Genomic DNA, 55,121 nt, shown 5'->3' on the forward strand with positions numbered 1-55,121 from the left:
AGGCCGGGTTCCACAGCACGAGATCCGCCCGCTTGCCGACCTCGACACTGCCGATGTGGCGGCTCACCCCCTGCGCAATGGCCGGGTTGATCGTGTACTTGGCGATGTAGCGCTTGACCCTAACGTTGTCGGCCGCCCCGTCGCCGGGCAGCGGCCCGCGCTGGCGCTTCATCTTGTCGGCTGTCTGCCAGGTCCGGATCAGCACCTCGCCCACCCGCCCCATCGCCTGGCTGTCGCTGGAGATGATCGAGAAGGCGCCGAGGTCATGCAGGATGTCCTCGGCGGCGATGGTCTCGCGCCGGATCCGGCTCTCGGCGAAGGCGATATCCTCGGGGATCGACGGGTCCAGGTGATGGCAGACCATCAGCATGTCCAGGTGCTCGGCCAGGGTATTGACCGTGTACGGACGGGTCGGGTTGGTCGAGCTGGGGATGACGTTCGGCAGGCCGCAGACCTTGATGATGTCCGGCGCATGGCCGCCCCCGGCGCCCTCGGTGTGGAAGGCGTGGATGGTCCGCCCCTTCAACGCTGCCACCGTATCCTCGACAAAGCCGCTCTCATTGAGGGTGTCGGTGTGGATCATCACCTGCACGTCATAGGCGTCGGCCACGCTCAGGCAGTTGTCGATGGCGGCCGGCGTCGTCCCCCAGTCCTCATGCAGCTTCAGGGCGCAGGCGCCACCCAGGATCTGTTCCTCCAGCCCGGCCGGCAGGCTTGCGTTGCCCTTGCCCGCAAAAGCCAGGTTCATCGGCAACCCATCGGCCGCCTCGATCATCCGCTGGATATGCCAAGGCCCCGGCGTGCAGGTAGTGGCGTTGGTCCCCGTCGCCGGCCCCGTGCCACCGCCGAGCATACAGGTCACCCCGCTCATCAGCGCGTCCTCCACCTGCTGGGGACAGATGAAGTGGATGTGGGCGTCCATCCCCCCGGCGGTGAGGATCTTGCCCTCGCCGGCGATGGCCTCGGTGCCCGGCCCGACAATGATGGTCACCCCCGGTTGGGTGTCGGGATTGCCGGCCTTGCCGATGGCGGCGATCAGGCCGTCCTTCAGCCCGACGTCCGCCTTCACGATCCCCCAATGGTCGATGATCAGCACATTGGTGATCACCGTATCGACCGCGCCCTCGGCCCGCGTCTGCTGGCCCTGGCCCATGCCGTCGCGGATCACCTTGCCGCCTCCGAACTTCACCTCCTCGCCATAGGTGGTGAAGTCCCTCTCCACCTCGACGAACAGCTCGGTGTCGGCCAGCCGCACCCGGTCGCCGGTGGTCGGGCCGAACATGTCGGCATAGAGGGCGCGGCCGATACGGGCCATCTACAAGTCTCCCATCACGGCCTGGCGAAAGCCGAACACGCGCCGCGCGCCTGAGATGGGCACCAGGGTGACCTCCCGCGTCTGGCCGGGCTCGAACCGCACCGCCGTGCCCGCCGCGATGTCCAGGCGCTGGCCATAGGACGCCGGCCGGTCGAACAGCAGGGCGGGGTTGGTTTCGAAGAAGTGGTAGTGGCTGCCCACCTGCACCGGCCGGTCGCCGCTGTTGGCCACGCTCAGCACCGTACGCGCCGCGCCGGCGTTGAGTTCGATGTCGCCTTCCGGCGTGATGATCTCGCCGGGGATCATGGCCGCTTCCGAAGCCGCGCCACGATGCGGGCGAGTGGCTTGTGAAAGGCCGCGACCAGTCCCAGCACGATGGCGACGCCCAGCAGGGCGACGCCATGCTCGTCGCTGAACCCATGCAGCAGGCCCTCGGCGCCGTGGCCCTCGTGCGCGGCCGCCGGCGAGGCCAGCAGGGCAATGGTCAGGGCCGGAATGAAGCGTCGCATCGGACCTCCTAGCGAATGGGCTGATGGACGGTGACCAGCTTGGTCCCGTCCGGAAAGGTGGCCTCGACCTGGACGTCGTGGATCATCTCGGCGATGCCCTCCATGACCTGGTCGCGGGTGATCACATGGGCGCCGGCCTCCATCAGTTCGGCGACCGATCGGCCATCGCGGGCGCCCTCGACCACGAAGTCGCAGATCAGGGCGATGGCTTCCGGATGGTTCAGTTTCACCCCGCGCTCCAGCCGCCGGCGCGCCACGACGGCGGCCATGGCGATCAGCAGCTTGTCCTTCTCGCGCGGGGTCAGGTTCATTCAGAAGGTCCAGACGGTAGGGGGCTTGGCGCCCAGAGCGGCAATCGCAGGGACCAGGGCCCGGCGCAGGGAGAGCCCATCCGGCGCGGCCAGCCGGGCGACCAGCTTGCCGTCGAAGGCGCTGGCCCCGCCCAGGTCTCCGATGGCGGCGCGGACGGCGTCGATTCGCGCCTCGGCGTCTCCGCCGACCAGCAACAGGGTGGCGAAGGCGCCCGCCCCCGCCAACAGGGCTGAAGGCGCGGTCAGGGCCGGGATGTCCCCGGCCAGTGTCAGGTCATCTGCAAAGGTCAGCCGTCCCTCGCGCCGGATGCGCCAGCGGTCCTGGAACAGGCCGCGCGTGAACCGCTCGCCCATGGCATGGCGCCCCAGGATCACCGCCTCGCAGGCCAGCAGACGCGCCCCCGGCGCCAGGTCCGCCTCGATCCGCCGCGACAGGGCGCTGCCCTCGAACAGGATGGTCTCCTGCGGCAGCCAGTCGATCCGCGCGACCTCGCCCAGCGCCAGCCGCACATCGACCCGCGCGACATCCGCGCTGGCCCGATAAATCCGCTCACAGGCCTGGGTGGTCAGCACCGCATGGGCTCCGTCGCGGGCCTCCACCGCCCAGTCGAACCGGTCGCCACCGGTCATCCCGCCGGCCGAGTTGATCATCACCGCCTCGACGACGCCCGACCGACTGCGCGGCAGCCGCAGCTTCGCCGCTCCCTCCTGGTAGAGCCGCGACAGACGGCTGATCTCGCCGTCCCGCTGCACAGCCAGCCGCGCCCGACCCGCCGCGCGTTGCGCGGCAGCCTGAGGCGCGGCGGCCTGGGGCCGATCAGGGATAGGGACGTCGAACGCCATGCCGCCACCTTCGGAGGCGGCCCTGCGCGATCAAAGCCGCCCGGCCGGTCAGGACACGGAATGATCCCCGGCGCCTATTTTTCAGGCGCCGGGTTTGAGGGGCTTCAGGGGGCCGGCTTTTCGGCCGGTTCCTCGGTCTTGTCCGCTTCGGTGGTCGCGGCGCCCTCGACCGGCGCGACGTCCGGATCGCCCGCGGAGTCGGCCTTTGCCTCCTCGACCGCCTTGGCGGCGGCCGTCTGGTCCGCCGCTGTCGGGGCGGAAACCTCGACCGGCTCGCCCTTGCGCATCGCGCGTTCGCGCTCACAGGCGGTGGCGGAAAGCGCCAGCAGGGCGGCGCCGGCCACCAGGGAGAGACGGGCGAGAGTCATCAGCGTAAGTCCTGTTCCTTCAAGAGGCCTCGGGGCCACTAGACCACGATCCGCCCCCCGCCTTCAAACCCCGGAATGTCTTCGTGCAGTCGGGTTTGAACGAGGGCCCAAGCTACTCCTTCCCTTCTCCCTAAGGGAGAAGGAGGGGCCCGCGCCCAAAGGGCGTGGGAGGTAGAGGGTTTAGGGACGGTGGGAGTAGAGCAGGCAGCGTAAACCCTCTCCCCTCCCACGCGGCCTCGCCGCGCGGGCCCCTCCCTCTCCCTCGCGGGAGAGGGGTTCGAGTGGGACCGAACGCCGTATTCGGTTGACCTGCGCACCCTCAGGAATGCCTTGAGCCGCTTGCCTTGCCGGCCCGCCGCGCGCCTACTGGCGAAAAAACATAGGGAGCCCGCCATGAAGGTCACCCCGCGCGCCGAGGGGTTCGGCGCCTGCATCGAGGACATCGACCTGACCCGTCCGTTGGCCGATGAGACCCTGGCGGCGGTCAAGGCCGCCTGGGCCCGGCATTCGGTGCTCTGGTTCCCTGACCAGCCGCTCGACCTTGACCAGCTGGAAGCCTTCACCCTGCAGCTCGGCCCCTTCGGCGTCGATCCCTTCATCAAGCCGATGCCCGGCCGCCCCAATGTGCTGGAACTGCGCCGCGAGCCGGACGAAAAGGCGACCAACTTCGGGGCCGGCTGGCACAGCGATTGGAGCTTCCAGCCCGAGCCGCCGGCCGGCACCCTGCTCCACGCCGAGGTGGTCCCGCCGGTCGGCGGCGACACCCTCTATGCCGACTGCTACCGGGCCTACGACGCCCTGTCGGACGCCATGAAGGCCATGCTGGCGCCCCTGCGCGCCGTCCACAGCGCCCGCCAGGCCTACGGCCCCTCCGGCGTCTTCGCCAAGGAGACCGAGGCGCGGACGATGCAGATCGTGGTCAGCGAGGAGGCCGAACAGACGGTCGCCCATCCCCTGGTCGTCACCCACCCGGTCAGCGGCCGAAAGGCGCTGTTCTGCAGCCCGGTCTACACCGTTGGCATCGAGGGCATGACCCGGCCCGAGGGCATGGCCATCCTGCGCTTCCTGTTCGAGCACATCGTCCAGGACGCGTTCGTCTATCGCCACCGCTGGGCGCCCCAGATGCTGACCCTGTGGGACAACCGCAGCACCCTGCACTTCGCCGACGGAGGCTACGACGGCCACCTGAGGGTGATGCATCGCACGACGGTGGCGGGGGATCGGCCGCGGGCCTAGCCGTACCGCGCCGCCAGGGCGAGCATGGAGGCCGGCGGAGCGCCGTGGCTGACCAGCAGGACCTCCAGGTCGTAGCCGGCGACGAGGTCGAGCGCTCGCTGCATGGCCCCGTCGATCCATTGGTCGTCATTGCCGAACGCGCCGCCGCCTAGCCGGGTCAGCAGCACGATGTTGGAGGCGCCCCGCCGGGCATTGAGAACCGCCGCCCACAGGGTCGCCTCGTAGGCGGCCTCGAGGACGAGGGTCGCGATCGCCCGCCAATCCTCCCAGCGCCCCTCGCCATAGGCGACCGGCATCGCCGAGCAGAAGGCCTGGCTGACGGTCTGGCCCCAGGCATGCGGCTCGGTCACCTCGATGTCCTGGTGCAATCCGATCCGCAACAGACCCCGCAGCCGGTCACGCTCGCCCTCGTCCGCCCCATCCAGCGCCTTGGTCAGGGCGGCCAGGCCATCCGGGGTGACCAGGGCATAGCCGTTGCGCATCGACCAGAGCGAGGAAAGCCGCTTGTGGGTGAGTTGGACCAGTGCGGGACCCAGATCGACCAGCCCATCGAGCTGCCGGTCTTTCGTCTGGCCGACCTGGTCGCCGACCGGCGCGAAGTAGTTGCGGTACAGCGTCGCCGCCCCGGCCGAGATCGCGCAGGCGGGACCCTGGGTGCGGTCGTGCTCGTAACGCGTGACCCCATGCTCCGGAGTGACGCTGGGCCCGACCATTTCCAGCATGTTGAACTGCGAGGCGACCTGGAACAATGCGCCCTCATGTTCGCGGAACAGGTGGAAGGCGCGAATGTCTCCGCTGGCGTTGCGAACCTTGACGCGGCCGCCAGGTCCGCGATCCCCGCCGACCCTCGCCCGCAGTTCGGCGAGGCTGGGGAGTTCCAGCGAGCCGATGGCGCACCGCCGGCCGTTGACCAGGGAGAGCAGCTCGGTCCCCTCGATCTTCAGCTTGGCGCGGGTCGGCTCATAGCCGTCCTCGCGAAACCCGGTGAGTGTCTCGAACCAGTCCATGACCGGCATCCTGGCGGATGCAGGGCCTGTCCGCTACAGCCCCTTCTCCCGCAGCACCGGGAAGACCGCCCGCAGCTTCGGACTGCGCAGCCACAGGCCGCCCCACATGAAGAGGCCCAGGTAGAGGCTGAACAGGATGTGGCTGAACAGCGGGTTGTCGATGCGGACCTGGGTGGCCATCGCCCCGCCGAGCAGACCCGTGGTCAGCACCCCCCCGAAGATGGCGGTACGCGGGATGACATAGAGGATTACGCAGGCCAGCTCGATCAGGCCGATCATCAGCACGTAGCCGGGCGGCCAGCCGAGCTGCTTCATCGTCTCCTCGGCGATGGGCATGCCCATCAGCTTGGGGGTCACCGAGGCGCTCAGCATGAACAGGACGTAGAGCCCGGACAGGACCCGGCCGGTCCAGAGCATGGCGGTGGGATTCACAACGTCCTCCGATGGTTTGTTGGTCTGTGGTCAAAGGACGGGCGGGCATCGATCATCCCGACATCGGCCGGCAAGATTCCCTAGAACGCGCGGATCAACGAGACCGCGAAGGAGCTGGGGGAGCCGGGGGCGCGAGACTCTGCAACGGCGCATTGCAATTCACCGCCATGACCGAGCGCCAACCGAACAGGCCCGTATTGACGTCCAGGCAGCGGTGAACAAGGGGCCGGCCAAAGGTCCTTTTGAGGGTGCGCGCCAGGCGCTGGTCCGCCAGGGGACGTCCGTCCGCAGAACGCACCGTATAGCCGGGGCGGATATCATCCACGCCGCGCAGGTCCTCGATCACGATGAACTGGCCGGGCGTGCGGTCCAGCCAGGCGTTCGTGAACAGCAGACCGCCCCAGGCCCAGCCGATGCAGGAGGGCAGGCAGATCACCAGCCACCAGCCCCGAAAGTCCCGTTCGACCAGGGCGAAGACCAGGGTCATCGCCACCCCGCCCGCAAGCCCGGCCAGGATCGGCCAGAGGTAGTCAATCATCTCCAGATCCATCATGGCGCGGGCGGTGATGGCTATGCCCGTCGTGAACCAGAAGCCGCCGAGGCTGGACCATCGCTCCTCGGTCGACGCGTAGGAGGTCGAGCCCTGGAAGGTCAGGGTGAATATCCTTGGCCAGATGGCGACCAACGCCGCGGCCAATGGGGGCAGAAGAGCCGTCACGGTCAACAGCGGCAGATAGGGGACCGGGAACGTCACCAGCCAGAGGCCGACAAGCCATCCGGCGATATCGAGCCAGCGTGTCCATCGGGGCGGGCCATACAGATGGTCGTACAGGGTCACCAGGCCGGCTCCGGGGTGATCACTTCCCGCAACGGCGCTGTGCATTCGACAAGCCACAGGGTGCGCCAGCCGAAAGCGCCGGGGTTGTCCTCGACGCAGGCCGCGTCGCCTGCTTTGACGGACTCATAGGCCGCATAGCTGACCCTGAACCTCAGGCCAGTAAGGCGGCTGTCCTGCAACCCTACGACCAATGTCGGCCCTGACCGCCTGCCCGGGTCCTTGTCGGCGATCACTGCGGGGCGGATCACGCCGGGCGTACGGTCGAATTCGACATTGGCGAACGTCAGGAGGCCCCAGCCCCAGGCTGTGCCGGCCATCAGCAGGAACACGATCATCTCGCGCCTCGCCCTCGGATCGACCAAGGCGCCGATGGCGGTGAAGACAATTCCCAGACCCAGCCCGCCGATAACCGGCATCGCCGTGTAGACCCGCTCGAAATCGGGGCTCCAGGCGCACATGGCCAAGGCCAAGGACGGCAGCGTCCACAGGCCGGCGAGATTCTGCCGGGGCGCCGACAGGCCCTTTGCGCGCCCGCCAAGGGTGAACTGGCCCGGCCACAACAGCAGCGGAATGAAGGCCAGCGGCGGGGCGGCCAAATTGAGCCAGAGCAGCCATGGCGCATCGCCTGGCCAAAACCACAGAAGCGCCGCCGCCGCCGCGCCGATGATGGACAGCCCTTTCCCGAGCTTCGGCGGCGGCGCTATCGCCAAACCCTGACCCATCATTCCTGCCCCCTCGCGCCGAACTTAGCGGTTCGCCCGCGCGAAGGGCAGTCCTCCCCGGCCGCCGCGAGATGCGCTAGACTTGCGCCCATGACCGCCGCCCAGCCGCTCCATCCCAACGCCGAGCCTGATCTCGCCAACCTGGGCTTGCCGGGCTGGATCTATCACGACCCCGATTTCTTCGAGGCGGAGAAGGCGGCAGTGTTCCGCACCTCTTGGCAGATCGTCTGCCACCTGTCGGACATCCCCGAGCCCGGGGATTTCCACACCCTCGACTTCCTCGGCGAGAGCATCGTGGTGGTGCGCGGCGACGACCAAAGGGTGCGCGCCTTCCACAATGTCTGCCGCCACCGCGCCTCCCGCGTGGTGGATGGGCCCAAAGGCCATTGCGGGGTGCGGATGACTTGCCCCTACCACGCCTGGAGCTACGACCTGCGCGGCCGACTCGCCGGCGTGCCGCACGCCAAGGCGTTCGGCGATTTCGATCGGGCGGCGCACAACCTCGTCCCGGTCGAGCACGAAATCTGCCTGGGCTTCGTCTTCATCCGCCTGCAGGGCGGCCTACCCAGCGTGCGGGAGATGCTTGGCGACTACTATTTCGAGCTCGAACACTACCGGATGGAGGAGCTCACTCCCCTCGGCCGCGTCACCCTGCGCGAGCGGGACGTGAACTGGAAGAACGTCTCCGACAACTACTCCGACAGCCTGCACATCACCGTGGCCCATCCGGGCCTGACCCGCCTGTTTGGGGTCGGCTATGGGCTGGAGGCCGGACCCTGGTGCGACAAGATGTGGGGCGCGTTGCGCGAAACCCCGTCGGACAGCTGGTCCGAGCGCCTCTACCAGCGCTTCCTGCCCGACGTCGATCATCTGCCCACGGAGCGAAAGCGGCTGTGGACCTATTTCAAGCTCTGGCCGAACGTCGCCTTCGACGTCTACCCAGACCAGATCGACTTCATGCAGTTCCTGCCCGTCTCGCCGACGAAGACCATGCTGCGCGAGATCGCCTACGTCCTCCCCGACGACCGCCGCGAGATGCGGGCCGCCCGCTACCTCAACTGGCGGATCAACCGGCTGGTCAACATCGAGGACAAGGCCCTGATCGAGCGGGTCCAGGCCGGCATGGCCTCGTCCAGCTACGCCATGGGGCCGCTTAGCGAAAACGAGGTGGCCCTGCGCAGCTTCACCCGCCGGATGCGCTCGTTGATCCCCGAGAGCCGGCTGGGCAGCGCGCCTCCAAAAGGCTGGGCGCGGTAAAGTCCCTCGCCGAAGGGGGAGGGAGGTCAGATTTCCTTGCGACGGATCACCAGGTTCCGGATTTCCGTCATGTCCTCCATCGCGAACCGCACCCCCTCCCGGCCCAGCCCGCTGTCCTTCACCCCGCCATAGGGCATGTTGTCGACCCGGTAGCTGGGCACGTCGTTGATCAGCACGCCGCCGACCTCCAGCTCGTCCCAGGCGGCCATGGCCTTGTGGATGTCACGGGTGAACACGCCGGCCTGCAGACCGAAGCGGCTGTCGTTGACCTCCGCCAGCGCCGCCTTGAAGTCGCTGAACTTCGACAGGATCGCCACCGGCCCGAAGGCCTCCTCGTCGCGCAGCTTCAGGCCGCGCGGCACGCCCTCCAGCAGGCTCGCCTGCAGCATCGCCCCGTCCCGGCCCCCGCCGCACAACAGCGTGGCCCCGGCCCCGACCGCCTCCTCGATCCAGCCCTGCAGCCGGCGGGCCTCCTGCTCGTCGATCATCGGCCCGATGAAGGTTTCTTCCTCGCGCGGGTCGCCGGCGACCAGGGCGCGGGTCCTGGCGACCAGGATCTCGCGCAGCCGGTCGTACAGGCGCTCGTGGATGATGATTCGCTGCACCCCGATGCAGCTCTGGCCCGACTGGTAGAAGGCGCCGAAGATGATCCGTTCCGCCGCATCATCCAGGTCGGCGTCCTCGTCGACGATCACCGCGGCATTGCCGCCCAGCTCCAGCACCACCTTCTTCTTGCCGGCCCTGGCCTTCAGCGCCCAGCCCACCTCGGGCGAGCCGGTGAAGGACAGCATCTTCAGCCGCTCGTCGGTGGTGAACAGGTCGGCGCCGTCGCGGGTTGCGGGCAGGATGGAGAAGGCCCCCTTCGGCAGGTCGGTCTCGGCCAGCACCTCGCCGATGATCAGGGCGCCCAGCGGCGTGCGGCTGGCCGGCTTCATCACGAAGGGACAGCCGACCGCCAGGGCCGGCGCCACCTTGTGGGCCGCTAGGTTGAGGGGGAAGTTGAACGGCGAGATGAAGCTGCAGGGCCCGATCGGAACCCGCTTCCACATCCCCTGGTAGCCCCTGGCGCGGGCCGAGATGTCCAGCGGCTGCACCTCCCCGGTCATCCGCACGCTCTCCTCGGCGGCGATGCGGAAGGTGTCGATCAGGCGGGTGACCTCGCCCCGACTGTCACGGATCGGCTTGCCGGCCTCGATGCACAGGGCCTGGGCCAGTTCCTCGGCCCGCTCGGTGAACCGCGTCACGCAATGGCTGAGCACCGCCTGGCGCTCATAGGCCGCCATTCGCGCCATCGGCCCGGTCGCCTCCTCGGCGGCGCTGATGGCTGCATCGATGGTGGCGGCGTCGGCCATGGCCACCCGCGTGGCCACCTCGCCGGTGAACTTGTCGGTGACCGCCAGGTCCTCATTGGCGAACACCGCCTGGTTGGCGAGGTACAGGGGGTAGGCGTCTTTCAACGGCATGGCACGATCTCCGGCGGGACGGCCTTATAACGCACCGATCGCCTCTCTGCTTGCCGCCGCCGCAGTCAGGCTCCAAGCTGGCCACGTAAGCTTGCTGGGGGTGGACGATGATCAGCCGACGCTTGGCGCTGGGGGGCATGGCCGGCGCGGTCGCGGGGCCGTCCCTGGCGGCGCCGGTCCGCCGCAAGGCCACGGGCACACCGGTGGAGTTGCCGCTGAAGATCAGCCGCGGCCTGCCCTGGACCACTGTGGAACTGCCGGACGGGCGCAGCTTTCCCTTCGGCCTGACCACCGGTCAGAGGAAATGGGGCGCCCATCCCTCGGTGACCAACCCCAACTATGTGGCCGGCAAGAACTCCGGCGGATCTCAGATCGAACGGGCGGTGATCGGAGGCAGGATCGCCGACAGCGCTATCCCCTGTGCCAGCGTGCCCGGCTATTTCGAGGGCCTGCCGATCGCCGGCATCATCGGGGTCATCCGCTATCAGCCCCTGCTGATGGACTGGGACCGCCAGGTGCTGACCATCAACACCAAGCCCGTGCCGGCCGGTTATCGCAGGCTGTGGATGGATGGCACGGTCAAGACCTTCGGCTGCATCAAGCTGGATATCGATGGCCACATCGCCCGCGTCTGGGTCGCGCCCTTCGTCTCCTGGGGGCTGCATCTCAGCACGGGGTTCGTGAAGCGGGAGGGGCTGTGGGACCGGTTCGCCCGCCGCCGCAACGACTTCGACGGCGATGGCCGGGTGCTGCACCAGAGCGTGGCGCCAGAACGGGTCACCATCGGCGGACTGACGCTGGACAATCCGGTCGTGCGGCTGAATGCACGGGAGGATCGCTATCTGCGGCACCTGACCGGGGACAATGACGGAGTCATCGGCTTCGACCTGCTCAAGCGGCTGAACATGCACATCGACCGGCCGCAGGATCAGCTGATCTATCATGTCGCCTACAGCGGCCATCGTTACGCGCCCTATGCGGACGATCGGGCGGGAATGGCCTTTTCCGACTATGACGGCGCCCTGACCGTCACCTGGATCGACGACAAGGGTCCGGCCTGGAAGGCGGGGGTGAGGGGCGGCGACGTCCTGGTCGCCGCCGAGGTCGAGGCCGGGGTTGCCGGTCTGCCCTATGCCCTCACCCAGCCGGCGGGCTCCCAGGTGCCGATCGAGGTGCTGAAGGGCAAGGCCACCAAGCGGTTGGTGATCACCCTGGAAGACCGCCTCTAGACCGCTTCCAGCACCGTCGCCACGCCCTGGCCGCCGCCGATGCACTGGGTGGACAGGGCGTACTTGCGGCCCTCCCGCTTCATGATCTGCGCCGCCTTGGCGGTGATGCGAGCGCCGGTGGCGCCCAGCGGGTGGCCTATGGCGATGCCGCCGCCGTCGATGTTCACCGTGGCCTCGTCGATGCCGAGTTCCCGGATGCAGGCGACCGCCTGGCTGCCGAAGGCCTCGTTGATCTCGACCACGCCGATGTCGCCGATGGTCAGGCCCGCCCGGGCCAGGGCCTTGCGGGTCGCCGGGACGGGGCCGATGCCCATCAGTTCGGGCGGACAGCCGGCGGCCGAGACCGAACGGATGGCGGCCAGGACCTCCAGGTCGTTGCGCAGGGCGTACTCTTCACTGACCACCAGCACGGCCGAGGCCCCGTCGGTCAGCGGCGAGGCGGTGCCGGCGGTGACCGACCCGTCCGACCGGAAGGCGGGCTTGAGGCCGGCCAGGCCTTCAAGCGTCGTCTGGGGCCGCAGGCAGCCGTCGGTGTCGATCACCGTGCCGTCGGCCAGGACGATGGGGACGATCTCGTCTTTCAGCCGGCCGGCGGACTGGGCGGCGAACGCCTTCTGCTGCGAGGCGAAGGCCAGCTTCTCCTGGTCCTCGCGTGAGACGTTGTAGAGCTTGGCGACGTTCTCGGCCGTCTCGCCCATGGTGATGTAGGCCTCGATCCCAATCTCCTCGGTCTCCGGGCTGACGCCCTTGAACTTCGGATTGGGCGAGAAGTTGAAGCCGCCCTGCGGGACCATGGTCATCGATTCCACCCCGCCGACCAGGAAGGCCTCGCCGGCGCCCAAGGCGATCTGGCCGGCCGCGATGTGGATGGCCGACATCGACGAGCCGCAGAACCGGTTGACCGTCATACCCGGGACCTCGATGGGCAGACCGGCTAGCAGGCTGGCCAGCCGAGCGATGTTATTGCCCTGCGCTGCCTCCGGATAGGCGCAGCCGAGCAGGACATCATCGAGCGTGGCCGGATCGATGCCGCTGCGTGTCACCACCGCCTTCAGCGCGGCGGCGGCCAGGTCGTCGGGGCGGACGCCGGCCAACGCGCCCTTTCGGGCAAAGGTGAAGGGTGTGCGGGCGTAAGTTGCGAGAACAGCGCGGGTCATGATGGCTCCTTAGGCAACGATGGCGGCTGAGACGCCGAACCGTTCGGCGGCGCGGTCGCGAGACAGGTTGGGGGCCAGATTCAGGCGAGCGGCCTCGAAGGCCTGCCAGTCGGCGGCGTCGGGCAGGGCGGGGATGGTCACGGTCTCGCCCTGGGCGAGACCCGCCAGCGCAGCATCGACCATCTCCTCGACCCCCATCACCATGCCCGCAGGCAGGGTCTCGATATCGACCCCGCTCTTGGCCCAGATTTCGGTGCGGGTGGCGCCGGGCAGGACGGCCTGGACGCGCAGGCCGCGATCGGCGAACTGCGCCGCCAGCGCCTGGCTGAAGGCCAGGACATAGGCCTTGCTGGCCAGATAGGTTGGGTCGAACCGCTCCGGCAGCAGGGCGGTGACCGAGCCGATATTGACGATTGTTCCCCTGCCCCGAGCCACGAACGACGCCGCGGCCGCCTGGGCCAGCCGGGTAACGGCGGTGATGTTCAGGTCGATCATGCCCTCCAGCCGGTCCGGATCGGCCGCTTCGAACGCGCCGCCGACCGAGATGCCGGCGTTGTTGATCAGGGTGTCGATCTCGTCGTTGCGCAGGCGGCGCTCGACATCGTGCAGGTCGGCCGGGACGGCCAGGTCGGCGGGAAGGATCTGGACGGTCGTCCCGTCGCGGGCCGATAGCCGGGCGGCCAGGGCTTCCAGCTTCCCCCGGTCCCGCGCCACCAGGATCAGGTCATGGCCGGCGGCGCTCAGCCGGTCGGCATAAGTGGCGCCGATGCCGCTGGAGGCGCCGGTGATCAGGGCTTTCGTCATAGTCAGTCTCCTTTGAAAACTGATATGGGAATACCTTGGCAGGGCGAAAGGGGGCGGGCGATCAGACGGGCGGATTTGCCGCTCATATCTTGGTATGGTGGGCCTGCTCAGTTTGGTGTGGCATTCTGCCATCACCGGTTGTCCCCGAGCCCCGCATGACCCAGGCCATCGTTCACATCATCGATGACGACCCCTCCCTGGCGGCCTCGCTCGACAGCCTGTTCCGGTCTGTCGGCCTGGCCAGCCGAACCTATGGCTCCACCGCCGAATTCCTCGAAGCCGACCTGCCCGACGCGCCCGGCTGCCTGGTGCTGGATGTGCGCCTGCCGGGGATCAGCGGCCTCGACTTCCAGGGCCAGATGGCGGAGCTGGGCCTGCGGCTGCCGGTGGTGCTGATGACCGGCCATGGCGACATCCCGATGAGCGTGCGAGGGATGAAGGCCGGCGCCGTCGACTTCCTGCCCAAGCCCTTCCGCGACCAGGACATGCTGGACGCCGTGACCGCCGGCATCGCCCGCGACGCGGTGCGCCGTACCGCCGAAGTCGACATCAACAGTGTCCGCGACCGTTTCGCCACCCTCTCCCCGCGCGAGCAGCAGGTGATGGCCCTGGTCACTGCCGGCAAGCTGAACAAGCAGGTGGCCGGGGACCTGAATCTGTCTGAGATCACCGTGAAGATCCACCGTGGCTCGGCCATGCGGAAGATGGCCGCCCGCTCCCTGGCCGACCTGGTGCGCATGGCCGAGACTCTGGGCCTGCGTCAAAGCGCCTGACACGTAAGTATAATTCCGCGTCCGACCCCCGAATGCGATGAAGGCGGCGAGGGGTCCATAAAGAGGCGCGTCCAGCGCCGCCGCCAAAGGTTCGTGAGTGTCTCAATCGCCGCTTATCGCTGTCGTCGAGGACGATGAGTCCCTGCGCGAGTCCGTGGTCGGGCTGGTCCGCTCGCTGGGCTACCGCGCCAGCGCCTGGGAGTCGGCCGACGCCTTCCTGGCGGCCGGCGAGGCCGCGGCCTGCGACTGCATCATCACCGACATCCAGATGCCCGGCGCCACCGGCATAGACCTGAAGCTGGCCCTGACCGAGGCCGGCTGCGCGGTGCCGGTGATCATGGTCACCGCCCGCACCGAGGCGGCGCTGCACGAGCGAGCCCGGGCCAGCGGGGCGGTCTGCCTGCTGAAGAAGCCGTTCGCGGCGGAGGCGCTGATCGAATGCCTGGAATCCGCATTGGCGGCATGAGACGGTTGGCGGATGGCTGAGGACAACACCGCCGATCTGCTGGACGCCCTGAAGCGGAGCGAGCACCGCTACCGCAACATTTTCCAGGCCATGAGCGTGGCCTTCTGGGAACTCGACTTCTTCCCGGTCGGCGACCTGCTGCGGGGGGTGCGAAAGCAAGGCGTCGAGGACTTCGGCCCCTACTTCCGCAAGAATCCGGACTTTGTGCGCCAGATGATGCGCGCCACCCGGATCGTCGACGTCAACGACCGCACCGTCGCCCTGCATGGCGGGGGCGACAAGGCGCGGCTGATGGCGGCGGGGCTGGACGCCTTCTGGCCCGACGCCAGTCTGGGCGTCTATGCGGCGGCGGTGATCGCGGCGGTGACCGGCAAGCCCTCCTACGCCACCGAGACCCGGCTGGGGACCTTAGACGGCGGGGAATTCGACGCCCTGTTCACCGCCAGCTTCCCACCCGACACGATGAACAAGGGCACCCTGCTGATCGGGGTGATCGACATCACCGAGCGGGTCCGCGCCCAGGCCCAGCTGGCCCAGCTGCAGGCCGAGTTCGCCCATGCCGCCCGCATCTCCATGCTGGGCGAGCTGACCGCCTCCATCGCCCATGAGGTCAACCAGCCGCTGGCCGCGATCGCCGCCAGCGCCGCGGCCGGGCAACGCTGGCTGGCCCGCGACGAGCCGGACATCGAGGAGGTCCGCACCCTGGTCGCCCGCATCGCCAAGGACGCCGCCCGCGCCGCCGACACCATCGGCCGGGTCCGCGACATGGCCATGCGCCGCGCGCCGGAGCCCGCCGCCCTGTCGCTCAACGGGCTAGTCGAGGAGGCGATGGTCTTCCTCCGCCACGAGATCCAGGGACATGGGACCAGGGTGGTGGTCGATCTGGCGCGAGGCCTGCCGCCGGTCCTGGCCGACCGCACCCAGCTGCAGCAGGTGGTGGTCAACCTGGCGGTCAACGCCGTCCAGGCGATGGGCGAGGGCGGGACCCTGACCCTCTCCACGGCCCCGCAGGACGGCGCCGTCCGCCTGACCGTCGCCGACACCGGCCCCGGCATCCCCGAAGACAGCCTGCCCCGCCTGTTCCAGAGCTTCTACACCACCAAGGCCGGCGGCATGGGCATGGGCCTGCCCATCTGCCGCTCGATCCTGGAAAGCTGCGGCGGGACGATCACCGCCGCCAACGGTGAGGCGGGGGCCGTGTTCACGGTGACCATGCCGGCGGCGGGCTAGCTCAGCTCTTCAAATCCGGCCGCGAGGCCAGGAACGCCGCCTTTTCCGCCGGGGTCAGGACCTTGCCCTTCTTCTGGCGGCTGACGCGCGGGGTCGGCGGTTCGTACTTGGCCGTGGGCGGGGAGCCGCCCTTGAGGTCCGACAGGCGGGTCTTTGCGGGCGGCTTCACGGGCGGTGCTCCGGGTGATGTCCCCTTATGCCGTCTAAGGCGCCGGTTGTAACGGCGCCATACCAAGGTGTGAGGCGCCGAGCCGCAGGTAGAATATCGTCGCTCGCCGGGCGGGCGCATCGTCTCTCCATCAGATCACGGCGCTGAGGGCGCCCTTCAGGAGACCCGCGATGACAAACACCATCATGCTGATCCACGGCGCCTGGCTGACCCCCGCCTCGTGGGAGCGGTTCAAGGGCCGCTACGAGGCCAAGGGCTACACCGTGGTCGCCCCGGCCTGGCCGACCCATTCGGGAACCCCCGCCCAGATGCGCGCCAACCCGCCGGCCGGCATGGGCCAACTCGGCGTCAAGCAGATCGTCGACCACTATGAGGCCGAGATCCGCAAGCTGCCCGAACAGCCGATCCTGATGGGCCACAGCTTCGGCGGCCTGTTCGTCCAGCTGCTGCTCGACCGGGGCCTGGGCGCCGTGGGCGTGGCCATCGATCCGGGCGCGCCGTTCGGGGTGCTGGTGCATCCGACCGCGGTGATCACCAGCCTGCCGGTGTTCACCACCTGGAACGCCTGGAACAAGGCGCTGCCGTTCACGCGCAAGAGCTTCGCCACCGGCTTCGCCAACACCCTGCCGGAAAGCCAGCTGGCGGCCGAGTACGACGCCCAGATCGTCCCCTCGCCAGGCCGCATCTTTTACGACGTGGTGCTGGGCCGGGGCGCCAAGGTCAACTGGAAGAACCCCAGGCGCGCGCCGCTGCTGCTGGTCGCCGCCGAGCACGACCGCACCGTGCCCACCCCCATGGTCCGCCAGAACTACGCAAAGCAGAAGCGCGCCCCCTCGGCGACCGACTTCCACCTGTTCTACGGACGCAGCCACTACCTCTGCAACGAAAGCGGCTGGGAAGAGGTGGCGGACTACTGCCTCGACTGGGCCGTCGCCCACCTGCCCGCCGAGGCCAAGCCGAAGCTGGCGGCGGTTGCCTGATCACCGTCGTCCCGGACGGCCGCAGGCCGATCCGGGACCCAGGGGTGACAGAGAACAATCCGCGCCGCTTCGACCGGCGGCGCATGGCCCTCCTGGGTCCCGGCTCTCCGCGCTTCGCGCTGCGGCCGGGATGACGGGAGATTTGAAGAAAGGAAAAATACCATGCCGTACGTGACCGCCAAGGATGGCGCGCAGATCTTCTACAAGGACTGGGGCAAGGGCCAGCCGGTCCTTTTCTCTCACGGCTGGCCGCTGACGGCCGACGCCTGGGACGGGCAGATGCAGTTCCTGGGCTCGAACGGCTACCGCGTGGTCGCCCATGATCGTCGCAGCCACGGCCGCTCGGACCAGACCTGGGACGGGAATCATATGGATGGTTACGCCGACGACCTGGCGGCGGTGATCGACACGCTGGACCTGAAGGACATCGTCCTGGTCGGCCACTCGACCGGCGGCGGCGAGATCACCCACTACGTCGGCCGTCACGGCACGGCGCGGGTGGCCAAGGTGGTGCTGATCGGCGCCGTCCCGCCCCTGATGCTCAAGACGCCGGGCAATCCGGGCGGCCTGCCGATCGAGGTGTTCGACGGCATCCGCAAGGGCACGTTCGACAACCGCACCCAGTTCTTCAAGGACCTGGCGGTCCCCTTCTACGGCTACAACCGCGAAGGGGCGACGCTGTCCGAAGGGGTCCGCGACAGCTTCTGGCTCCAGGGGATGATGGGCGGCATCAAGGGCCAGCTCGACTGCATCCACGAGTTCTCGGAAGTCGACTACACCGAGGACCTCAAGAAGATAGACCGGCCGTGCCTGATCCTGCACGGGGACGACGACCAGATCGTGCCGATCGGCGCCTCGGCCCTGATGTCCTCGAAGATCGTGCCGGGCGCCAAGCTGAAGGTCTATCCCGGCGCGCCTCACGGCTTCCCGACCACCCACCAGGACGAGGTCAACCAGGACCTCCTGGACTTCATCAAATCCTGATCGTCATCCCGGACGGCCGCAGGCCGATCCGGGACCCAGGGGTGACGGAGCGTCGTCGGTCCAGACGCCGACTATCTGCCACGCGCCCCTGGGTCCCGGCTCTCCAGCCCTTCGGGCTTCCGGCTGGGATGACGGGGAGGGGAGAACGAGATGACCAAGACCATCGTCCTGATCCACGGCGCCTGGGTGACTTCGGAGTCGTGGGCGACCTTCCGGCAACCGTTCGAGGCGGCCGGCTATAGCGTCCACACGCCGACTTGGCCGCTGCTGGATGGCTTCACGGCCGCCGAGATCAACGCCCGGCCGCCGGAGGGTTTCGGCGCTCTGACGGTCGGACGGGTCGTCGACCACCTGCAGCGCTTCATCGAGGCCCTGCCCGAACAGCCGATCCTGATCGGCCATAGCTTTGGCGGCCTTTACACCCAGCTGCTGCTCGACCGCGGCGTCGGGGCAGCGGGCGTGGCGCTGAACCCGGTGCTGATTGGTGGAATCGTACCTGGGCCGACCACGCTGGGCGCCGCCCTGCCGATCCTGCTGCGGCCCAATGGCTGGAACCGGCCCTATGCTTTCACGCGGGAACGCTGGTTCCGCCGCTTCGCCAACGGCGCCCCGAGAGCGCTGTCGGACGAGGCCTACGATACCTACGTCATCCCCGCGCCCAGCCGCATCTTCTACCAGGCGGCCAGCTGGATCGGGACCCTGGTCGATCCCCGCCGCCGCACGGCGCCCCTGCTCATCACCGAGGGCGACGCCGACCGGCTGGTCACCCCCTACCTGTCGCGCTCGGCCTTCAACATCCAGCGGCGCTCGGCCGCCCGGACCGACTACGCCGCCTTTCCGGGCCAGAGCCATTTCCTGATCGCCGAGCCCGGATGGGAGCGGGTGGCCGACACCGCGCTCCGCTGGATCCAGGACCTCTAGGCGGCAGCCGCAACCCTGGCCGGGGTGACCAGCCGCCAGGCCGAGCCCAGGATGTTGCCGACCGTCTCGATCATCATGAAGATGACGATCATGGTGAGAAGGATCGACAGGCTGAAGTGGCCGCCAGCCATCCGCTGGGCGCCGTCGATGAGGGTCTGCAGCGAGTCGACCTTGATCACGGGCGACAGGGCCGAGTAGCTCCACAGCCAGAGCAGGCCGCCCAGCCGGACCAGGGCCAGGGTGAGCTGGCCGAAGGCATAGGCGCGCCGCGCGCCGGGCCGCCAAGCGCGGTACAGTTCAAGGCCGATGCGGACCGCCAGGTAGACCAGGATGGGCCAGAAGCCGGCCTCGACGATCCCGGTCAGGATGGCTCCGTAGTCCGTTCCGCCGAACACCCAGCTGCCCGCGCCCGGCCGCAGGTCGGCGATGGGCAGCACGCCTAGCCACCAGAGCAGCAGTACGGTGAAACCCATCGCCGCGCCCAACGCGTTGGCGGTCGGGGAACTGGATTTCCAGGTCATGGCCTTGCTCTGGGTCTGGCCTTTGCCCTGCCCGGACTTGAAGGAGCGCTCGAGCGACTCGGTGTCCAGCGCGCCCAGTTCGAACAGATGCAGGTCCTTGACCCGCCATTCGCGCAGGAACTTCGGCTTGTCGGCCTCCGGCAGCCGCTCGATGATGAAGCCGCCGATGGCGGCGAGACCGATCAGGGTAATGCCGCCCTGGAACAGGTTGGCGAAGGTCTGGCCGATCGCCTGCCCAAGGTGGACCTCGCCGACCAGCACCTGGACCAGGCTGGCCAGCAGATGGATGCAGACCAGCGCCGCCAGCCCGATCTTCACCGCGAACAGCCAGTAGGGATAGAGCTCCGGCCCGACCACATGGTTGGCGCCGGTGTGATAGCGGCCGGCGACGGACAGGGGGTGGCCGACCTCATGCAGGATGGCCTCCTGTTCGGCCTCGGTCAGCGGCCGTCCCAGTTCCTCCTCCCGCGCCTCGAAGCGGCTGAGGATCATGTCGCGCAACTCCGCGACGATGTCCTCGCGAACGGCCTTGGGCAGGTTGGCGGCGACCGCCCTCAGGTATTGATCCAGCAGGGTCATTGGCCCTCTCCGTCGGTTTTGGGGTTGGGGAGCATCCGGTCCAGCGAGGCGGAGATTCTCCGCCACTCGGCCGCCAGCCGCTCCAGCATGGTCACGCCGGCGGGGGAGAGGCGGTAGAACCGCTTCTTGCGCCGGTCTTCCTCGCGCCATTCACTGTCGAGCAGGCCCTGGGATTCGAGACGGCGCAGCAGGGGATAAAGGGTGCTTTCCTCCATCTCGAGCCCGTCCTCGGCCAGGGCGACGCGCAGGGAATAGCCGTATTGCTCGGTCGTCAGCCGGGCCATGACGGCGAGGATCAGAGATCCCCGGCGCAGCTCCAGCTTCAAACTTTCGAACAGATCGGTGTCGGTCATGACGGCTCCGCCCTCGCGCCACATAGTGTGTGACACACAGTGTATGGCGCATACTGTGTGACGCTGTCAAGCGGGTGTGGTGGGGACTGGATCTCGGCGCAGGAGCGGATGTGATTGGATATGGCGGTGAGGGCCGAGTTCCTGTCCCCGACTTGGCGCGACAGGTCGGGGACAGCTACGCCGGGCGCAGTCGGTGCATTAGGCGCAAAGGTCAGCGCAGCGGCGAAGCAGTCCCCTACACCCCCAGGAAGGCCAGCCCCCGCTGGAGGTACTGCCCCGGCGCCTCGTAGCCGACGCTCTCGCTGTAGCCCTGGCCGATGGTCACCGTGCAGGGGCCGGTCTGGTTGTTGCTGGGGCCGCGGTTGAGGACGGTGACGGTCACCGGGGTCTCTCCGGCGATCTTCAGGTTTCCGGTGGCGAAGCTGCCGTCCGGATAGACCGGGCCGGGCACGACGGTGAGGTCAAATTGGAAGCCGCCGTTCCAGTCGGTGACGTCGTAGCGCCAGACCGTGGGCATCATCACGTTCTCGAGGAAGGGCGCGAAGCGGTCGAGGGTCTGGGAGCCCATCAGCGCGGTGGTGGTGAACCCGGTCTCCGTGCGGCTGACATAGAGGCCGTATTCGAAGAAGGCGTTGTTGTTCAGCGTGCCGGTGACGAAGGAAGCGCCGGTGAAGGCGTCGCCGTTGGCCAGGTTGAACTGGCACCAGGACCAGCCGTCGAGCGCCTGGGTCAGCGTCCAGCCTGGGGCCGGGCTTGGGGCGGGAAACGGCTTTTCCGGCGGGCGGTACATGATCAGCTGGTGATCGATCCAGCCGAGCCCGGAGACCGGATAGGTCACGCCTTCGACCACCACCGTCCCGGTGACCTTGAGCTGCGGCCAGCTGTAGTAGATGCCGAGCTTGGGGGCCGGGGTCGTCCCGTTGATGCCCTGAAGGAACAGGCCGTTCTCGCCCTCGAAGTCCGAGGTCAGGGTCAGCTGGACGTTCATGTTGTCCCCGTCGTCGATCACCACGGTGAACGGCACGACATTGCCGCTGACGTCGTTCGGACCGGCGTAGGAGTCGGGGCCGCACTGATAGAGGAACGGTTGGGTCTCGAAGGCGGTCTGGCCGCCCAGGGCCGACCACTGGACGTTGGGCGAGCGGCGGACGATCCTGGAGACGCCGCCGGCCGAGATCGTCACGGTCGCGGCGGAATCGACCACCTGCGACTGGGCCGGGGTCCAGCCGTTGGCCTGCTCCACGGCGACCGTCACCGCCCGGTTGCGGGCCATCACCCCCAGCACATGCACCTGGCCCTCTTTAGGGTCGTTGTCGACGGTCAGGTTCGCGCTGAACCAGTACCACTCCGAGCCGTTCTCCAGATGCAGGGCATAGTCGGCGGGGAAGGCGAGGGTGGTCGGCGGCGCGTCGGCGCCGTAGCTGGCGCCGTTGCCCAGCATGCCGATGATCACTGCCATCTGCTGGGCGGTGCTGACCTGTCCGGCGGCCGTCAACAGGGCTGGGAAGCAGTCCGGCCGCCAGTCCTCCGGGATGGATTGCATGGAGGCGACGACCGCCTCGGCGACGGATGTCTGATCAATGGCGGTCATGGCGGGCTCCCCTCGATCCGTCGATCAGACGACGAATCGAGAGGCCCCACAACCATCATCAGGTGAGGGTCAGCCCTTCCAGCCGGCCCTCGTTGCGCCAGTTGGTGATCAGCTCGATGAAGGCGATCGAGCCCTTGCCGTAGGGGCCGTTGCGGGCCGCCAGGGCCGAGGGCTGGCCCTCGTTGTTGTAGTAGCCGGGGGTACATTCCTCGGCGAACTTCTGGCGCTGGATGGCGCAGGCCATCACCTCCTCGACCCAGGCGTTCTCGGCCTCGACCGTGGCCTCGACGACGGTGGCCTGGCGCGAACCGGCTTCGCTGATGATGTAGGCGGCGTGCTTGGACTGCTCGTTCAGCATGTGGGGGTAGTTGGCGGTGAACCCCGACTGGCTGTTGGCGAAGATGAAGCAGTTGGGGAAGCCGTTGACATGCATGCCGTGCAGGGTGGTCACCCCCTCGGCCCACTTCTGGGTCAGGGTCAGGCCGTCACGGCCTGTGACGTCATAGCCGGCGCGGCGGGCGTAAGAGGTGCCGACCTCGAACCCGGTGCCGAAGATCAGGCAGTCGAGCTCGTACTCGACCCCGTTCACCACCACACCCTTTTCGGTGATCCGGTCCACGCCCTTGCCGTCGGTGTCGACCAGGGTGACGCCCGGCTTGTTGAAGGCGGCCAGGTACTCATCGTGGAAGCAGGGGCGCTTGCAGAACTGGTTGTACCAGGGCTTCAGAGCCTCGGCGGTCTTGGGATCGGCCACCACACTGTCCACCCGCGCTCGGATCGATTCCATCTTCTGGAAGTCGGCCAGTTGCAGCAGCTCGGCCGGATCGCCCGGGCCCAGCTCGCCCTTGGCGGCGCGGCGGGCGGCGGCGAGGCCGAGGTTGCGGATGATGTCGGTCCAGCCGTCGGAGACCAGGTCCTCCTTGGTCCAGCCGCCGCTGACCAGGACGTTGAAATTGTCCATCCGGTACTGCTGCCAGCCCGGCTCCAGGCTCTTGGCCCACTCCGGATCGGTCGGCCGGTTGTTGCGCACGTCGATGGAGGAGGGGGTGCGCTGGAACACGAACAGTTCCTTGGCGCCCTCGGCCAGGTGCGGCACGCACTGCACGGCGGTGGCGCCGGTGCCGATGATCCCGACCCGCTTGTCGGCCAGCTTGTCCAGCCCGCCCATCGGGCTGCCGCCGGTGTAGTCATAGTCCCAGCGGCTGGTGTGGAAGGTGTGGCCCTTGAAGCTGTCGACGCCTGGAATGCCGGGCAGTTTGGGCCGATGCAGCGGGCCGTTGGCCATCACCACATAGCGGGCCTTCATCGCATCGCCGCGGTTGGTGCGGATGGTCCAGCGCTTGGCCTCCTCGTCCCACTCCATGCCGGTGACTTCGGTCTGGAAACAGACGTCGCGGTAGAGGTCGAAGTGGCGCCCGATCCGCTGGCAGTAGTCGAGAATTTCCGGCGCGCGGGTGTACTTCTCGACCGGCATGTAGCCGACCTCTTCCAGCAGCGGCAGATAGACGTAGCTCTCGATATCGCAGGCCGCGCCGGGATAACGGTTCCAATACCAGGTGCCGCCGAAGTCGCCGCCCTTCTCGATCATCCGCACGCTGTCGATCCCGGCCTCGCGCAGGCGCGCCCCGGCCAGCAGACCGCCGAAGCCGCCGCCGATCACCACCACCTCGACCTCATCGGTCAGCGGCTCGCGGGTGAAGCCGGGCTTCACATAGGGGTCTTCCAGATAGCGGGCGTAGTCGCCGGCGATCTCGACGTACTGCTCGTTGCCGTCCTTGCGCAGGCGCTTGTCGCGCTCGGCCCGGTACTTGGCGCGCAGGGCGGCCGCATCGATGTCGCCGAAGGGCGAGGTCGGGGCGATGGGTTCGGCGGTGTCGGCCATCGGTCAGGATCCTTGAAGATTTTGATGAGTGTCGGTGTTTGACCTCGGGTCAGGTCAAGCGTCGGTTTTGGTGAGCTCCGCGGCGCCGGCCCAGAGCTTCTCGCGCTCCTTGAGGCGGCGGGCCTGTTCCTCGACATCCCAGCTGTGGCGCGGGCCGACGGTCATGCCGCCGTCGACCACCAGGTGGGTGCCGGTGACGAAGCCGCTGGCCGGGCTGGCGAGGTAGAGGGCGGCCTGGGCGATGTCGTCCGCCTCGCCCGGCCGGGCAACCGGCTGGGCCAGGTGGGCGGCGCCCCGCATGGTGGTCTTCACCACCGTCTTGATCTGCGTGGGCATCTCGCCGGGGGTGAAGATGTTGGTCAGGATGAAGCCGGGGCAGATGGCGTTCACCCGGATGTTGTATTTGCTGAGCTCCGCCGCCCCGCACTTGGTCAGCTGCAGCACCCCGGCCTTGGCGGCCGAATAGGCGATCGGCCCCATCCCGGCCTGCAGGGCCGCGACGCTGGCGGTGTTGACGATCGCCCCGCCGCCCCGCGCCTTCATGTACGGAATGGCGTAGCGCATGCCCAGCGCCACCGAGCGCAGCAGCAGGTCCTGGCTGTGATCCCAAAGGGCGCCGGTCATCTCCTCGATGGGGGTGGGCGAGCCGCCGGCGCCGGCGTTGTTGAACAGGATGTCGAGGCCGCCGAACCGCTGGCTGGCGATCTCCATGGTGACCGCGATGTCGTCCTCGCTCATCACGTCGCAGCGGTGGAAGGCGACCTGGCCGGGGAAGGCATCTTCCAGGAGCCGGCCGCCCTCGGCGTCGATGTCGGCGGCCAGCACCTTGGCGCCGGCCTCGACGAACCGCTCCACGCTGGCCCGGCCGATCCCCGAGGCGGCCCCGGTGATCACCGCGACCTTGCCGTCCAGACTGATGGTCATCTTTGTTCGCTCCCTTGACCGGACAATACATCCGCCCGCCAAGGCGACAAACCCGAAATTCGAAAATGCGCCAATGTCGCTATTCAGCGGAGCGTAAGCCCGTTCCCGCTGTAGGAATTAGGTCGCCAGCAGCCCCGTCAACGCCGGCCGGGCGTAGATGTCGGTGATCCGTTCGGGGGTCAGGCCATCGGTCCAGGCGATCAGGTCGGCGGCGGCGTTGACCGCGGCGCTGACCATCTGGGCGGCCAGGAAGGGGTCGACCGGCCGGACCGAGCCATCGGCGGCTCCGTCGGCGATCATCGAGGCGAATCGCTGGCTGACCCGGTCGGCCCGCCACACCGCGCTGGCCCGCACCGCTTCGGGCAGGGCCTGTAGCGCGGAGAAGCGTAGCAGCAGGCCCTCGGGCGTCACTTGCCGGGCGACCAGAGCCGCGACGGCGCTGCTGAGAGCGGTCCATTGGTCCGGGGCGGCGGCCAGGGCGGCCTCCTGGGTGGCGCGGATCACCTCGAAGGTGCGGTCGAAACAGGCGACCACCACGTCATCCTTGGCTTCCATGTGGTGATAAAAGCTGCCCTTGGTAACGTTCAGGCTGGCGGCGATATCGCTGACCGAGGCGCCGCGGTAGCTGCGCTCGTTGATCAGCGGGGTGGCCGCGCGGAGAAAGGTCTCCCGCGCCGGCTCTGCCAGGCGAGGGGTGATCGACAGGGGCAGGGGGGCGAACGGCCGCCCGCCCGCCAGGCCGTGGGCCAGCAGGTCGAACATCCGGGCCCGCAGGCGGGGGAAGTCCTCGACGTCGTAGCGGGAGAGCCAGGCCGAGGACCAGTAGAGCTGCTCCAGCAGCATGTGGGCGCGGGCGGCGCGGGCCAGCAGGTCCAGGTGCTCGTATCCCGGCGCGGCGAACATCGCCTGCACCTTGTTGAACAGGGCGCGATAGGCCTCTGCGATGGGGGCGCGGTGCTCGTCGCTGAGCGCGCGCACGTCGCTGAAGATGGTCATCGGCGGCTCTGCGCCCTGACGCACGCGGGTCTGCAGCGCCAGGTGCTCGTCCAGCAGGCCGCCTATGCGGCCGGGCAGATCGGGTCGCGCGGCGGCCGCCTCGACCATGGCTTCCAGCCGGCCGAGGCCATGCAGGAAGCAGTCGACCGCCAGCAGTTCCTTGCGGCGGTAATAGTAGGTGATGCTGGTGGTGGTCAGGTCGACCCTGGCCGCGACCCCCGCCAGGGTCATGCCCTTGAGGCCCTCCTTGTTGAGCACCTCGATGGCGGCCGCCAGCACAGCCTCCTTGCGCCGCGCGAAACGGGCGGTGGCGGGCTTGCCCCCCTTGGGCGGGGCTTCGGCGATGGCGGCAGTCTCAGCCATGGGCGGACCCTAGACGAGGCGAGGGCTTGGGCCAACGCCGGCCTATCGCGGATCCCGCACGATCCTGAGCCCATGCCCGGCATCCTTGACCACCACCACATCCGCCCTCTCGCGAAGTGGAGCGATATGGTCGCGCAGGTTGGGCAGGTTGATGCCGGCCCAGACGCCCTTGGCGAACTGGATGGCTTGGGGCTCGTCCATGGTCCGGAATTGGGCGTAGAAGCTGGCCGGGTCGTGTTCGGCGGCGCGCCAGAAGACCATGAAGCGCTCCAGGAACCAGGCTTCGAGGTCGGCTTCCTCGGCGTCCAGATAGATCAGCAGATCGAGTTCGGCGCCGCCGAGGCCGAGGCCCTCAAGCAGCAGGATGTCGGGCGTCTCCAAGGTGCGGGCCAGGCTTAAGTCGATGTCGTAGGTGACGTGGCTGTAGCCGGGGAAGACAGCGGGGCCGGATCGCACGGCGCTCAGGGCGGCCGACAGCCCCTCGACATCGTAGCTTTCCGGGAAGCCCTTGCGCAGGCTCAGCCCCCGTTCGGCCAGCACCGCGTTGGGCAGCAGAAAGCCGTCGGTGGAGACGGTCTCGACGCGCAGGGGCGCCAGCACCTCGACCAGGGCCCGCGCCAGGGTGGTCTTCCCTGAAGCGACGGAGCCGGTCAGCCCCACGACCAGCACCGCGCCGGGCCAAGCGGCGGCGTTCAGGCGGGCGGCGAGGTCGGTCAGGCTCATGCGCGGTCCTCGATCATCATGGCCGCGCCCTTCTCGGCCATCATCAGGGTGGGGGAATTGGTGTTGCCCGACACGATGCGCGGCATGGCCGAGGCGTCAATGACCCTCAGGCCTGCAAGGCCACGGACCTTCATTCGCTCGTCGAGCACGGCCATCGGATTGTCGGCGGGGCCCATGGCGGCGGTGCCGACCGGGTGGAAGATGGTGCTGGCCACGGCGCCGGCGCCGGCCAGCAGCTCCTCGTCGCTGCTCAGGTCCGCGCCGGGTCGGTGCTCGACCGGGCGATAGCGGGCCAGGGCCGGCTGGCCGACGATGTGCCTGACCAGGCGCAGGGCCTCGATGGCGACCTGTCGGTCCTCGAGCTCGGCCAAGTAGTTGGGCGCGATACGGGGCGCCGCCTCCGGATCGGGGGAGGCGATGGTTACCGAGCCCCGGCTGGCGGGACGCAGGTTGCAGACGCTGGCGGTGAAGGCGCCGAACGGGTGCAGACCATCGCCCCAGCGGTCCAGCGACAAGGGCTGGAAGTGGAACTGCAGGTTGGGGGTGGCGTAGCGGGCGTCGGACCGGGCGAATAGACCGACCTGGGAGGGCGCCATGGTCAGGGGGCCCCGTCGGCGCAGGACGTAGTCCAGGCCCATCAGCCCCCGCCGGATCAGGTTCGCGTAGTCGGTGTTGAGGGTGCGCACGCCGCTGACCTTGAAAACGGGGCGGATCTGCAGGTGGTCCTGCAGGTTGGCGCCGACGCCGGGGGCGTCATGCACCGGCTCGACGCCGAGGGCCCGGAGGCGGGCCGCGTCGCCGACACCGGAGCGTTGGAGGATGGCCGGCGATCCGATGGCCCCGGCGGCCAGCACCACCTCGCCCCGGGCGGTGGCGGTGAAAGTCTCGCCGCCTCGCCGGAAGCGGACGCCCGTGGCCCGGCGACCGTCAAACAAGACGCGGTCGACGGTGACCCCCGTTTCCAGCCGCAGGTTCGGCCGTTTCCGCGCGGGCTTCAGGAAGGCGGTGGCGGCGCTGACCCGCAGGCCCCGGCGCTGGTTGACCTGGAAGTAGGAGGAGCCGGAATTGTCGCCGGTGTTGAAGTCGTCGACCTTGGGAAAGCCCGCCTGCTCGGCCGCGTCGCGCAGGGCGTCGAGGATGTCCCAGCGGATGCGCGGGTATTCGACCCGCCACTCGCCGCCGGAGCGGTGCAGGGCGCTCGGCGGGGCGACGTGGTCCTCGTGCTTTAGGAAGGCTGGCAGGACCTCGTCCCAGCCCCAGCCGGGCAGGCCCAGCTGGCGCCAGCCGTCATAGTCGGCCGCCTGGCCGCGCATGTAGATCATGGCGTTGATCGCCGAGGAGCCGCCCAGCACCTTGCCACGCGCATAGGCCAGCCGGCGATTGCCCAGGCCCGGCTCCTCGTCGGTCTCGAACATCCAGTCCGACCGCGGATTGCCGATGGCGAACAGATAGCCGGCCGGTATGTGCAGCCAGATCCAGTCGTCCTTGCCGCCGGCCTCGAGGATCAGCACCCGGCGCGACGGATCGGCCGACAGCCGGTTGGCCAGCAGGCACCCCGCCGACCCCGCCCCCACGATGATGTCGTCGAAGACCCCGAGGTCCATCCGCCGCTCCCTTGGCGGTGGGTATAGCTCAGAAACTCTTCGGCATGCCCAGCACGTGCGTGCCGACATGGCTGAGGATCAGGTTCGTGCTGATCGGGGCCACCTGGTAGAGCCGCGTCTCGCGGAACTTGCGCTCGATGTCGTATTCCTCGGCGAAGCCGAAGCCGCCGTGGGTCTGGACGCACATGTCGGCGGCGTACCAGCTGGCCTCGCTGGCCAGCATCTTCGACATGTTGGCCTCGGTCCCGCAGGGGATGCCGGCGTCGAACATGGCAGCGGCCTTGTCGACCATCAGCGAGGCGGCGCTCAGCTGGACATAGGCGCGGGCGATGGGGAACTGGATGCCCTGGTTCTGGCCGATCGGGCGGCCGAACACCTCCCGCTCCTTGGCATAGGCAGACGCGCGGTCGATGAAGAAGCGGCCGTCGCCGATGCACTCGCTGGCGATCAGGATGCGCTCGGCATTCATCCCGTCGAGGATGTACCTGAACCCCTTGCCCTCGGCGCCGACCAGATTCTCGGCCGGGACCTCCAGGTTGTCGAAGAACAGCTCGGTGGTGGCGTGGTTCAGCATGGTGCGGATCGGCCGGATGGTCAGGCCCTTGCCCACCGCCTCGCGCATATCGACCAGCAGCACGCTCATTCCGTCCGACGGCTTGGCGACGTCTTCGCGCGCCGTGGTGCGAACCAGGAGGACCATCAGGTCGCTGTGCTCGGCGCGGGAGATCCAGATCTTCTGGCCGTTGACGATGTACTTGTCGCCCTCGCGCCGGGCAAAAGTGCGCAGGCGGGTGGTGTCGGTCCCGCTGGTCGGCTCGGTCACCCCGAACGCCTGCAGGCGCAGCGCCCCGCTGGCGACGGCGGGCAGGTACTTGGCCTTCTGCTCGGGCGTGCCGTGCCGCAGGATCGTCCCCATGGTGTACATCTGCGCGTGGGCCGCGCCGCCGTTGCATCCCGATCGGTGGACCTCCTCCAGCACCGCCGTGGCGGCCGACAGGCCCAGGCCCGAGCCGCCGTATTCCTCGGGGATCAGCACCGACAGAAAGCCGGCCTCGGTCAGGGTGCGCACGAATTCGGTCGGATAGATCCTGTCCCGGTCCAGGGCCCGCCAGTACTCGCCCGGAAAGCCGGCGCACAGCTTGCGGACCGCCTCGCGGATCTCGGGGTGGGAGGCTTCGGCGTTCATGGCGGTCATCCTGTTGTCCGCCCGACCTAGACCGCCGGGCTCATGCCGTCCAAAATAGATTGCGGCCTTCACCTATCCCAAAAACTGATGACCCTCGCCCAGCTCGCCTATTTCGTACGCATTGCCGAGCTGCAGAGCCTGTCGAAGGCGGCCGCCGTGGTGCGAGTGGCCCAGCCGGCCCTTTCGCGGCAGGTGCGCAACCTGGAGCAGGAGCTGGGGACGCCGCTGCTGATCCGCCACGCCTGGGGCGTGGCCCTGACCCCCGCCGGCGAACTCCTGCTCACCCGCGCCCGGCGGCTGCTGGCCGACGCCGACGGCATCCGCGATGCGGTCGAGGCACTGGCCGCCGAGCCGACCGGTCGCATCGCGCTGGGCGTGCCCAGCTCCATCGCCCCCCAGCTGCTGCCACCCCTGGCCGAGCGGCTCAGCCGGCGCTACCCGCGCCTGCGGCCGCATTTCGTCGACGGCTTCTCCGCCACCCTGCACGCCCGCACCCTGGCCGGCGACCTGGACCTGGCCATCCTCTACGAGGACCGCGCCATCGGCCCTCTGGCGGTCGCCCCGCTGATCGCCGAGACCCTTATGCTGATCGGGCCGGTGGGGGTGGAGGTCGATCCGGCCCGGGCGCTGGCCGAGCATCCGCTGGTCCTGCCGGCGAGGCCGAACCGACTACGACTGATTGTTGACGCCATCCTGCCGCCACTTGCTGCCGAATCGGCGGTCATCCTGGAGGTGGATTCAGTACCGGCCATCCTAGGCATCGTCGCCCGCGACCGTCGCTTCACCGTGCTGCCCTACTCGGCGGTGGCGGACGAGGTGGAGCGCGGGATGGTCCAGGCGTGGGACCTGAAGGCCGCCAAGGCGCGCCGCACCCTGTTGCTTGGCCGCCCGCTCGGCCGGCAGGTCACCGCCGCGGTCGGGGCGGTGGAGCAGGAGGTGCGGGCGGTGGTCGCCGAGCTGGCGCCGCGCCTGCGCTGGACGCCGCTGTCGCCGGTCTGACGCCATATCTTTTCGGCATGAAGGCAGGGCCATCTATGTCTTGGACGTGTGATTGACGCGGACGTAGCCTTCCGTTCCCGTAAACCTGACAGCCATCTTGGGAGGATCCCGCCATGAGCCGCACCACATCCTGGCGGATCGATAAGAGCATGATCCAGGTTTGCCTGGCGCTCGCGCTGACCCCCCGCGCCGTGCGCTTCTATGAACAGCGCGGCCTGCTCTGCCCCGAGCGGGACGCCCAGGGCCGTCGCCGCTATGGCCCGGACGCCATGGCCCGGCTCGAGATCATCGCCCGGGCCCGCCGCGCCGGCCTGTCGCTGGACAACATCGGCGCCATCCTGGCCGCCGGCGACCGAGACGGGGCCGCCGCCCGCGACGCCCTGATGGCCGACCTCTGCGCCGATCGTCTGCGGGAGCTGGACGCGGAGCGGGCCGAACTGTTGAGCATCGTCGGCGGGCTTAGCCGGCCAAGCATCGCGGCCTGACCTATCCCTCCATCAGCAGCACGACCTTGACGCACTCGCCGCGATGCTGGGCGGCGATGGCTTCGTTGATCTGGCTGAAGGGGAAGGTGGTGATCATCCGGTCGAAGGGCAGGGCGCCGCGCCGGTAGTGCTCCATTAGCTCGGGCAGGAAGACGTCCGGGTCGCTGTCGCCCTCGATGATGCCCTTCACCGTCTGGCCGAAGGTCATCACCGTGTTGATCTCGCCGGGCAGGGGTGTGCCGGGCGGGGCGATTCCGACGATGCCGAACACCCCCTTGGACCCCAGCGCGCCCATCACCGCGGCCTGCACGGCCGGGACGCCGGAGGTGTCGAAGGCATAGTCGACGCCCTTGGGCGCAATGGCGCGGACGGCGGTCGCGAGATCGGCCTGCGTCGTGGGATCGATGACGTGGGTGGCGCCGAATTCCGTGGCAAGCTCACGTCGGCTCTGGTGCGGCTCGACCAGGATGATGGTCGAACAGCCCTGGATCTTCGCCCCCATCACGGCGCTCAGGCCCACCGGCCCGCCGCCGGTGATCAGCAGGCTTGAGCCCGCCTCGCAGGCCAGCGACCGCATGATCCCGCCCGCGCCCGTCTGGATGCCGCAGCCCAACGGGCCGAACAGTTCCAGCGGCAGGTCGTCCGGCACTTTGACCACGTTGCGCTCGTAGGTCAGGGCATGGGCGCCGAAGGACGACTGGCCGAAGAAGTTGCTGCCGACCGGCTGTTCGCCATCGGCCAGGGCCTTGCTGCCGTCGGTGCGCATGCCGGCGTAGTTGAGCAGCGGCATGGTCTCGCAATAGGCCGCGTCGCCCCGGTCACAGCGCGAGCAGTGGCCGCAGGAGCGGAAGGTGATGGCCACCCGGTCGCCGGGCGCCACCTTGGTCACCGCCGACCCGACCTTCTCGACGATGCCCGCCCCCTCGTGGCCCAGCACGGCGGGCGCCGCGATCATCCCCGCGTCCTTGAACACCAGGTCGGTATGGCAGACGCCCACCCCGACGATCCGAACCAGAATCTCGTCGGCGCGCGGCTCGTCCAGGCGCAGGGTGCGGAAGGCGAACGGTTCGCCGGGGCCAGTCGTCACGGCGGCCAGGATGTCCATCGGCGATCTCTCCACTTGAGGGTTCGCTCGCCACTCTCAGCGCGCCGCCCAGTCCGTCAACAGCGCTTGAAAGGCTGACGTCGGGGCCGTGGGGCCAAGCGCGTTGGTGTTTTTGTCGGGCGGGAGATTATTTGGCCCGACCATCAGGATTCCTCGACCCGGGCCCGGCTTGCGGCTTTGCCCGAAATAGCCACATGGCTGGTTGCACTTCGCCGAGGAACTATCCATGCCCAGCCTGTTCGACCCCCTTCGCCTTGGCGATCTGGATCTGCCCAACCGGGTGATCATGGCGCCGCTGACCCGGCTGCGGGCCGGCGAGACCCACATCCCCAACCAACTCATGGCCGACTACTACGTCCAGCGCGCCTCGGCCGGCCTGATCCTCACCGAGGCCACGCCGGTGACGCCGCAGGGCGTCGGCTACCAGGGCGTGCCGGGGATCTGGAACAGCGACCATGTCGAGGGCTGGAAGGGCGTGACCCGCGCCGTGCATGAGGCCGGCGGGCGGATCTTCATGCAGCTCTGGCACGTCGGCCGCATCTCCGACCCGATCTTCCATGACGGCGGCCTGCCGGTCGCGCCCAGCGCCATCGCCCCGAAGGGCCAGGTCAGCCTGCTGCGGCCGCAGCGCGACTATGTCACCCCCCGCGCGCTGGAGCGGGACGAGATCCCCGGCGTCATCGAGGCCTTCCGCCAGGGCGCGGAGTTCGCCCAGGCCGCTGGCTTCGACGGGGTCGAGCTGCACGGCGCCAATGGCTACCTGCTCGACCAGTTCCTGCAGGACGGCTCCAATAAGCGCACCGACGACTATGGCGGCCCGATCGAGAACCGCGCCCGCCTGCTGCTCGAGGCGACCGACGCGACCATCTCCGTCTGGGGCGCCGACCGGGTGGGCATGCACCTGGCCCCCCGCGCCGACTCCCACGACATGGGCGACAGCGACCTGGCCGGGACCTTCGGCTATGTGGTCGACCAGCTCGACAAGCGGAACCTCGCCTTCATCGCCGCGCGTGAGTACCAGGCCCCCGACAGCCTGGGGCCGCAGCTGCGCAAGCGGTTCAGGGGCGTCTACATCGCCAACGAGGGGTTCACCGGGGCGAGCGCCCAGGCGGCGCTGGACGCCGGGATCGCCGACGCGGTGGCCTTTGGCAAGGACTTCATCTCCAACCCCGACCTGCCGCTGCGGCTGAAGACCGGCGCGCCGCTGAACGCCCTGGTTCCTCAGACCATCTACGCCTCCGACGCCACCGGCTACACCGACTATCCGGCGCTGGAGGACACCCACGTCGAAGCCTAGGACAGACCGGGGTCCGGCGCCGGCCTGTCGGATCGGTGATTGAACCGGCGGCCGGCCCGGGGGTTGAGCCCCTATGGCAAACACCTCGCTTCTTCCCTCCGCCCTGATCGGCGCTGTCGCCAGCGCCCGTTCGATGACCCCCATGGCCGCCATCGCGACCGCCCGCCTCGCGGGCGAGCGAACGCCGGGCAGGCTGTTCCTGCTTGACCATCCGATGTTCAGGTTCGGCGCGCTGGCCATGGGCGTGGGCGAGCTGTTCGGAGACAAGATGAAGTCCGCGCCGGACCGCACCGTGCCGCTGGGCCTTCTGGCGCGGGTGATGAGCGCGGGGATCGCCGGGGCGGCCCTGGCCCCGCGCGGTCGGGAAAAGTCCGGCGCGGCGCTGGCCGTCGCCACGGCGGTGCCGCTCGCCTACCTGACCCTGGCTGGACGCAAGCGGGCCATCGCCCATGTCGGGCAGACCCGCAGCGGCCTGGTCGAGGACGCCCTTATCGCCGCCGCTGGGGCCGCGGTCGTGGCGCTGGCCATGCGTCGGCGATAGCCGGGGAACTTCAGCTCGAAAGAGCCCCTCTGAGCAGGGCGGCGAGACCATCGACCTGCGGGGGTTCGATCATCGTGTCGTGGTCGCCGGCCGCCCAGACCACCTTCAGGTTTGGGGCGACACCGCGAAACGCCGCCGTGGCGTCGAAGTCGACCGGGGCCGGCACGCGGGGGCGGACGAACAGCAACGGCCCGCCATAGCGGCCGGGACGATAGCGTGTGGTCGCCGCCAGGATGCCGTCGCGCACCGCCTGCAGGCGCGGCGGGAACTCATGCTCCGGCGCCGGCGTCGGGTCAGGATTACCGGCCAACGCGCGCAGGCGGGCAGCGACGTAGCTGATGGCGCCGGCCGGGCCGACTCTGGCCATCCGCCGGGCGTGGTGGGCCAGGCGGATGCCGAGCAGCCGGACGCGTTCGGCCAGGGGCAGCATGCCCTTGTCGACATGGCTGTCGAGCAGCACCAACAGGGCGACGGTCTCGCCATCCGCCTCCAGCTTGCGGGCCATCTCGTAGGCGACAAGACCGCCAAAGGAGAAGCCGCAGAGGTGATAGGGACCCCGCGGCTGGCGGCCGCGGAGCAGGGCCAGATAGTCCTCAGCCATGGCCTCGACCTCGGCGAGCGGCGTCTCGCCGGCCTCCAGTCCCCGGGCCTGGATGCCGATCACCGGCCTTGGGCTGCGCAGGGCGCGGGCCAGGCCGTGGAGCTGCAGCACATTGCCGGTCATGCTGTGGACGATGAACAGGGGATCGCCATGGCCGGCGGCCATCGGCGCCAGTCGGGCGGAGGCGGTCCAAGCCGGGTCGTCGATGGCGTCGGCCAGGGCTCGCGCGGTCGGGGCATGCAGCAGGGCGGCCATCGGCAGTGACCGTCCGGTCCGCCGGCGCACGGCCGCGAGCACCCGCGCCGCCATCAGCGAATGGCCGCCCAGATCGAAGAAGTTGTCGTCCGGCCCGGCCGGGGGGGTCGGCAGCAGGCCGGCCCACAGCCGCATCAGCCAGTCCAGGGTCGCCTCGCCGGCCACCTCGGTCAGGCCGGTTCCGCCGGGCGCGGCCTTGGCGATGGCCTCCAGGCACTCGGGATTGCGCAGGGCGCCGAGATTGGCCACCGGCCGGCCGTTCAGGGCGTCGGCGGCGGCGGCCTCCGACAGCTTGCCGCTGTGGGTGGTCGGCAGGCCGGCGACCGCGATGATGCGGTCGGGGCTGTGGCTCTGGCCGGCGGCGGCGATCAGGGTGCGGCGGATGCGGGTCTCCAGCGCCGCGTCCAGGTCGGCCCCCGGCGCCAGAACGACCAGCAGCACCATGGCCTCGTCGCCGGCCTCCTCGCCCGACTGTTCGATGGCCAGGGCCTGCATCACTTCCGGGACGGCGGCCAGGGCGGCATAGATCTCCGCCGGGCCGACCCGCACTCCTCGGATGTTCAACACCCCGTCCAGCCGGCCGCGCATGATCACCCCGCCGCGCGGGGTGATCTCGATGCGGTCGCCATGGCTCCACACCCCGGGGCGGCGGGCGAAATAGGCGTCGTGGAAGCGCCGCCCGTCCGGGTCGGCCAGCAGGCGCAGGGGGCGGGAGGGAAAGGCGTTGGCGCAGACAAGTTCGCCGTCCTCGGCCTGGCGGACGTCGAGGCCGAGGCTCCGGCATTGCGCCTCGCCCGGCCAGACGGGCAGGTTGGGATTGCCCAGCACGAAACAGCCGATCATGTCGGACCCGCCGCTGATCGACTGGACGGGGATGTCCGCCGCCGCCTCCCGCACCCAAAGCGCCTGGTCGGGCTGCAGCACAGATCCGGTGGACAGCAGGGCGCGCAGGACCGACAGGTCGTGCGACGCTCCCGGCCGATAGCCCAGCGAGGCGCAGAGCCGCAGGTAGGGCGGGCTGGCTCCGAAGACGGTGACCGCCTCGGTCTCGACGATCCGCCACAGGGTCTCCGGCCCCTCGACCGGGCCGTCGTACAAGACGATCTGGCTGCCGCAGGCCAGGGCCGACAACTGCCAGTGCCACATCATCCAGGCCGGCGAGGTCTGGAAGAACAGACGGTCGCCGGCCGTCAGGTCGCCGTGCAGCCGGTGTTCCTTCAGATGCTCCAGCAGGGTCCCGCCGGCGCCGTGCACGAAGCCCTTAGGCCGGCCGGTGGTGCCCGAGGAGAACAGCACGAACAGAGGGTGGTTGAAGGGCAGCCGGGGCCAGGCGGTCAGGGGCGGCGCCTTGATGTCGGCCGTCCGGTGCAGGGGAATATCGATGGCCGGCGCCGGTCCCTGGTCGAGCGCAACCACCGCTTCCAGGGTCGGCAGCAGGCGGGCGAGCTCGGCCAACCGGTCGGCCGGGGTCGGGCCTGTGTCCCAGGGCCGGGGTTCCAGCACGGTCAGCAGCAGGCGGGGCTCCAGGTCGACCAATCGGGCGGCCAGCATGGCGGCGCCCATGTCCGGGGCGGCGGTGGCCAGCACCCCGCCGCAGGCCGCCACCGCCAGGGCCGCGACCACCGCCTCGGCGTCATTGCGCAGCACGGCGGCGACCCCATCGCCGGGTTTGAGGCCGAGCGCCGTCAGCCCCCCGGCCAGCCGCTCGACCCGCGCGCGCAGTTCGCCGCGCGTCAGGATCGTGGTCTCGCCGCCGGCCCGCACCGATCTCAGAACCACCGTCTCCGAGGATCCGCGCAGCAGGGCTTCGGCATAGTTCAGGCGCAGGTTGGGAAAGAACCGCGCGGTCTCGATATCGTCGCCCGCGATCGCCGGCGCCGCCTCGCCCTCGACCGGCAGGTCCAGCCAGTCCAGCAGGGCGGTCCAGAAGTCGGCGTTACGGTCGATGGCCAGTTGTTCGAGGGCGGCAGGGTCGGGCGCCCCCAGCCGGCGGCAAAAGACGGTCAGCTGCGAGGCGGCGATGCGCTCGGGTGTCGGGGTGAACAGGGGCTGGCCGACGGCCGCCGCGCCGCTACCATGCCGGGCCTTTTCGTCCGGATCCAAGACCATAGCCGACACCGCCTACCTCGACCCCGCCCGCATCGCCGACGCTCTGGCCGCCGGCCGGCTGGTCGTCGGCTGGCGGGCCGATGGGGCGAGCGGCGCGGCGCGGCGGTTGCTGGCCGATCTTTTGGCGCCGCAGGGCTGGCCCGGCGACCTGGCCCATGACGGCCTCGGCGCTCCGGTCAGCCCCTGGCTGGCGGAACGGGGTGTGGCCGTCAGCCTGTCGTCCAGCGGCGGGATGGCCGCCTGCGCCCTGCTGAAGGATGGCTGGGTTGGGGTCGATGTCGAGGCGGTTGAGGCGGGCGTCGACATGGTGGGGGTGGCCGATGACCGGTTCGACCCGGCCTGCGCCGCCTGGATTGAGGGGGCCTCGGCGGACGAACGGCCTGACCGGTTCTTCCGCAGTTGGACCCTGCTGGAGGCGGCGCTGAAGGCCTTGGGGACCGGCTTTTTGGTTGAGCCAGCCGGGCTGAAACTGTTGCCGTCCGGCCTAGCCGGGGGCGAGCCGCCGGGAATGGCCTGGAGCGTCGCCCAGCCCGACTGCGGACCCGGCTGGCGGCTGTCGGCCGTGGCCCTGTCGGCGGCGAGGCCGGCGCTGATGGCCGGGCCGGTCATCGATTGAAGGCCTGCGCCATCGCCTGCCAGGCCGGTTTGCGGGCGAGGGCGCGGTCGAAGGGCAGGGGGCGGACGGGCTGGCCGTCGGCGCGGGGGAACATGTCGGTCTTGGAGGTGTAGCGGTCGGTGAGGCCCCAGGTGGTGACCGCCTTCACCGCCGGCTCGTCCAGCACGCAATCAAGGAAGGCGCGATAGATGGCCGCCACCGTCTCGTCCCGCTGGCGAACATCGCCGGGGGTGTTCTGGTCGTTGACGTCCAGCTCGGTGATATGGATTTCGAGCCCCAGCCTGGCCACCTCGCCGAGGAAGGCGCGGAAGTCCCGCCCGAAGGCCGGCCGCCGGTCGCCCAGCAGATGGCCCTGGATGCCCAGGCCATGGATCGGCACGCCGCGCCGCCGCAGGCCGGCCAGCAGGGTCAGCATCGTGCCACGCTTCTCCACCATCCAGCGCTCATCGTCATACTCCAGGCCATAGTCCGACAGCAGCAGCACGGCGGCTGGATCGGCTTGGTGGGCTGCTTCGAAGGCCATGGCGATGTAGTCGGGACCGAGCGTCTCCAGCCAGCGCGAGCGTCGCAGGCCGTCGGGGCGGCGGTCGTTGCGCTCGACCGCCTCGTTGACCACGTCCCAGGAGGCGATGCGTCCGGCATAGCGGCCCACCACCCCGTCGATGTGTTCGCGCAGGATCTCCTCTGCCGCGACCGGGCGCAGTTCGTGCGACAGCCAGGCGGGGTTAGCCTCGTGCCAGAGCAGGGCGTGGCCGTGGACGGCCAGGCGGTTGCGCTCGGCGAAGGCCATGATGCGGTCGGCGGGGCCGAAGTCGAAGGCCCGAGGGCGGGGCCGCAGGACGTTCCACTTCAGGTGATTTTCCGGGGTCAGGCCGGCACATTCGGCGGCCACCAGGGCCGCGAAGGCGCGGTCGTTCTCCAGGGTCTGGGGCTCGGCCGCCGCGCCGAAGCGCACCCCGCGCCGGGCGGCAAGCGAGGCCAGCCCGTCCGGCTCCCGCGCCGCGCAGGCGCCGGCCAGGGCCGCGAGGCCGCCGCCGAGGGCCAGCCGTCGCGAGACCCCGATCATTCGGCGGCCTCGCCCAGCAGGGCCTGCGCCGCCTGCAGGCTTTCGGGGATGCCGATGTCGATGAAGGCGCCGTCGAAACTCTGTCCGCCGAGTCGCCCTTCGCGGGCCAGGCGCGGCAGCACCTCGGACTCGAGCGAGGCGACGCCCTCGACGCCATCCAGCGCCTGGCGGCGCAGGCGGTAGACGCCGCCGTTGATCAGGCCCTCGGCCAGGTCCGGCTGGCGCGGGCGGATTTCGCGGACCCATCCGCCGTCCAGCACGATGGTCTCATAGCGATCGGCCGGGGCGACTTGGCGCAGGGCCAGGGCGGCGTCGGCGGAGCCGAGGGTCAGGCCGCTCCAGTCGAAGTCGAACCAGGTGTCGCCGTTGACCAGCAGGAAGTCGCTCGCCAGCCGGCCGCGCGCATGGGCCAGGGCGCCGGCGGTGCCGAGCGGCGCCGGCTCGCGGGCCACGGCGATCTCGACGCCCAGCCAAGCGGCGACCGCGGCCTCGCTGAGCCAGGTCTCGATGACCTCGGCCCGATGGCCGGCCAGAAGCAGCACCTCGCGGAATCCGTGACGCGCCGCCTTGGCCAGCAGGTATTCCAGGAACGGCCGGCCGGCCACCTCGAGCATCGGCTTTGGGGTCAGGCGCGCGGCCTCGCCCAGGCGTGTGCCCAGCCCTCCGACCAGGATGACGCATTGGCTCATGGACCCACCCGCCAGGCTTCGGCCCCATCGTAGGTGAATTTCACGGCGCTGGCCTGGCCCCCGGCCTCGTTGAGCGCGGAGGTCAGCCGGTAGCGGTTCTCCGGGTCGGTGACGAACATCAGGAAGCCGCCGCCGCCGGCGCCGGAGACCTTGCCGCCCCAGGCGCCCTGGGCCATCGCCAGTTGGAACAGTTGGTCGACGACCGGGGTGGCGATGCCGCTGGCGGTCATCTTCTTGGCCTCCCAGGACCGCAACAGGATCCGGCCGATCTGGCGCATGTCGCCGGCCAGCAGGGCGTCCTTCATGGCGTGGGCGTCCGCCTTCAGGCGGTGCATGCTCTCCAGCACTTCCGGTTGGGCCTCCGACAGGCCGGTGACCTGCTGGCTGATGATCTCGGCCGACTGGCGCGACTGGCCCGAGAAGCAGATGACCAACGCCGATTCCAGCTCGTTCAGATAGTCACGGCGCACCCGCAGGGGGTTCACCACCACCCGATCATCGGCCAGGAACTCGATGAAATTCATGCCCCCGAAGGCGGCCGCGTACTGGTCCTGCCGACCGCCGGCCAGCCCCAGGTCCTGGCGCTCGATCTGCCAGGCCAGCCGGGCGACATCATAGGGACCCATCTGCAGGTCCAGGGCGGCGCGGAAAGCCTCTACCAGGGCCACGACCAGGGCAGAGGAGGAGCCCAGGCCCGATCCCGGCGGGGCGTCGGTGGTCGTGGAGACGATCATCGGCGGCTGCTCGCCACCCAGCCAGGTCCGGGTCATGTGTCGGTAAACCGCCTTGTGCAGCATCAGCGGGCCGTTGGAGGCCATGGTCTCGCCGGTGCGATAGCGCTCCTCGGCGCGGATGTCGCTGGCGCGAAAGGCGATGCCGCCCTCGGGGTCCTCGCTGATGTGGGCGAAGGCGAAGCGGTCGATGGTGGCGTTGAGCACCGCGCCGCCGAAGCGGTCGCAATAGGGCGACAGGTCGGTGCCGCCTCCGGCCAGGCCCAGGCGCAGGGGGGCGCGGGCCCGCACCCCCGCCCGGGTCAGGGTCGCCATGCGGGTCAGGGGCGCAGCCTCGCTCACGCGGCGACAAGCTCCGACCGGGCGGCTTGCCGGCCGCCGACCACGCGGGAGCCCTGCGGATCGATGTCGTAGTGCAGGCGGGGCATGTTCTGCGAGGCCATCCAGGCCTCCAGCGCCTGGCCGTCGGTCGGGCAGTAGAGCATCAGGAAGCCGCCGCCGCCGGCGCCGATCACCTTGCCGCCGCTGACGCTGAACTCAGCCTTAACGTGGTCGTAAAGCTGGTCGATGTGAGGCCAGCTGATCTGGCTGGAGAGCTGTTTCTTGTGGCGCCAGTGCTCGTCCAGCATCCGGCCCCAGGCGTCGCGGTCGCCGGCAATCCAGGCGTCGCGGATGCGGTAGCCGAGGTCGCGGATGTAATCCAGGCTGTCGCCCACCCGGTTGCGCTCGGGCGAGGCGGTGGTCTGCATCGCGGTGTTCTGGTCGGCCAGGATCACCGCCGCATCCCGGCGCAGGCCGGTGTAGTAGATGTGGGTGTGGCGGATGAAGGCGGCCTGGACGTCCGGCGCGATCTCGACCCGTCCGACCTTCACCTGGCCGTCGGGGGCGATGTCCAGCGTGGTCAGGCCCCCGAAGGCGGCCATATACTGATCCTGCTTGCCGATGCCCTTCTGCAGGGTCTCGATCTCCAGGCGGCAGGCTTCCTCGGCCAGGTCCTGCGGGTCGGGGCGGTGGCCCTTGATGGCATGCAGGGCGTTCAGAAAGCCGACCAGGAAGCTGCTCGAGGAGCCCAGTCCGGTGCCGCCGGCGATGTCGGCCAGGGAGGCGGCCTCCATCCGGTCGTCCATGCCATGGGCGATCAGGGCGGCGCGGACCAGCTCATGCTTGACGTCCTCGGCCCGGGGCGAGACCTCTGGCTGGGGGCCGTAGAGCACCACACGGTCGTCGAATGCCGGCCGGTGGGCGGTGATGTGGATGTGTTTGTCCAGGCCCATGGCGAAGATGAAGCCGCCGCTGTTGCGGTAGTAGCTCTGCAGGTCCGTCCCCCCGCCGCCGAGGGTGACCCGCAAGGGGGTGACGGTCGAGATCATGGACTTAGGCCGCCGCCGTGGCTTGAGGCTGCGCGGGGGCGATCTGCTCCCAGTGGCCCTTGCTCAGGGCCAGGGCCGGATGGCTGACCAGCAGGTGCCAGACCACGGCCGCCAGGCCTTCGACGATGGGGGTGATCAGCTGGGCGTCAACAGTGGGGATGACCACGCAGGCGTCGGCCGCCTGGGCCGTGAAGCCGCCGTTGCGGCCGACGATGCCGGTCACCGAGGCCCCGACCTGTTTGGCGTATTCGATGGCGCGGACGATGTTGGCGCTGACCGGCGGCTCCAGGCTGCCGCCGCCGACCGAGAAGATCAGCAGGCCGTCCTCGGGCTTCAGGCGGCTGGACGCGAGCCAGGTCGAGAAGACGCCTTCCCAGCCCTCGTCGTTGATGCGGGCGGTCAGTTCCGAGACGTTGTCGGTCGGGCAGTAGGCCTCGAAGCCGCAGATCTTGCGGAAGTCGTTGGTGGCGTGGCTGGCGTGGCCGGCGCTGCCGCCGACACCGATGATGAACAGTCGCCCGCCGGTGTCGCGCACCTTGGCAAGGGTGCTGGCGACAGCCTCGACCGCGTCCCGGTCGATGGCGGCGAGGGCGCGGGTGGCGGCGTCGAAGAAGTGGTCGGTGAACATGGCAGGGGGGTTCCGTTCAGGCGGTCTGGCGCAGGGGGGTGAGGATGGCGGCGGCGGCCTCGGCGAGGCTGTCGGTGTGAAGGTCGGCGCCCGCGCCGCTGTTGTAGGGGCGGGTCAGCAGAAGGGTGCGGCAGCCGGCGGCCCGGCCGCAGGCGATGTCGCGGTCCTGGTCGCCGACCATCCAGCTTTCGGCCAGGTCGACACCCCAGCGCTCGGCCAGGGTCAGCAGCATGCCCGGCCGGGGCTTGCGGCAGGCGCAGGCGTCCCGGTCGTCGTGGACGCAGGCGATCAGGTCATCGACGCTGAGCTGCTCGCGCAGCTTGTCGTGGATGGCGTCGAGGGTGGCCTGGCTCATCAGGCTGCGGCGCACGTCCGGCTGGTTGGTGACCACCAGCAGTAGGAAGCCGGCCTCGCGCAGGGCGGCCAGGGCCGGAGCGGCGTCGATCGCCGCTTCCCATTCGAGGGGCGAGCGGGGGGAGGCAGGCTTGCCGTCTCGCCAGACCACGGCGTTCAACACGCCGTCGCGGTCGAGGAAGATGGCGCGGCGGCCGCTCACAGGGTCACCCGCCCGCGCGCGAGCAGCGCGGTTCCGTTGGCGTAGCTCTGGGGGGTGTCGAGGCCGAGGCAGAAGCCGGCCTCGTCGATGATCCAGCCGTCGAGGCGGCGGCCCTGGGCCAGCATGGCGGGGAAGACGTCCTTGCCGAAGTCGCTGAAGCCGGGCGGGATCAGGTCGAGGACGCTGGGAGAGATGGCATAGACCCCGGCGTTGACCAGGGCCGGGCCGGTGACGGTTCCGCCCTCGACGAAACGGACGATGGCCCCGTCGCTTGCGAGTTCGACGCGGCCGCCGGCGATGCCTGTGTGGGGGTGGCTGTCCTGGTCGAACAGGGCGACGGTTACCTCGGCGCCGCGCGCGGCGTGGCGTTCGGTGAGGGCGGCGAGGTCGCAGCGGACCAGGCTGTCGCCATAGACGACCAGCATCGGCTCGGTGGCGACCTGGCGGATGTTGCCCAGGGCGCCGGCGGTGCCCAGAAGCTCGGGTTCGAAGACGTAGGTCACCTTTAGCCCGAAGGCCGAGCCGTCGCCGATCTCGGCGCGGATGGCGTCGGCGGCATAGTGCAGGTTGATCCAGACTTCGCTGACGCCCTGGCCGGCCAGCCAGCGGAGATTATGCGCGAGCACCGGCGCGCCGCCGAACGGGATCAGCGGCTTGGGCAGGTCGCCGGCCACCGACCGAAGCCGGCTGCCCAGACCCGCCGCCAGGACCAGCGCCCGGCGCATCAGAGGGTGAAACCGGCCGAGACGGCGTCGTCGCGGAACATGGCCACGGTCTCGAGCGACAGCTGGTCCAGGTCCTTGCCGGCCATGTCCAGCTTCTTCAGCAGGTCGGGGGTGGTCGTGATGATGTGACAGCCGCACTCGCGCGCCTGGTACAGGTTCAGCACCTCGCGGGAGCTGGCCCAAAGCACTTCGGCCAGGGGCTTGCGGGCGGCCATGGCGACGGCGGCGCGCATTATCGGCATCGGGTCGACGCCGGTGTCGGCGATGCGTCCGGCGAACACCGAGATGATCGAGGGGACGTCGGCGGAGACCGCCTCCACAGTGCCGGCCACCTGTTCCAGGGTCAGCATGGCGGTGACGTTCAACTGCACCCCATCCTTCGACAGGCGCTCGACCAGCGGCAGGCTGCTCTCGCCCTTGGTGTTCGTGATCGGGATCTTGACGTAGACGTTGGCGGCCCAGCCGGCGATCAGCCGCGCCTGGCGCTCCATCTCCGCGAAGTCGTCGCTGAACACCTCGAACGACAGCGGCAGGTCGGGGATCAGCTGGATCAGCTGTTTGGCGAAGGCCTCGTAGTTGGGCACGCCCGCCTTGAACATCAGGGTGGGGTTGGTGGTGAAGCCGACGACCCGGCCCTCGCTGTACAGCCGGGCGAAGTCGGTCAGGCTGGCGCCGTCCCCGAAAAGCTTGATGCCTTCCAGCACCTGGGGGAGGGGGGCCACGAGGGGCATTTCCAGATCGCGCAACATGGTCTCTCCGAACCTTGATCCAATTGGACACAGTTGGCCCGAGCTCAATCAAGAACGATGCCAATATTTGGTAAGGATTTATTATTGGTTACTGAATAATTAAGCGATGGGTCGACTAGAGTTCACATAGAGGGTTCGGAAATATAGCCGACAGCTTTCATCCATGAAATCTTGCCTAGTCCATGGGCAATCAACATTCTGCCCTTGGTCCTGCGCTCTGAACCGAATTCCCAGGTCAGAACAGAGAGCGCAAAACCAAACGCAACCTGAAGCAATCCTTTCGCCAGCATGACGGTCCAGGTCAGTCGCGGGTTCGGCGACTGGTCCAGGCTGATGGCCACGTAGTGTTGGGTTTCCCGGCGCGTCCGAATGAAGCGATAGGCGGGCAGGGTCCTGTGCGCCGAAACGGTCTCGGTGACCCGCGCGCCGTTGGCCCAGACGATTCTTTTGCCTTCCCGGTACAGCCGCACGAACAGTTCGGCGTCCTCGCCGCCGGCGTCGCCGAAGGCTTCGCGCATGGGGGGACGTCCCGGAACGAAACAGCGTGCCATATCGAACGCCGAGTTCCCGGTGCCCAGGCCATAGCGGGGCCGGCCGTCCGGGTCGGTCAGGACGATCTCAGCCAAGTCGGGCAGATGCAGGTCACGGGTGAACTGGGCGCCGGTGGGGTCGTAGGCCGGCGGCGCGCCGGTCTCGAAACGGGCCAGCCGGGGACCGACCACGATGTCGGCGCCGCTGGCCTCGAACGCGGCGGCCATCGCGTCGGTCCAGTCGGGGTCGGCGACCTCATCATCATCGATGAAGGCCAGCCATCTGCCTTGGGCTTCGGCAAAGCCTCGGTTGCGAAGGACCGACATGTTGCGGGTCAGATCGGTCACATAGCGGATCGGCCGGCCGGTCTCGGCCGACAGGGACTCGCAGACCGCCTGGCCGCTGCCGGACGGGTGGTTGTCGACCACCACCAGCTCGATGGTCAGGTCGCGGCGATTGGCCTGCGTCAGGCAGGAGCGCAGGGTCAGGGCCAGATGGTCGGGCCGGTCATAGGTGCAGACGACGAGACTGAAGTCCGGCCAGGCGTCGCTCACGCGGGCTTCTCGGCGATGAAGCCGATCGGCTTGCGCCAGGTCAGCTTGCCCAGGCCCTTGGCCATGCCGATGCGGTGGTCGAACCGGCGGGGTTTGAGGAACTCGCCGCTGAGGACATAGAGGCCGGCGTGCACGCTCCACTGCGCCAGGCCCAGCAGGGCGACCCGCGCCTTGGTCAGGGTTTTGTACCGGCTCGTATCGACCCGGCAGACGGCATAGTGCTGGGAGCCCCGCTTCATGCGGGTCAGCATATAGTGGGGATCCGCGCGGGTCGTCTCGATGAACTCCCGCACCACCGCGTCAGGACACCAGACGAAGCGGCGGCCGGCCAGGGCTAGGCGGAACAGCAGCTGGGTGTCCTCGCCGTTGGCGTCGCCGAAGGCCACGGCGAAGGGCTCCGCCTCGGCCAGGCAGGTCGCGACCCGAAAGGCGGCGTTGCCGCTGCCCAGCCCCTTGCCCTTCTTCCGGAAGCGACCAAACAGGTGCAACGGCGTGTCGGCCGGCAGGCGGAAGTCCAGGGTGTAGCGCCAGCCCTGGGGGTCCCAGTCCGGCGCCTGGCCGCCCTCGAACTCGGGCAGCTTGGGGCCGAAGGCGGCGTCCGCGCCGGTGCGTTCCAGACAGGCGTGCAGGGCCGAAATCCAGCCGGCGTCGGGCGCCTCATCGTCATCGATGAAGGCCACATAGGTCCCGGCCGCGGCCTTGATGCCGGTGTTGCGGACGATGGAGATGTTGCGGCGGCCGTCGCTGAGATAGCGCACGGGAACGCCGGGATGCGCTGCCGCCAGATCGGCGACCAAGCCCTCGGCCAGCCGGTCCGGATGATTGTCGACAACGATCAGCTCGAAGGCGAAGCCGGGCGTCTGCTGGGCCAGCACGCCGCGCAGGGTGCGGCCCAAGAGGTGAACGCGGTCGTAGCTCAGCACCACGACGCTGATGGCGATCTCGCTCATGCGCCCGTTCCCCGGACGACCACGCCGATGGTGCGGAACAGGATCTTGATGTCCAGCCACAGCGACCAGTCGCGGATGTACTGCAGGTCCAGCTTCACCCACTCATCGTAGTCGGTGATCCGGTGGCGGCCCTCCACCTGCCACAGGCAGGTCAGGCCCTGTTTGGCGGCCAGCTTCTGGCGCTGAAAGGGGGTGAACTTGGCGTACTCGTGCTCTCGCGGGGCGCGGGGGCCGACCAGGCTGAGATCGCCCTTCAGCACGCTCCACAGCTGCGGCAGCTCATCGAGGCTGTATTTGCGCAGCACCCGGCCGAGCGGGGTAATGCGGGGGTCGTGTTCCAGCTTGAAGGCCGGGCCATTCATCAGGTTGCCGGCGGCAAGGCTGGCTTCCTGGGCGTCGGCGTCGGGAACCATGGTGCGGAACTTGTAGCCCCGAAACCGGCGGCCGTTCTGTCCCACCCAGTCGCAGCCGTAGAGCAGGGGGCCGGGCGAGGTCGTCTTCACCAGGATGGCGACCACCGCCAGCAGCGGGGCCAGCAGGACGAGCAGCAGGGCCGAGCCGACGATGTCCATCGCCCGCTTGACGGCCAGCTGCGCCGTCACGTCGCGACCGCCCGCGAAGGCGACCTTGGTTGCCCCCTCGGTCATGAATTCAGCCTTAGCGCGCCCGGCGGCATCGGCGCCAGCTTGCACAGGGGCGGGGGAACGGGGCATGGACGGACTATGACCTTGGGCGCGAAGCGGGACAGGGGCGGCGGTTTCACGGGCGAGACAGCAAGTCCCGCGCCAGCGGTCCGCTTTGCCGGCCTGAGATTCCACCCGGTCGATGTGGACGAGGCGCTGCGTATCCTGACCGAACGCCCCTCCGGGGCGGCGTTTTCAGCCTTCGTCACTCCCAACGCCGAGCATGTGCTGCTGCGGCGAAAGGACGCCGAGTTCGCCGCCTGTGGCGACACCTGCCTGCTCAGCAGCAACGACAGCCGCATCCTGCTGGCCGCGGCTCGACTGGGCGGCCTGGACCTGAAGTTTGCCCCGGGCGCCCACGTGGTCGACCGGCTGTTCAAGGACCATATCGACCCGGATACGGCGATCAGTGTGATCGGCGGTACGCCGGAGGTGATCGAGGCGCTGCGGGTCCAGTTCGGACTGACCCGGCTGTTCCATCACAACCCGCCGATGGGCTTCATCAATATGCCGGAGGCGGTAGCCGAGGCTGTCGCCTTCGTCGTGGCCAATCCCGCGCAGTACGTGATGGTCGCCATGGGGCCGCCGCAGTCGGAGAAGTTCTGCCAGCGGGTGATCGCCGCCGGCGGCGCGACCGGCATCGGCCTGTGCATCGGTAGTTCGATCAATGTGCTGACCGGCCACTCCCAGGCCGCGCCCGACTGGGTCGAGGGCTCGGGAACCGTCTGGCTCTACCGGCTGATGCGGGAGCCGCGTCGCCTGTGGAAACGCTATCTGGTGCGAGGGATGCAGGGGCTGGCCATCGCCCTTGTCGACGCCGCCAGGCTGCGGCTGGGCCTGCGGAAGGCCGCCGATGTCGGCTGACCCCACCGCCCGCGCGGCCCTGGCCGCCGAAGAGTGGCGGCAGATCAAGGCCGGGGACCGGGGCGCGCGCCAGGCCTTCGGTGAGCGCTGGATCGTCGCCTACGCCGGCGTGGTGCTGGTCGCCATGCTGCTCTACGTGCTGATCGGCAACAAACCCTACGTCCACACCGTCGCGCTGGACCCGTTGACCGGGGCGACTGAGATGTCGCCGATTAACCGCTATATCTGGCTGGCGCTGGGGGCGGCCTCGACGCCGCTGCTGTGGTGGCGGCGGGGCGACCTGTTGACCACCGCCGTGCGACTCTGGCCGCTGCTGCTGCTGATGCTGTGGTTCGTGCTGACCGTCCGCTGGTCGATCGACCCGGGGGCGGCGAGCCGGCGGCTGCTGCTCTACGGCATCGACCTGATGATCTGTGTCGCCGTGGTCCTGGGGTTGAGCGACACGCGGCGCGTCCATGCGGCCATGGCCATCGCCTGCGCGATTGTCGTGGGCATCGACTTCGCCTCCTGGATCCTGATGTACGAGCGGTCGATGACCGAGCTTGGCCTCGCCGCCATCCACTCCCACAAGAACACCCTGGGGGCGGTGATGCTGCTGGCCGGCTTGGTCTGTGGAACCTACGCCTGGGGGCGGATCAGCCTGCGCGGCCAGGTCTTCTGGTGGGCGGTGACCCTGGCCTCCGTCGCCCTGCTGATCGCCAGCCAGTCGAAGACCAGCATCGGCATCTTCGGCGGGGTGGTGCTGTTCATCCCTTTCCTGCTGGCCCTGCTGCGTCGCCGGGCCATCGACATCCTGGCGGTGGGGGCGGTTGGGGCGCTGGTCGTGCTGACCGCCCTGTTCGCCTGGCTGGGCTATAGCTACAGCCTGGGTCAGGACCCCTTCGATCCCCTGCGCGGGGTGACCTTCACCCAGCGCCGCGATGTCTGGGAGTTCGTCTTTGAGGAGTTCCTGGCCCGGCCCCTGACCGGCGTCGGCTTCGGCTCCTTCTGGGACGTCGATCCGCGTGTGCAGCCCAGCCTGCAGACCGACTACTGGTTCGCCCGCCCTGACGCCTTCACCAACGAGGCCCACAACGGCTATCTCGACATCGCCGTGACCACCGGCCTGCCGGGCCTGCTCGGCGCCTGCTTCCTGCTGGCCCGCTGGATGGGCCGGGGTGTGCTCGACCTGCGCGCGGCGGCGCTGGACGGGGTACAACCGACCCTTGCGGCGGCTGCGTTCCTGGGCGTCTTCCCGCTGATGTTCTTCGGGCACAACTGGATGGAAAGCAGCTACTTCACCGCCAACGCCATCTTCGGGACCATCATCCTGGTCGTGGGGGTGAGCCTGGACCTGAAGCGGCGCGGCGCAGCATGACGGCCAGCAGGCCGGCCATGGCGATCAGCTCCACGCCTTGACCCAGGGCCGAGCCGATCACCGCCCCCGGTCCGCCCAGAAGGTTCATCCCGACCAGGATGGCGCCCACCGCGACCACCGCCGCCCCGGCGTTGCACCAGGCCAGGGTCTTGAAGGCGCGCAGAGTCTGCAGGCCCGTGCTGAGCACCGTCTGGGCAAAGGCGATGGCCATCGCCAGCCCCCACCACAGCACCAGGCTCCGCGCCTCGGCATAGCGTCCGTCGAAGGCCAGGGTGGTGATGGTCGGCCACAGGGCATGGACGATGGCCGTCCACACCGCCGCGACGACCAGGCCGCCGAGGGCGACCAGGGTTAGGTTCCGGCCATAGCCGCGCCAGTCGCCGGCCTCGCGCTGGCGCACCAGGTCGTTGCGACCGACCATGCTCCAGGCCGTGGCCAGCAGGGGCACGGGGCGCAGGAAGGTCTGGCTGAACGACAGCAGGGCCAGCACCGTGACGCCGAGCGTGCCGCCGACCGCGAAGACATAGAACCGGGCGAGAAGCTCGCTGCTCGCCACCCCCAGGAAAATCCAGCCGCTCTGCCGCACGAACCTGGCGTAGGCCTTGAGGTCCGCGAGGCCCGGCATTCCGAGGCCCCGCACTGCCCGCGCCAGTCCAGCGATCCCGACCAGTCCATAGGCGGCGCCGAGCAGGAGCAGGATTTCGTCGGCGGTCAGCGGATGGAACAGCCGCCACCCCAGCAGCAGGAATGACGCCGCCAGCACTAGCACCCAGCCTGTCTGGACCATGGCCGTCCGCGCCGCGCCCCGCGTGAAGCAGAGGAAGCGGACATACTGCTGGAGGAGGAAGGCGGGCACGAAGACCACGGCCGCCGGGGCAGACAGGGCGGGCGAGGTGACGCCCAGCGCGGCGCTGAGGCCCAGCGCCCCCGCCATCGTGGCGCCCAGGAAGACCGCCGTCACGGCCAGCATAACCCGCTCGGTCGGCCGCCGGGCCGGGTCCGAGCCGGGAACGGCGGGTAGGACCTGCAGGTGGGCCAGGGTCAGGGCGTTCTGAACGCTGCTCAGCACATAGGCGATGCTGGCCCAGAAGATGAAGGCCCCGAACGCCTCCGGCGCCGCCAGCTTGGCGAGCAGCAGGGCGACGCCGAGGTTCAGCGCCGACCACAGGGCCTGTTCGATGATGGGCGTCAGATACCGCGACATGAGCCCGGCATCCTGCCCGTCATTGGTTACGATTGAGGTCGAAATTGTAGCTGAAGCTGAAGGGGATCAGGCCGGTCACATACTGGCGGATGAAAAGGTTGGCCTCGGCCACCCCGCTGCGCGGCACGAAGATCAGGTCGCCTGGGATGATCTGGAAGTCGTCCCGGCCCTCGCCCTTCAGCAGGGCGCGGACGTCCACCTCCCGCACCAGCAGGTGGTTGTCGCGGGCCCGGCGGCGCAGCACCACGACCTTGCCGGTGCGCGCCGTCTCCAGGAAGCCGCCGGCCGAGGCGATGGCCTGGGCGGCGTTGATCTGGCCGCGGATCGGATGGACGCCCGGCGTGCGGACCTCGCCGGCGACGTAGATCTGCGAGGCGCCGTAGGTCCCGATCAGGGTCTCGACCTGCGGGTTGCGCAGCACCGCGCCATAGGCCGTGGTCAGCTGCCGGCTGGCCTCCTCGGGGGTGCGGCCGGCGACCATGACGCCCGACACCAGGGGGAAGACGCCGCGCCCGTCGGGGCCGACAACGACCCGGGTGTTCATGTCCGGATTGACCAGAAAATTCAGAACCAGCTCATCGCCCGGCATGATCCGATAGCGGAAGTCCTCGTCGACCCAGGGCTCCGAGGATTGGACGGCGGCGGCCTGGCGCGGCGCTGCCTGGCTGGCGCAGCCGCCGATCGCGGCGAGCAGAAGCAGGAGGCCGGCGAAGAGCGGAGCGGAAGAGCGTGACAGCGACATCATATCTACTCTGCGGGGCCGAGTCGGGACGGAGTCCATCTGCTATCTTCACCTGATCCGCCTGATTCTGTCGTCTTGTCGATGGCGCATCTCGTGCGGGCCGCAATTGAGCCTGAGCGTCTTTTGACCGATCCGAGCCCGAACGATATCGGTCGATCCCGCGGCCCGCCCCGAGGCAGGGTGACGTCCCGCGACCTCTTGACGCCGGCCTTCTACTACTGGCGCCCGGCCTTTCTGGCCCTGCTCATCCCCATCGTCCTGGCGATCGCTGTCGCCGCCCTGGCCAAGCCGGTCTACACCAGCCAGACGCGGCTGCTGATCCTGCCGGGCGAGGACTATGTCTTCGAGGGCAGCCGGGTGACCGGCGGGGTCAGCCAGGTCTTCGACCGGGCCCAGATCGTCGCCGCCGAAATGGAGATCCTGCGCTCCAAGGACCTGCAGCAGCAGGCCATCGAGGCCGTGGGCCTGCGCCGCTTCCACCCCGCCGCCGGGGCCGGCCCACGGGCCATGGAGCAGGCGCTCGAACAGCTAGGCAAAAGCCTGCGCATCGAGAACGTGCCGGCCTCGAACGTCATCGAGATGCGGCTGCGCCACGACGACCCGCAGGTCGCCGCCGAGCTGCTCAACGCCCTGGTCGATCTCTACGTCAAACGCCGGCGCGAGATCTTCGAGCGGTCCGACGTCAAGGCGGTGATCGAGCAGGAGGCGGACCTCAAGGGCCGGCTGGTCGATGTCGAGGGGCGGATCGTGACCCTGTCCGCCGAGCACGGCATCGGCGACTACAACCAGGAACTCATCACCGTCCAGACGCGCCAGACCGAACTGATCGGCCAGCTGGCCAGCGTCGACCGGCAGATTTCCGAGGCCGGCGGGCGGGAAAAACGCCTGGGCGCCGACCTGCGCCGCACCCCGCCGACCGTGACGCTCAATACCGACTGGACCCGCTCGCAACAGGTCGAAGCCATGACCAACAGCCTCGAGACGGTGAAGGAACAGCGCCGCCAGGCCGCGGCCCGCTACCGGGACGGGCATCCCCTGGTCGTCGAGCTGGACCGCCAGATCGCCGGGATGCAGGCGGCCATCGCCGCCGCCCCGCCGCAGGAGAGCAGCCTGGTCCGCCAGGGCGCCAACCCGGTCTATCAGGACCTCGACACCCAGCTGAGCACCGCGCGCGGAGAAGGGGCGGGTCTGGCCGCCGGCCGCGACCGCATCGTCCAGGCGTTGAACGAGAACGGCGCGCGCCTGAGCGAACTCATCGATATCGGCCCGGAGTACCGCGAACTGTTGCGCACCCGCGCGGTGATCGAGGGCAGCTACCAGGACGTCGCCCGCCGCTCCGAGGACGTTCGCCTGCGCCAGGCCCTGGCCGGCAGCCAGGCCAATGTGCGGATCGTCGAGCGGGCCCAGCCGCCGTTCAAGGGCCGGACGGGCCGGATGATCATCCTGGCGGTCGGGGTGCTGGTCGGCTTGGCCGCCGCCCTGGCGGTGATCGTCATTTCCGCCGCGACCAGCCAGGTGATGGTCTCGCCCAGCGACACCGAGGACAGGCTGGACCTGCCGGTGGTGGTCACCGTGCCGCACGGCCCAGAAGACCCGCCGCGCACCCCCTTCTGGCGTCCGACCCCGGCGCGGATGACCGCCGATGACGTGAACGTCCTCTACCGGCTGCTGCGCGCCCTGTCGGGGGGCAAGGGCGGAGTGGTCCAGTGGGTCTCCGCCGTGTCCGGCGAAGGGGTCAGCAGCCTGGCGCTGGACATGGCGATGCTGCGGTCGCAGCAGGGCGGCAAGGTGCTGCTGGTCGATGTCGAGCCCTGGGCGGGCCGGGGCCTGACCGCGCAGGCGCACCAGCGCGGCGCCCGGCTGGACCGGCATGATGCGATGCGCGGCGTCTACCGGGTCGATCGCTCGGCCCTCTATCTGACCGACCCGATGGTCAATCCCAGCACCCATGTCTCGGACGACCGCTGGATGGCCTTCCTGGCCAAGGCGCGCCAGGAGTTCGAGCTGATCATCCTCGACTGCCCGGCGGTCGAGCGGTCTTCCAGCGGCATCCTGTTGTCGGCCCTGTCCGACCTCTCCCTGCTGGTCGTGGAGGCGGAGGAAACCCGTGCCCCGGTGGCCGAGCAGGTCATCCGCCGGATCGAGGCGTCCGGCGGGGTGGTGTTCGGCGTCGTCCTGAACAAGCGGCGCTTCTATATCCCGAGGTTCATCTACTCGAGGCTTTGAATTGAACCAGAACCTCTACGGCCGTCTGGCGGCCGGCTTCCCCGCCGATCGCTCGCGTCCCTGCTTCCGCCTGCCCGACGGCGGCCTCGTCTCCTACGGCGATCTGGAAGCGGGCGCCGGGCGCATCGCACGGCTGCTGCTCGCCAAGGGCGTCATGCCGGACGACCGGGTGGCGGTGCAGGCGCCCAAAAGCGTCGCAGCCGTCATGCTCTATCTGGCGGTGCTGAAGATCGGGGCGATCTTCCTGCCGCTGAACACCGCCTACACCGAGGCGGAGCTGGACTATTTCATCGAGGACGCCGAGCCCCGCCTGGTCATCCGCGACGCCGACGCGCTGGCGGCCGAGGCGGCGGGACTGGAGCCGGTGGTCGAGGTCACGGCGCGGGCCCCCGACGATCTGGCCTCGATCATCTACACCAGCGGCACCACCGGGCGGTCCAAGGGGGCGATGCTGACCCACGCCGCCCTGCTGGACAACGGCCGGGCGCTGACCGCCCTGTGGGGCTTCACCGAGCGGGACGTGCTGTTGCACGCCCTGCCGATCTTCCACGTCCACGGCCTGTTCGTGGCTTTGCACTGCGTGTTCCTCAGCGGCGCGTCGATGGTCTGGCTGGCGAAGTTCGACGAGGCCCAGGTGCTGGCTGGCCTGGACCAGGCCACGGTCGTGATGGGGGTGCCGACCTTCTACACCCGCCTGCTGGCCAGCCTCGAATTCACCCCGGCCAAGACGGCCGGCGTGCGGCTGTTCATCTCCGGCTCGGCCCCCCTGCTGACCTCGACCTTCGCCGAGTTCGAGGCGCGGACCGGCCAGCGGATTCTCGAGCGCTATGGAATGAGCGAGGCGGTAATCATCACCTCCAACCCACTGGACGGCGAGCGGCTGGCGGGCAGCGTCGGCTATCCCCTGCCGGGGGTCGAGCTGCGCATCGAGGGGGGAGAGACGGGGGTCATCCAGATTCGCGGACCCAGCGTTTTCAAGGGCTACTGGCGCAACCCGGCCAAGACGGCGGAGGACTTCACCGCCGACGGCTGGTTCATCACCGGCGATGTCGGGCGCCAGGACGCCGACGGGCGGGTGTGGATCTCCGGGCGGGCCAAGGACCTGATCATCTCGGGCGGCTACAACGTCTATCCCAAGGAGATCGAGATGCTGCTCGACGAGTTGGACGGGGTGGTGGAAAGCGCGGTGATCGGCCTGCCCCATCCCGACTTCGGCGAGGCTGTGGTGGCGGTGATCATCGGCCAGGGTGACGAGGCGGCGGTGATCGCCAAGGCCCGGGAAAGCCTGGCCGCCTTCAAGACACCCAAGCGGGTCATCTGGGTGGACGAGCTGCCTCGCAACGCCATGGGCAAGGTGCAGAAGAATCTGCTGCGCCAGGCCTACGCGGGCACGTTCCAGTAGCAGAAGGGGCGGGCCAGCAGGCCGCCAGGAGTCAGGCGTCCACCAGGCAGGCCAGACCCGGCCGGTTCCGCACCTCGAACCGGCGGCAGCCCAAGAACCGCACCAGGCCGTCAGCCTGCAGCTGGGTCACCATCCGCGACACCGTCTCGATCGTCAGGCCGAGATAGTCGGCCATGTCCTGGCGGCCCATCGGCAGTTCGGCGACCTCGCCGCGGAAGCGGTTGGCCATGTCGAGCAGGAAGCTCGCCACCTTCTCGCAGGCCGACTTGCGGCCGAGCAGCATGACATGTTCCTGGGTGCGCTGGAGTTCGCGCGCGGTTTCCGACCAGATCAGCCGCTCGATCTTCAAA

General features: G+C 69.3%; 57 protein-coding genes (2 of these 57 cut by a window edge). 18 read left to right on the forward strand and 39 right to left on the reverse strand.

Annotation, left to right across the window (positions count from 1 at the left end):
* The 6 genes from ureC to GVN21_RS03280 all read right to left on the reverse strand — a co-directional run.
* On the reverse strand, nt 1–1,315 hold the 5' portion of the coding sequence (gene ureC, locus GVN21_RS03255; protein WP_166573277.1) for an urease subunit alpha. 392 nt of this gene lie to the left of the window's left edge; the window shows 1,315 of its 1,707 coding nt (coding positions 1–1,315); the start codon lies at nt 1,313–1,315; its stop codon lies beyond the left edge, outside the window.
* Nucleotides 1,316–1,621 (reverse strand): urease subunit beta, encoded by a 306-nt coding sequence (locus GVN21_RS20670; RefSeq protein WP_166573278.1) that lies wholly within the window; start codon nt 1,619–1,621, stop codon nt 1,316–1,318.
* Nucleotides 1,618–1,824 carry a hypothetical protein gene (locus tag GVN21_RS03265; protein ID WP_166573279.1) on the reverse strand — a complete coding sequence of 69 codons (207 nt, stop codon included), beginning with the start codon at nt 1,822–1,824 and terminating at the stop codon, nt 1,618–1,620. The genes GVN21_RS20670 and GVN21_RS03265 overlap by 4 nt, the downstream gene beginning before the upstream one ends.
* Before the next feature lie 8 nt (nt 1,825–1,832).
* Nucleotides 1,833–2,135 (reverse strand): urease subunit gamma, encoded by a 303-nt coding sequence (locus GVN21_RS03270; protein ID WP_166573280.1) that lies wholly within the window; start codon nt 2,133–2,135, stop codon nt 1,833–1,835.
* Complete coding sequence (locus tag GVN21_RS03275) at nt 2,136–2,978, reverse strand: urease accessory protein UreD (RefSeq protein WP_166573281.1); 843 nt, start codon at nt 2,976–2,978, stop codon at nt 2,136–2,138.
* 104 nt (nt 2,979–3,082) lie between these two features.
* A complete protein-coding gene (locus tag GVN21_RS03280) occupies nt 3,083–3,346 on the reverse strand; it encodes a hypothetical protein (RefSeq protein WP_166573282.1) in 264 nt (87 codons plus the stop codon).
* 393 nt (nt 3,347–3,739) lie between these two features.
* Between GVN21_RS03280 and GVN21_RS03285 the strand changes: the two genes are divergently transcribed.
* Nucleotides 3,740–4,582 (forward strand): TauD/TfdA family dioxygenase, encoded by an 843-nt coding sequence (locus tag GVN21_RS03285; protein WP_166573283.1) that lies wholly within the window; start codon nt 3,740–3,742, stop codon nt 4,580–4,582.
* Here the strand turns inward: GVN21_RS03285 and GVN21_RS03290 are convergent.
* The 4 genes from GVN21_RS03290 to GVN21_RS03305 form a co-directional block, all read right to left on the reverse strand.
* Nucleotides 4,579–5,589 carry a hypothetical protein gene (locus tag GVN21_RS03290; RefSeq protein WP_166573284.1) on the reverse strand — a complete coding sequence of 337 codons (1,011 nt, stop codon included), beginning with the start codon at nt 5,587–5,589 and terminating at the stop codon, nt 4,579–4,581. The genes GVN21_RS03285 and GVN21_RS03290 overlap by 4 nt on opposite strands.
* A 33-nt stretch (nt 5,590–5,622) precedes the next feature.
* Nucleotides 5,623–6,021, reverse strand: coding sequence for a DoxX family protein (locus tag GVN21_RS03295; RefSeq protein ID WP_346764213.1), 399 nt, complete (start codon nt 6,019–6,021; stop codon nt 5,623–5,625).
* Nucleotides 6,022–6,115: 94 nt separating this feature from the next.
* Nucleotides 6,116–6,859 (reverse strand): hypothetical protein, encoded by a 744-nt coding sequence (locus tag GVN21_RS03300; RefSeq protein WP_166573285.1) that lies wholly within the window; start codon nt 6,857–6,859, stop codon nt 6,116–6,118.
* Nucleotides 6,856–7,569 carry a hypothetical protein gene (locus GVN21_RS03305; protein WP_166573286.1) on the reverse strand — a complete coding sequence of 238 codons (714 nt, stop codon included), beginning with the start codon at nt 7,567–7,569 and terminating at the stop codon, nt 6,856–6,858. The genes GVN21_RS03300 and GVN21_RS03305 overlap by 4 nt, the downstream gene beginning before the upstream one ends.
* Before the next feature lie 102 nt (nt 7,570–7,671).
* Between GVN21_RS03305 and GVN21_RS03310 the strand changes: the two genes are divergently transcribed.
* Complete coding sequence (locus GVN21_RS03310) at nt 7,672–8,838, forward strand: aromatic ring-hydroxylating dioxygenase subunit alpha (RefSeq protein ID WP_166573287.1); 1,167 nt, start codon at nt 7,672–7,674, stop codon at nt 8,836–8,838.
* A gap of 26 nt (nt 8,839–8,864) precedes the next feature.
* Here GVN21_RS03310 and GVN21_RS03315 read toward each other — a convergent pair whose 3' ends face one another.
* Entirely contained in the window at nt 8,865–10,301 is a 1,437-nt protein-coding gene (locus GVN21_RS03315; protein ID WP_166573288.1) for an aldehyde dehydrogenase family protein, read from the reverse strand.
* Between the two features lie 107 nt (nt 10,302–10,408).
* Between GVN21_RS03315 and GVN21_RS03320 the strand changes: the two genes are divergently transcribed.
* Complete coding sequence (locus tag GVN21_RS03320; protein ID WP_166573289.1) at nt 10,409–11,530, forward strand: hypothetical protein; 1,122 nt, start codon at nt 10,409–10,411, stop codon at nt 11,528–11,530.
* Here GVN21_RS03320 and GVN21_RS03325 read toward each other — a convergent pair.
* Together GVN21_RS03325 and GVN21_RS03330 are read right to left on the reverse strand one after the other, a co-directional pair.
* Nucleotides 11,527–12,687, reverse strand: coding sequence for a thiolase family protein (locus GVN21_RS03325; protein WP_166573290.1), 1,161 nt, complete (start codon nt 12,685–12,687; stop codon nt 11,527–11,529). The genes GVN21_RS03320 and GVN21_RS03325 overlap by 4 nt on opposite strands.
* Before the next feature lie 9 nt (nt 12,688–12,696).
* On the reverse strand, nt 12,697–13,491 hold the full coding sequence (locus GVN21_RS03330; protein ID WP_166573291.1) for an SDR family oxidoreductase: 795 nt from the start codon (nt 13,489–13,491) through the stop codon (nt 12,697–12,699).
* A 155-nt stretch (nt 13,492–13,646) separates the two neighbouring features.
* Between GVN21_RS03330 and GVN21_RS03335 the strand changes: the two genes are divergently transcribed.
* The 3 genes from GVN21_RS03335 (at nt 13,647) to GVN21_RS03345 (ending at nt 15,960) form a co-directional block, all read left to right on the forward strand.
* The gene (locus GVN21_RS03335; RefSeq protein ID WP_166573292.1) at nt 13,647–14,264 is read left to right on the forward strand and encodes a response regulator transcription factor; all 618 of its coding nucleotides are present in this window, start codon (nt 13,647–13,649) and stop codon (nt 14,262–14,264) included.
* Between the two features lie 97 nt (nt 14,265–14,361).
* Nucleotides 14,362–14,730 carry a response regulator gene (locus tag GVN21_RS03340; RefSeq protein WP_166573293.1) on the forward strand — a complete coding sequence of 123 codons (369 nt, stop codon included), beginning with the start codon at nt 14,362–14,364 and terminating at the stop codon, nt 14,728–14,730.
* A gap of 12 nt (nt 14,731–14,742) precedes the next feature.
* Nucleotides 14,743–15,960: an ATP-binding protein gene (locus tag GVN21_RS03345; RefSeq protein ID WP_166573294.1), complete on the forward strand. Its 1,218-nt coding sequence runs from the start codon at nt 14,743–14,745 to the stop codon at nt 15,958–15,960.
* A gap of 1 nt (nt 15,961) precedes the next feature.
* Here GVN21_RS03345 and GVN21_RS03350 read toward each other — a convergent pair whose 3' ends face one another.
* Nucleotides 15,962–16,129, reverse strand: coding sequence for a hypothetical protein (locus GVN21_RS03350; protein WP_166573295.1), 168 nt, complete (start codon nt 16,127–16,129; stop codon nt 15,962–15,964).
* Nucleotides 16,130–16,299: 170 nt separating this feature from the next.
* Here GVN21_RS03350 and GVN21_RS03355 point away from each other — a divergent pair, with 170 nt between their 5' ends.
* The 3 genes from GVN21_RS03355 to GVN21_RS03365 all read left to right on the forward strand — a co-directional run bounded on the left by GVN21_RS03355 (nt 16,300) and on the right by GVN21_RS03365 (nt 19,014).
* A complete protein-coding gene (locus GVN21_RS03355) occupies nt 16,300–17,109 on the forward strand; it encodes an alpha/beta hydrolase (RefSeq protein ID WP_166573296.1) in 810 nt (269 codons plus the stop codon).
* Nucleotides 17,110–17,271: 162 nt separating this feature from the next.
* Nucleotides 17,272–18,093, forward strand: a complete 822-nt coding sequence (locus GVN21_RS03360; RefSeq protein ID WP_166573297.1) for an alpha/beta hydrolase — start codon at nt 17,272–17,274, stop codon at nt 18,091–18,093.
* Between the two features lie 150 nt (nt 18,094–18,243).
* Nucleotides 18,244–19,014, forward strand: a complete 771-nt coding sequence (locus GVN21_RS03365; RefSeq protein ID WP_166573298.1) for an alpha/beta fold hydrolase — start codon at nt 18,244–18,246, stop codon at nt 19,012–19,014.
* Here GVN21_RS03365 and GVN21_RS03370 read toward each other — a convergent pair.
* From GVN21_RS03370 to GVN21_RS03410, 9 genes are all read right to left on the reverse strand, one after another.
* Nucleotides 19,011–20,114 carry a hypothetical protein gene (locus GVN21_RS03370; RefSeq protein ID WP_166573299.1) on the reverse strand — a complete coding sequence of 368 codons (1,104 nt, stop codon included), beginning with the start codon at nt 20,112–20,114 and terminating at the stop codon, nt 19,011–19,013. The two genes, GVN21_RS03365 and GVN21_RS03370, sit on opposite strands and share 4 nt — an antisense overlap.
* Entirely contained in the window at nt 20,111–20,467 is a 357-nt protein-coding gene (locus GVN21_RS03375) for a helix-turn-helix transcriptional regulator (protein WP_240902733.1), read from the reverse strand. The genes GVN21_RS03370 and GVN21_RS03375 overlap by 4 nt, the downstream gene beginning before the upstream one ends.
* Before the next feature lie 235 nt (nt 20,468–20,702).
* Entirely contained in the window at nt 20,703–22,058 is a 1,356-nt protein-coding gene (locus GVN21_RS03380) for a lipocalin-like domain-containing protein (protein ID WP_166573300.1), read from the reverse strand.
* 58 nt (nt 22,059–22,116) lie between these two features.
* On the reverse strand, nt 22,117–23,940 hold the full coding sequence (locus GVN21_RS03385; RefSeq protein ID WP_166573301.1) for an NAD(P)/FAD-dependent oxidoreductase: 1,824 nt from the start codon (nt 23,938–23,940) through the stop codon (nt 22,117–22,119).
* Nucleotides 23,941–23,994: 54 nt separating this feature from the next.
* The gene (locus tag GVN21_RS03390; protein ID WP_166573302.1) at nt 23,995–24,864 is read right to left on the reverse strand and encodes an SDR family NAD(P)-dependent oxidoreductase; all 870 of its coding nucleotides are present in this window, start codon (nt 24,862–24,864) and stop codon (nt 23,995–23,997) included.
* A 117-nt stretch (nt 24,865–24,981) separates the two neighbouring features.
* On the reverse strand, nt 24,982–26,223 hold the full coding sequence (locus GVN21_RS03395; protein ID WP_166573303.1) for a TetR/AcrR family transcriptional regulator: 1,242 nt from the start codon (nt 26,221–26,223) through the stop codon (nt 24,982–24,984).
* 42 nt (nt 26,224–26,265) lie between these two features.
* Entirely contained in the window at nt 26,266–26,946 is a 681-nt protein-coding gene (locus tag GVN21_RS03400) for a type I pantothenate kinase (RefSeq protein ID WP_166573304.1), read from the reverse strand.
* Nucleotides 26,943–28,550 carry a GMC family oxidoreductase N-terminal domain-containing protein gene (locus GVN21_RS03405; RefSeq protein ID WP_166573305.1) on the reverse strand — a complete coding sequence of 536 codons (1,608 nt, stop codon included), beginning with the start codon at nt 28,548–28,550 and terminating at the stop codon, nt 26,943–26,945. Before GVN21_RS03405 ends, GVN21_RS03400 begins: the two co-directional genes overlap by 4 nt.
* Before the next feature lie 28 nt (nt 28,551–28,578).
* The gene (locus GVN21_RS03410; protein ID WP_166573306.1) at nt 28,579–29,736 is read right to left on the reverse strand and encodes an acyl-CoA dehydrogenase family protein; all 1,158 of its coding nucleotides are present in this window, start codon (nt 29,734–29,736) and stop codon (nt 28,579–28,581) included.
* Between the two features lie 87 nt (nt 29,737–29,823).
* Here GVN21_RS03410 and GVN21_RS03415 point away from each other — a divergent pair, with 87 nt between their 5' ends.
* Nucleotides 29,824–30,735 carry a LysR family transcriptional regulator gene (locus tag GVN21_RS03415; protein ID WP_166573307.1) on the forward strand — a complete coding sequence of 304 codons (912 nt, stop codon included), beginning with the start codon at nt 29,824–29,826 and terminating at the stop codon, nt 30,733–30,735.
* A 113-nt stretch (nt 30,736–30,848) separates the two neighbouring features.
* The gene (locus GVN21_RS03420) at nt 30,849–31,220 is read left to right on the forward strand and encodes a MerR family transcriptional regulator (RefSeq protein ID WP_166573308.1); all 372 of its coding nucleotides are present in this window, start codon (nt 30,849–30,851) and stop codon (nt 31,218–31,220) included.
* A 1-nt stretch (nt 31,221) separates the two neighbouring features.
* On the opposite strand, the gene GVN21_RS03425 is transcribed toward GVN21_RS03420, so the two are convergent.
* The gene (locus GVN21_RS03425) at nt 31,222–32,325 is read right to left on the reverse strand and encodes an NAD(P)-dependent alcohol dehydrogenase (protein WP_166573309.1); all 1,104 of its coding nucleotides are present in this window, start codon (nt 32,323–32,325) and stop codon (nt 31,222–31,224) included.
* Nucleotides 32,326–32,551: 226 nt separating this feature from the next.
* Here GVN21_RS03425 and GVN21_RS03430 point away from each other — a divergent pair, with 226 nt between their 5' ends.
* A complete protein-coding gene (locus GVN21_RS03430; RefSeq protein WP_166573310.1) occupies nt 32,552–33,622 on the forward strand; it encodes an alkene reductase in 1,071 nt (356 codons plus the stop codon).
* Between the two features lie 73 nt (nt 33,623–33,695).
* Entirely contained in the window at nt 33,696–34,163 is a 468-nt protein-coding gene (locus tag GVN21_RS03435; RefSeq protein ID WP_166573311.1) for a hypothetical protein, read from the forward strand.
* Between the two features lie 10 nt (nt 34,164–34,173).
* Here the strand turns inward: GVN21_RS03435 and GVN21_RS03440 are convergent, their stop codons facing one another.
* The gene (locus GVN21_RS03440) at nt 34,174–37,122 is read right to left on the reverse strand and encodes an acetoacetate--CoA ligase (protein ID WP_166573312.1); all 2,949 of its coding nucleotides are present in this window, start codon (nt 37,120–37,122) and stop codon (nt 34,174–34,176) included.
* Here GVN21_RS03440 and GVN21_RS21300 point away from each other — a divergent pair.
* Nucleotides 37,058–37,744 carry a 4'-phosphopantetheinyl transferase superfamily protein gene (locus tag GVN21_RS21300; protein ID WP_166573313.1) on the forward strand — a complete coding sequence of 229 codons (687 nt, stop codon included), beginning with the start codon at nt 37,058–37,060 and terminating at the stop codon, nt 37,742–37,744. The genes GVN21_RS03440 and GVN21_RS21300 overlap by 65 nt on opposite strands.
* Here the strand turns inward: GVN21_RS21300 and GVN21_RS03450 are convergent.
* The 11 genes from GVN21_RS03450 to GVN21_RS03500 form a co-directional block, all read right to left on the reverse strand.
* On the reverse strand, nt 37,734–38,810 hold the full coding sequence (locus GVN21_RS03450; protein WP_166573314.1) for an endo-1,4-beta-xylanase: 1,077 nt from the start codon (nt 38,808–38,810) through the stop codon (nt 37,734–37,736). The two genes, GVN21_RS21300 and GVN21_RS03450, sit on opposite strands and share 11 nt — an antisense overlap.
* Nucleotides 38,807–39,499, reverse strand: a complete 693-nt coding sequence (locus GVN21_RS03455) for a sugar phosphate nucleotidyltransferase (protein WP_166573315.1) — start codon at nt 39,497–39,499, stop codon at nt 38,807–38,809. The genes GVN21_RS03450 and GVN21_RS03455 overlap by 4 nt, the downstream gene beginning before the upstream one ends.
* Nucleotides 39,496–40,572: a dehydrogenase gene (locus tag GVN21_RS03460; RefSeq protein WP_205689905.1), complete on the reverse strand. Its 1,077-nt coding sequence runs from the start codon at nt 40,570–40,572 to the stop codon at nt 39,496–39,498. Before GVN21_RS03460 ends, GVN21_RS03455 begins: the two co-directional genes overlap by 4 nt.
* Nucleotides 40,569–41,600: a galactokinase gene (locus GVN21_RS03465; protein WP_166573316.1), complete on the reverse strand. Its 1,032-nt coding sequence runs from the start codon at nt 41,598–41,600 to the stop codon at nt 40,569–40,571. The genes GVN21_RS03460 and GVN21_RS03465 overlap by 4 nt, the downstream gene beginning before the upstream one ends.
* A 4-nt stretch (nt 41,601–41,604) precedes the next feature.
* A complete protein-coding gene (locus GVN21_RS03470; RefSeq protein ID WP_166573317.1) occupies nt 41,605–42,228 on the reverse strand; it encodes an SIS domain-containing protein in 624 nt (207 codons plus the stop codon).
* Nucleotides 42,229–42,244: 16 nt separating this feature from the next.
* Nucleotides 42,245–42,784 carry an HAD-IIIA family hydrolase gene (locus GVN21_RS03475; protein WP_166573318.1) on the reverse strand — a complete coding sequence of 180 codons (540 nt, stop codon included), beginning with the start codon at nt 42,782–42,784 and terminating at the stop codon, nt 42,245–42,247.
* The gene (locus GVN21_RS03480; protein ID WP_166573319.1) at nt 42,781–43,509 is read right to left on the reverse strand and encodes a nucleotidyltransferase family protein; all 729 of its coding nucleotides are present in this window, start codon (nt 43,507–43,509) and stop codon (nt 42,781–42,783) included. The genes GVN21_RS03475 and GVN21_RS03480 overlap by 4 nt, the downstream gene beginning before the upstream one ends.
* Complete coding sequence (locus GVN21_RS03485) at nt 43,509–44,231, reverse strand: transaldolase (protein ID WP_346764214.1); 723 nt, start codon at nt 44,229–44,231, stop codon at nt 43,509–43,511. Before GVN21_RS03485 ends, GVN21_RS03480 begins: the two co-directional genes overlap by 1 nt.
* Before the next feature lie 149 nt (nt 44,232–44,380).
* Entirely contained in the window at nt 44,381–45,343 is a 963-nt protein-coding gene (locus GVN21_RS03490) for a glycosyltransferase (protein ID WP_166573320.1), read from the reverse strand.
* Entirely contained in the window at nt 45,340–46,293 is a 954-nt protein-coding gene (locus tag GVN21_RS03495; RefSeq protein ID WP_166573321.1) for a glycosyltransferase family A protein, read from the reverse strand. Before GVN21_RS03495 ends, GVN21_RS03490 begins: the two co-directional genes overlap by 4 nt.
* Complete coding sequence (locus GVN21_RS03500) at nt 46,290–46,940, reverse strand: sugar transferase (protein ID WP_205689906.1); 651 nt, start codon at nt 46,938–46,940, stop codon at nt 46,290–46,292. The genes GVN21_RS03495 and GVN21_RS03500 overlap by 4 nt, the downstream gene beginning before the upstream one ends.
* A 75-nt stretch (nt 46,941–47,015) precedes the next feature.
* On the opposite strand from GVN21_RS03500, the gene GVN21_RS03505 reads away from it, so the two are divergent.
* The gene (locus GVN21_RS03505) at nt 47,016–47,840 is read left to right on the forward strand and encodes a WecB/TagA/CpsF family glycosyltransferase (RefSeq protein WP_166573322.1); all 825 of its coding nucleotides are present in this window, start codon (nt 47,016–47,018) and stop codon (nt 47,838–47,840) included.
* Nucleotides 47,830–49,197, forward strand: coding sequence for an O-antigen ligase family protein (locus tag GVN21_RS03510; RefSeq protein WP_166573323.1), 1,368 nt, complete (start codon nt 47,830–47,832; stop codon nt 49,195–49,197). The genes GVN21_RS03505 and GVN21_RS03510 overlap by 11 nt, the downstream gene beginning before the upstream one ends.
* Here GVN21_RS03510 and GVN21_RS03515 read toward each other — a convergent pair.
* Nucleotides 49,145–50,401 carry a hypothetical protein gene (locus GVN21_RS03515; RefSeq protein WP_166573324.1) on the reverse strand — a complete coding sequence of 419 codons (1,257 nt, stop codon included), beginning with the start codon at nt 50,399–50,401 and terminating at the stop codon, nt 49,145–49,147. The two genes, GVN21_RS03510 and GVN21_RS03515, sit on opposite strands and share 53 nt — an antisense overlap.
* Nucleotides 50,402–50,420: 19 nt before the next feature.
* The gene (locus tag GVN21_RS03520; protein WP_166573325.1) at nt 50,421–51,143 is read right to left on the reverse strand and encodes a polysaccharide biosynthesis/export family protein; all 723 of its coding nucleotides are present in this window, start codon (nt 51,141–51,143) and stop codon (nt 50,421–50,423) included.
* Nucleotides 51,144–51,323: 180 nt separating this feature from the next.
* On the opposite strand from GVN21_RS03520, the gene GVN21_RS03525 reads away from it, so the two are divergent.
* Complete coding sequence (locus GVN21_RS03525) at nt 51,324–53,369, forward strand: Wzz/FepE/Etk N-terminal domain-containing protein (protein ID WP_166573326.1); 2,046 nt, start codon at nt 51,324–51,326, stop codon at nt 53,367–53,369.
* A gap of 1 nt (nt 53,370) precedes the next feature.
* Nucleotides 53,371–54,771, forward strand: a complete 1,401-nt coding sequence (locus GVN21_RS03530; RefSeq protein WP_166573327.1) for an AMP-binding protein — start codon at nt 53,371–53,373, stop codon at nt 54,769–54,771.
* Nucleotides 54,772–54,802: 31 nt separating this feature from the next.
* Here the strand turns inward: GVN21_RS03530 and GVN21_RS03535 are convergent, their stop codons facing one another.
* On the reverse strand, nt 54,803–55,121 hold the 3' end of the coding sequence (locus GVN21_RS03535; RefSeq protein ID WP_166573328.1) for a helix-turn-helix domain-containing protein. The gene runs 335 nt beyond the window's last position; 319 of the gene's 654 nt are visible here — the last part of the coding sequence; the start codon falls outside the window, past its right edge — the gene reads right to left on this strand; the stop codon is at nt 54,803–54,805.

The organism is Caulobacter sp. SLTY (assembly GCF_009905535.1).
GTDB lineage: Bacteria > Pseudomonadota > Alphaproteobacteria > Caulobacterales > Caulobacteraceae > Caulobacter.

Excerpts from the sequence above, each read along its gene's own strand:
- GVN21_RS03375 (WP_240902733.1), bottom strand. The coding sequence starts at position 20,467 with ATGACCGACACCGATCTGTTCGAAAGTTTGAAGCTGGAGCTGCGCCGG.
- GVN21_RS03500 (WP_205689906.1), bottom strand. The coding sequence starts at position 46,940 with ATGACCGAGGGGGCAACCAAGGTCGCCTTCGCGGGCGGTCGCGACGTG.
- GVN21_RS03385 (WP_166573301.1), bottom strand. The coding sequence starts at position 23,940 with ATGGCCGACACCGCCGAACCCATCGCCCCGACCTCGCCCTTCGGCGAC.
- GVN21_RS03330 (WP_166573291.1), bottom strand. The coding sequence starts at position 13,491 with ATGACGAAAGCCCTGATCACCGGCGCCTCCAGCGGCATCGGCGCCACT.
- GVN21_RS03315 (WP_166573288.1), bottom strand. The coding sequence starts at position 10,301 with ATGCCGTTGAAAGACGCCTACCCCCTGTACCTCGCCAACCAGGCGGTG.
- GVN21_RS03450 (WP_166573314.1), bottom strand. The coding sequence starts at position 38,810 with ATGATCGGGGTCTCGCGACGGCTGGCCCTCGGCGGCGGCCTCGCGGCC.
- GVN21_RS03335 (WP_166573292.1), top strand. The coding sequence starts at position 13,647 with ATGACCCAGGCCATCGTTCACATCATCGATGACGACCCCTCCCTGGCG.
- GVN21_RS03310 (WP_166573287.1), top strand. The coding sequence starts at position 7,672 with ATGACCGCCGCCCAGCCGCTCCATCCCAACGCCGAGCCTGATCTCGCC.
- GVN21_RS03320 (WP_166573289.1), top strand. The coding sequence starts at position 10,409 with ATGATCAGCCGACGCTTGGCGCTGGGGGGCATGGCCGGCGCGGTCGCG.
- GVN21_RS03270 (WP_166573280.1), bottom strand. The coding sequence starts at position 2,135 with ATGAACCTGACCCCGCGCGAGAAGGACAAGCTGCTGATCGCCATGGCC.
- GVN21_RS03455 (WP_166573315.1), bottom strand. The coding sequence starts at position 39,499 with ATGAGCCAATGCGTCATCCTGGTCGGAGGGCTGGGCACACGCCTGGGC.
- GVN21_RS03400 (WP_166573304.1), bottom strand. The coding sequence starts at position 26,946 with ATGAGCCTGACCGACCTCGCCGCCCGCCTGAACGCCGCCGCTTGGCCC.
- GVN21_RS03470 (WP_166573317.1), bottom strand. The coding sequence starts at position 42,228 with ATGTTCACCGACCACTTCTTCGACGCCGCCACCCGCGCCCTCGCCGCC.
- GVN21_RS03405 (WP_166573305.1), bottom strand. The coding sequence starts at position 28,550 with ATGGACCTCGGGGTCTTCGACGACATCATCGTGGGGGCGGGGTCGGCG.
- GVN21_RS03415 (WP_166573307.1), top strand. The coding sequence starts at position 29,824 with ATGACCCTCGCCCAGCTCGCCTATTTCGTACGCATTGCCGAGCTGCAG.
- GVN21_RS03425 (WP_166573309.1), bottom strand. The coding sequence starts at position 32,325 with ATGGACATCCTGGCCGCCGTGACGACTGGCCCCGGCGAACCGTTCGCC.
- GVN21_RS03325 (WP_166573290.1), bottom strand. The coding sequence starts at position 12,687 with ATGACCCGCGCTGTTCTCGCAACTTACGCCCGCACACCCTTCACCTTT.
- GVN21_RS03480 (WP_166573319.1), bottom strand. The coding sequence starts at position 43,509 with ATGCGCCGGGCGCTGGTCCTGGCGGCGGGTCTGGGCAGCCGGCTTCGG.
- GVN21_RS20670 (WP_166573278.1), bottom strand. The coding sequence starts at position 1,621 with ATGATCCCCGGCGAGATCATCACGCCGGAAGGCGACATCGAACTCAAC.
- GVN21_RS03395 (WP_166573303.1), bottom strand. The coding sequence starts at position 26,223 with ATGGCTGAGACTGCCGCCATCGCCGAAGCCCCGCCCAAGGGGGGCAAG.
- GVN21_RS03360 (WP_166573297.1), top strand. The coding sequence starts at position 17,272 with ATGCCGTACGTGACCGCCAAGGATGGCGCGCAGATCTTCTACAAGGAC.
- GVN21_RS03355 (WP_166573296.1), top strand. The coding sequence starts at position 16,300 with ATGACAAACACCATCATGCTGATCCACGGCGCCTGGCTGACCCCCGCC.
- GVN21_RS03390 (WP_166573302.1), bottom strand. The coding sequence starts at position 24,864 with ATGACCATCAGTCTGGACGGCAAGGTCGCGGTGATCACCGGGGCCGCC.
- GVN21_RS03265 (WP_166573279.1), bottom strand. The coding sequence starts at position 1,824 with ATGCGACGCTTCATTCCGGCCCTGACCATTGCCCTGCTGGCCTCGCCG.
- GVN21_RS03280 (WP_166573282.1), bottom strand. The coding sequence starts at position 3,346 with ATGACTCTCGCCCGTCTCTCCCTGGTGGCCGGCGCCGCCCTGCTGGCG.
- GVN21_RS03345 (WP_166573294.1), top strand. The coding sequence starts at position 14,743 with ATGGCTGAGGACAACACCGCCGATCTGCTGGACGCCCTGAAGCGGAGC.
- GVN21_RS03505 (WP_166573322.1), top strand. The coding sequence starts at position 47,016 with ATGACCTTGGGCGCGAAGCGGGACAGGGGCGGCGGTTTCACGGGCGAG.
- GVN21_RS03285 (WP_166573283.1), top strand. The coding sequence starts at position 3,740 with ATGAAGGTCACCCCGCGCGCCGAGGGGTTCGGCGCCTGCATCGAGGAC.
- GVN21_RS03520 (WP_166573325.1), bottom strand. The coding sequence starts at position 51,143 with ATGTCGCTGTCACGCTCTTCCGCTCCGCTCTTCGCCGGCCTCCTGCTT.
- GVN21_RS03275 (WP_166573281.1), bottom strand. The coding sequence starts at position 2,978 with ATGGCGTTCGACGTCCCTATCCCTGATCGGCCCCAGGCCGCCGCGCCT.
- GVN21_RS03510 (WP_166573323.1), top strand. The coding sequence starts at position 47,830 with ATGTCGGCTGACCCCACCGCCCGCGCGGCCCTGGCCGCCGAAGAGTGG.
- GVN21_RS03495 (WP_166573321.1), bottom strand. The coding sequence starts at position 46,293 with ATGAGCGAGATCGCCATCAGCGTCGTGGTGCTGAGCTACGACCGCGTT.
- GVN21_RS03430 (WP_166573310.1), top strand. The coding sequence starts at position 32,552 with ATGCCCAGCCTGTTCGACCCCCTTCGCCTTGGCGATCTGGATCTGCCC.
- GVN21_RS03365 (WP_166573298.1), top strand. The coding sequence starts at position 18,244 with ATGACCAAGACCATCGTCCTGATCCACGGCGCCTGGGTGACTTCGGAG.
- GVN21_RS03420 (WP_166573308.1), top strand. The coding sequence starts at position 30,849 with ATGAGCCGCACCACATCCTGGCGGATCGATAAGAGCATGATCCAGGTT.
- GVN21_RS03435 (WP_166573311.1), top strand. The coding sequence starts at position 33,696 with ATGGCAAACACCTCGCTTCTTCCCTCCGCCCTGATCGGCGCTGTCGCC.
- GVN21_RS03465 (WP_166573316.1), bottom strand. The coding sequence starts at position 41,600 with ATGATCTCGACCGTCACCCCCTTGCGGGTCACCCTCGGCGGCGGGGGG.
- GVN21_RS03370 (WP_166573299.1), bottom strand. The coding sequence starts at position 20,114 with ATGACCCTGCTGGATCAATACCTGAGGGCGGTCGCCGCCAACCTGCCC.
- GVN21_RS03380 (WP_166573300.1), bottom strand. The coding sequence starts at position 22,058 with ATGACCGCCATTGATCAGACATCCGTCGCCGAGGCGGTCGTCGCCTCC.
- GVN21_RS03290 (WP_166573284.1), bottom strand. The coding sequence starts at position 5,589 with ATGGACTGGTTCGAGACACTCACCGGGTTTCGCGAGGACGGCTATGAG.
- GVN21_RS03410 (WP_166573306.1), bottom strand. The coding sequence starts at position 29,736 with ATGAACGCCGAAGCCTCCCACCCCGAGATCCGCGAGGCGGTCCGCAAG.
- GVN21_RS03515 (WP_166573324.1), bottom strand. The coding sequence starts at position 50,401 with ATGTCGCGGTATCTGACGCCCATCATCGAACAGGCCCTGTGGTCGGCG.